General features: G+C 46.0%; 46 protein-coding genes and 1 tRNA gene (2 of these 47 running past the window's edge). 23 read left to right on the top strand and 24 right to left on the bottom strand.

Annotated elements, in window-relative coordinates:
* The 3 genes in view from KIH41_RS09930 to KIH41_RS09920 are tightly spaced (at most 10 nt apart) and all read left to right on the top strand, a layout consistent with a single transcriptional unit that may run on beyond the window.
* Positions 1-2,543: the 3' portion of a SusC/RagA family TonB-linked outer membrane protein gene (locus KIH41_RS09930; RefSeq protein ID WP_214162301.1), read on the top strand. The gene continues 514 nt to the left of window position 1, outside the view; only the last 2,543 of its 3,057 coding nucleotides appear in the window; its start codon lies beyond the left edge, outside the window; its stop codon occupies positions 2,541-2,543.
* 10 nt (positions 2,544-2,553) lie between these two features.
* A complete protein-coding gene (locus KIH41_RS09925; RefSeq protein WP_214162300.1) occupies positions 2,554-4,041 on the top strand; it encodes a SusD/RagB family nutrient-binding outer membrane lipoprotein in 1,488 nt (495 codons plus the stop codon).
* A gap of 5 nt (positions 4,042-4,046) precedes the next feature.
* On the top strand, positions 4,047-5,276 hold the full coding sequence (locus tag KIH41_RS09920; protein ID WP_214162299.1) for a PepSY-associated TM helix domain-containing protein: 1,230 nt from the start codon (positions 4,047-4,049) through the stop codon (positions 5,274-5,276).
* Between the two features lie 140 nt (positions 5,277-5,416).
* Here KIH41_RS09920 and KIH41_RS09915 read toward each other — a convergent pair whose 3' ends face one another.
* The gene (locus KIH41_RS09915; RefSeq protein ID WP_214162298.1) at positions 5,417-6,283 is read right to left on the bottom strand and encodes an SH3 domain-containing protein; all 867 of its coding nucleotides are present in this window, start codon (positions 6,281-6,283) and stop codon (positions 5,417-5,419) included.
* A 169-nt stretch (positions 6,284-6,452) separates the two neighbouring features.
* On the opposite strand from KIH41_RS09915, the gene KIH41_RS09910 reads away from it, so the two are divergent.
* Positions 6,453-7,505: an MBL fold metallo-hydrolase gene (locus tag KIH41_RS09910; RefSeq protein ID WP_214162297.1), complete on the top strand. Its 1,053-nt coding sequence runs from the start codon at positions 6,453-6,455 to the stop codon at positions 7,503-7,505.
* A 30-nt stretch (positions 7,506-7,535) separates the two neighbouring features.
* On the opposite strand, the gene KIH41_RS09905 is transcribed toward KIH41_RS09910, so the two are convergent.
* The 3 genes from KIH41_RS09905 to KIH41_RS09895 are packed head-to-tail and all read right to left on the bottom strand — an operon-like array spanning position 7,536 to position 10,890.
* A complete protein-coding gene (locus KIH41_RS09905) occupies positions 7,536-8,309 on the bottom strand; it encodes an Ig-like domain-containing protein (RefSeq protein ID WP_214162296.1) in 774 nt (257 codons plus the stop codon).
* Positions 8,310-8,352: 43 nt separating this feature from the next.
* Entirely contained in the window at positions 8,353-10,161 is a 1,809-nt protein-coding gene (locus KIH41_RS09900) for a DUF885 domain-containing protein (protein WP_214162295.1), read from the bottom strand.
* Between the two features lie 57 nt (positions 10,162-10,218).
* Positions 10,219-10,890: a DUF2306 domain-containing protein gene (locus KIH41_RS09895; RefSeq protein ID WP_214162294.1), complete on the bottom strand. Its 672-nt coding sequence runs from the start codon at positions 10,888-10,890 to the stop codon at positions 10,219-10,221.
* Positions 10,891-11,065: 175 nt separating this feature from the next.
* On the opposite strand from KIH41_RS09895, the gene KIH41_RS09890 reads away from it, so the two are divergent.
* On the top strand, positions 11,066-11,257 hold the full coding sequence (locus KIH41_RS09890; RefSeq protein ID WP_213944704.1) for a cold-shock protein: 192 nt from the start codon (positions 11,066-11,068) through the stop codon (positions 11,255-11,257).
* Positions 11,258-11,485: 228 nt separating this feature from the next.
* On the opposite strand, the gene KIH41_RS09885 is transcribed toward KIH41_RS09890, so the two are convergent.
* Positions 11,486-12,298, bottom strand: a complete 813-nt coding sequence (locus tag KIH41_RS09885; RefSeq protein ID WP_214162293.1) for a cyclase family protein — start codon at positions 12,296-12,298, stop codon at positions 11,486-11,488.
* An 82-nt stretch (positions 12,299-12,380) separates the two neighbouring features.
* Here KIH41_RS09885 and KIH41_RS09880 point away from each other — a divergent pair, with 82 nt between their 5' ends.
* The gene (locus KIH41_RS09880; protein ID WP_246539057.1) at positions 12,381-13,688 is read left to right on the top strand and encodes a M20/M25/M40 family metallo-hydrolase; all 1,308 of its coding nucleotides are present in this window, start codon (positions 12,381-12,383) and stop codon (positions 13,686-13,688) included.
* 95 nt (positions 13,689-13,783) lie between these two features.
* On the opposite strand, the gene KIH41_RS09875 is transcribed toward KIH41_RS09880, so the two are convergent.
* The 3 genes from KIH41_RS09875 to KIH41_RS09865 all read right to left on the bottom strand — a co-directional run bounded on the left by KIH41_RS09875 (position 13,784) and on the right by KIH41_RS09865 (position 17,199).
* Positions 13,784-15,712: a glycoside hydrolase family 13 protein gene (locus KIH41_RS09875; RefSeq protein ID WP_214162292.1), complete on the bottom strand. Its 1,929-nt coding sequence runs from the start codon at positions 15,710-15,712 to the stop codon at positions 13,784-13,786.
* A 55-nt stretch (positions 15,713-15,767) separates the two neighbouring features.
* The gene (locus KIH41_RS09870; RefSeq protein ID WP_214162291.1) at positions 15,768-16,550 is read right to left on the bottom strand and encodes a carboxypeptidase-like regulatory domain-containing protein; all 783 of its coding nucleotides are present in this window, start codon (positions 16,548-16,550) and stop codon (positions 15,768-15,770) included.
* A gap of 121 nt (positions 16,551-16,671) precedes the next feature.
* A complete protein-coding gene (locus tag KIH41_RS09865) occupies positions 16,672-17,199 on the bottom strand; it encodes a dihydrofolate reductase family protein (RefSeq protein WP_214162290.1) in 528 nt (175 codons plus the stop codon).
* Positions 17,200-17,328: 129 nt separating this feature from the next.
* On the opposite strand from KIH41_RS09865, the gene KIH41_RS09860 reads away from it, so the two are divergent.
* From KIH41_RS09860 to KIH41_RS09840, 5 genes are all read left to right on the top strand, one after another.
* Positions 17,329-18,930, top strand: a complete 1,602-nt coding sequence (locus KIH41_RS09860; RefSeq protein WP_214162289.1) for a sodium:solute symporter family transporter — start codon at positions 17,329-17,331, stop codon at positions 18,928-18,930.
* A 272-nt stretch (positions 18,931-19,202) separates the two neighbouring features.
* On the top strand, positions 19,203-21,116 hold the full coding sequence (locus KIH41_RS09855) for a beta-N-acetylhexosaminidase (RefSeq protein WP_214162288.1): 1,914 nt from the start codon (positions 19,203-19,205) through the stop codon (positions 21,114-21,116).
* A 178-nt stretch (positions 21,117-21,294) separates the two neighbouring features.
* The gene (locus KIH41_RS09850; protein WP_246539055.1) at positions 21,295-23,643 is read left to right on the top strand and encodes a glycoside hydrolase family 3 N-terminal domain-containing protein; all 2,349 of its coding nucleotides are present in this window, start codon (positions 21,295-21,297) and stop codon (positions 23,641-23,643) included.
* The gene (locus KIH41_RS09845; protein ID WP_214162287.1) at positions 23,640-25,931 is read left to right on the top strand and encodes a GH92 family glycosyl hydrolase; all 2,292 of its coding nucleotides are present in this window, start codon (positions 23,640-23,642) and stop codon (positions 25,929-25,931) included. The genes KIH41_RS09850 and KIH41_RS09845 overlap by 4 nt, the downstream gene beginning before the upstream one ends.
* A gap of 8 nt (positions 25,932-25,939) precedes the next feature.
* Entirely contained in the window at positions 25,940-27,394 is a 1,455-nt protein-coding gene (locus KIH41_RS09840; protein ID WP_214162286.1) for an alpha-L-fucosidase, read from the top strand.
* Between the two features lie 106 nt (positions 27,395-27,500).
* On the opposite strand, the gene KIH41_RS09835 is transcribed toward KIH41_RS09840, so the two are convergent.
* Both KIH41_RS09835 and KIH41_RS09830 read right to left on the bottom strand, forming a co-directional pair.
* Positions 27,501-28,733 carry an ammonium transporter gene (locus tag KIH41_RS09835; RefSeq protein ID WP_214162285.1) on the bottom strand — a complete coding sequence of 411 codons (1,233 nt, stop codon included), beginning with the start codon at positions 28,731-28,733 and terminating at the stop codon, positions 27,501-27,503.
* Between the two features lie 33 nt (positions 28,734-28,766).
* Positions 28,767-29,105 (bottom strand): P-II family nitrogen regulator, encoded by a 339-nt coding sequence (locus KIH41_RS09830; protein WP_143959799.1) that lies wholly within the window; start codon positions 29,103-29,105, stop codon positions 28,767-28,769.
* Between the two features lie 214 nt (positions 29,106-29,319).
* Between KIH41_RS09830 and KIH41_RS09825 the strand changes: the two genes are divergently transcribed.
* A complete protein-coding gene (locus KIH41_RS09825) occupies positions 29,320-30,468 on the top strand; it encodes a DUF4221 family protein (protein ID WP_214162284.1) in 1,149 nt (382 codons plus the stop codon).
* A 41-nt stretch (positions 30,469-30,509) separates the two neighbouring features.
* Here the strand turns inward: KIH41_RS09825 and KIH41_RS09820 are convergent, their stop codons facing one another.
* The 10 genes from KIH41_RS09820 to KIH41_RS09775 all read right to left on the bottom strand — a co-directional run bounded on the left by KIH41_RS09820 (position 30,510) and on the right by KIH41_RS09775 (position 38,605).
* Positions 30,510-31,292, bottom strand: coding sequence for a hypothetical protein (locus KIH41_RS09820; RefSeq protein ID WP_214162283.1), 783 nt, complete (start codon positions 31,290-31,292; stop codon positions 30,510-30,512).
* 79 nt (positions 31,293-31,371) lie between these two features.
* On the bottom strand, positions 31,372-32,034 hold the full coding sequence (locus KIH41_RS09815; RefSeq protein ID WP_213944716.1) for a DUF6266 family protein: 663 nt from the start codon (positions 32,032-32,034) through the stop codon (positions 31,372-31,374).
* Positions 32,035-32,914: 880 nt separating this feature from the next.
* The gene (locus tag KIH41_RS09810; RefSeq protein ID WP_214162282.1) at positions 32,915-33,160 is read right to left on the bottom strand and encodes an NmrA family NAD(P)-binding protein; all 246 of its coding nucleotides are present in this window, start codon (positions 33,158-33,160) and stop codon (positions 32,915-32,917) included.
* A 111-nt stretch (positions 33,161-33,271) separates the two neighbouring features.
* Positions 33,272-33,736, bottom strand: coding sequence for an acetolactate decarboxylase (locus tag KIH41_RS09805; protein ID WP_317194936.1), 465 nt, complete (start codon positions 33,734-33,736; stop codon positions 33,272-33,274).
* 188 nt (positions 33,737-33,924) lie between these two features.
* Positions 33,925-34,923 carry a nucleotidyl transferase AbiEii/AbiGii toxin family protein gene (locus tag KIH41_RS09800; RefSeq protein WP_455429749.1) on the bottom strand — a complete coding sequence of 333 codons (999 nt, stop codon included), beginning with the start codon at positions 34,921-34,923 and terminating at the stop codon, positions 33,925-33,927.
* Positions 34,924-34,979: 56 nt separating this feature from the next.
* Positions 34,980-35,723, bottom strand: coding sequence for a DUF6088 family protein (locus KIH41_RS09795; RefSeq protein WP_214162280.1), 744 nt, complete (start codon positions 35,721-35,723; stop codon positions 34,980-34,982).
* A gap of 437 nt (positions 35,724-36,160) precedes the next feature.
* Entirely contained in the window at positions 36,161-36,475 is a 315-nt protein-coding gene (locus KIH41_RS09790) for a DUF6922 domain-containing protein (protein WP_214162279.1), read from the bottom strand.
* Between the two features lie 571 nt (positions 36,476-37,046).
* Entirely contained in the window at positions 37,047-37,298 is a 252-nt protein-coding gene (locus tag KIH41_RS09785) for a GIY-YIG nuclease family protein (protein WP_214162278.1), read from the bottom strand.
* 72 nt (positions 37,299-37,370) lie between these two features.
* Positions 37,371-37,455: transfer RNA gene (locus tag KIH41_RS09780), tRNA-Ser, on the bottom strand.
* Between the two features lie 202 nt (positions 37,456-37,657).
* Positions 37,658-38,605, bottom strand: coding sequence for a YihY/virulence factor BrkB family protein (locus KIH41_RS09775; RefSeq protein WP_214162277.1), 948 nt, complete (start codon positions 38,603-38,605; stop codon positions 37,658-37,660).
* Positions 38,606-38,812: 207 nt separating this feature from the next.
* Between KIH41_RS09775 and KIH41_RS09770 the strand changes: the two genes are divergently transcribed.
* Positions 38,813-39,952 carry a DUF4221 family protein gene (locus KIH41_RS09770; RefSeq protein WP_213944723.1) on the top strand — a complete coding sequence of 380 codons (1,140 nt, stop codon included), beginning with the start codon at positions 38,813-38,815 and terminating at the stop codon, positions 39,950-39,952.
* Positions 39,953-40,119: 167 nt separating this feature from the next.
* Here the strand turns inward: KIH41_RS09770 and KIH41_RS09765 are convergent, their stop codons facing one another.
* Positions 40,120-40,524, bottom strand: a complete 405-nt coding sequence (locus tag KIH41_RS09765) for an acyl-CoA thioesterase (RefSeq protein ID WP_213944724.1) — start codon at positions 40,522-40,524, stop codon at positions 40,120-40,122.
* Positions 40,525-40,527: 3 nt separating this feature from the next.
* Positions 40,528-41,571, bottom strand: a complete 1,044-nt coding sequence (mltG, locus tag KIH41_RS09760; protein WP_213944725.1) for an endolytic transglycosylase MltG — start codon at positions 41,569-41,571, stop codon at positions 40,528-40,530.
* Between the two features lie 158 nt (positions 41,572-41,729).
* Between mltG and KIH41_RS09755 the strand changes: the two genes are divergently transcribed.
* From KIH41_RS09755 to ctlX, 10 genes are all read left to right on the top strand, one after another.
* Positions 41,730-42,359 (top strand): L-threonylcarbamoyladenylate synthase, encoded by a 630-nt coding sequence (locus tag KIH41_RS09755; protein ID WP_213944726.1) that lies wholly within the window; start codon positions 41,730-41,732, stop codon positions 42,357-42,359.
* A gap of 215 nt (positions 42,360-42,574) precedes the next feature.
* A complete protein-coding gene (locus KIH41_RS09750) occupies positions 42,575-42,970 on the top strand; it encodes a type II toxin-antitoxin system HicB family antitoxin (protein WP_214162276.1) in 396 nt (131 codons plus the stop codon).
* A 211-nt stretch (positions 42,971-43,181) separates the two neighbouring features.
* Positions 43,182-43,832 carry a WbqC family protein gene (locus tag KIH41_RS09745; RefSeq protein ID WP_214162275.1) on the top strand — a complete coding sequence of 217 codons (651 nt, stop codon included), beginning with the start codon at positions 43,182-43,184 and terminating at the stop codon, positions 43,830-43,832.
* 66 nt (positions 43,833-43,898) lie between these two features.
* Complete coding sequence (locus KIH41_RS09740) at positions 43,899-46,421, top strand: ATP-dependent Clp protease ATP-binding subunit (RefSeq protein WP_214162274.1); 2,523 nt, start codon at positions 43,899-43,901, stop codon at positions 46,419-46,421.
* A gap of 1,077 nt (positions 46,422-47,498) precedes the next feature.
* On the top strand, positions 47,499-50,288 hold the full coding sequence (locus tag KIH41_RS09735; protein WP_214162273.1) for a TonB-dependent receptor: 2,790 nt from the start codon (positions 47,499-47,501) through the stop codon (positions 50,286-50,288).
* A 21-nt stretch (positions 50,289-50,309) separates the two neighbouring features.
* Positions 50,310-51,659 carry a hypothetical protein gene (locus KIH41_RS09730; RefSeq protein ID WP_214162272.1) on the top strand — a complete coding sequence of 450 codons (1,350 nt, stop codon included), beginning with the start codon at positions 50,310-50,312 and terminating at the stop codon, positions 51,657-51,659.
* Between the two features lie 209 nt (positions 51,660-51,868).
* A complete protein-coding gene (locus tag KIH41_RS09725) occupies positions 51,869-52,807 on the top strand; it encodes a hypothetical protein (protein WP_246539053.1) in 939 nt (312 codons plus the stop codon).
* An 84-nt stretch (positions 52,808-52,891) separates the two neighbouring features.
* Entirely contained in the window at positions 52,892-53,449 is a 558-nt protein-coding gene (locus tag KIH41_RS09720; protein WP_214162271.1) for a hypothetical protein, read from the top strand.
* 96 nt (positions 53,450-53,545) lie between these two features.
* Entirely contained in the window at positions 53,546-54,475 is a 930-nt protein-coding gene (locus KIH41_RS09715; RefSeq protein WP_214162270.1) for a hypothetical protein, read from the top strand.
* Positions 54,476-54,531: 56 nt separating this feature from the next.
* Positions 54,532-55,461, top strand: coding sequence for a citrulline utilization hydrolase CtlX (gene ctlX, locus KIH41_RS09710; RefSeq protein WP_246539051.1), 930 nt, complete (start codon positions 54,532-54,534; stop codon positions 55,459-55,461).
* Between the two features lie 5 nt (positions 55,462-55,466).
* Here the strand turns inward: ctlX and KIH41_RS09705 are convergent, their stop codons facing one another.
* A complete protein-coding gene (locus KIH41_RS09705) occupies positions 55,467-57,032 on the bottom strand; it encodes a SulP family inorganic anion transporter (RefSeq protein ID WP_214162269.1) in 1,566 nt (521 codons plus the stop codon).
* A 383-nt stretch (positions 57,033-57,415) separates the two neighbouring features.
* Positions 57,416-57,671, bottom strand: partial view of an adenylosuccinate lyase gene (gene purB / locus KIH41_RS09700; protein ID WP_213944735.1) — the 3' end only. The gene runs 1,088 nt beyond the window's last position; the window shows 256 of its 1,344 coding nt (coding positions 1,089-1,344); its start codon lies off the right edge, out of view; it ends in the stop codon at positions 57,416-57,418.

Below are 57,671 nucleotides of genomic sequence, written 5' to 3'. Positions count from 1 at the left end.
TTCAGAGAACCAGCGGGATCGATGGTAGGAATCCAAATGCTCCCATTTACGTGGTGGACGGCGTTCCCATTCCGAATATTTCCAGGCTTAACCCCAATGATATCGAAAGCATCACAGTTCTAAAAGGCGCCAATGCCGCAGCTCTGTATGGTTCGGAAGGTGTCAATGGTGCCCTGATGATCACAACCAAAACTGGCAAAAAGGGGGCTGGAACGGTGAGGGTCAGTAACACCACTATGTTTTCGCAAGTATATATGCTTCCTGAGGCTCAAACCCAATATGGGCAGGGAATGAACGGCATTTACAGTCCCACCACTTTTGAGTCTTGGGGGCCGGCTTTTGATGGCAGCATGAGGGACTTTGGAGCCCCACTCCCTGATGGTACACAGCCCCAGTTGAGATTTGCGGCACCTGAAAGAGATAACCGTCTGGGGCTTTTTCAAACTGGGGTGAATACTCAAAATGATATCAGCTTTTCAGGTGGAGATGACAATAGTACCTACTTCATGTCTGCCCAGCACGTGCACCAGCAGGGGATTATTCCCGAAGATGTGAATAACCGATTAGGCTTGAGGTTTAACGGCACAAGACGTTTTGGGAAATTACATACTTCCTACAATGTCAATTACATCAATAATAAAAACGATGTAACTCCAGATGGACCATGGATAGGGGCCTACAGATATCCGGCAAATTTTGATTTCGACATGGTTAAGGAATGGCAAAACCCCAATGCTCCTGGAAACCCCAACAACTATTTTATCCCAAATGGAAGCTGGCTTCGAAATCCTTATTTTCTGATCGATAACATCCGGAACGTTTCTGAGGAGCAGATCCTAAATTTCAAGGTTGATTTCAATTATCAATTGAGTGAAAAGGTAAATGTCATATACCGACTTGGCCACTATACCTCTAATACCAATGGACGAAATACGGTAAATAAGTTCCAAGCAGAAGGGACCAGGAATACCAATGGTTCGGTAAATGATTTTACCAATCACTATAGCCGCTGGAATGGGGATTTGATCCTACAGTACCGGGAAAATTTCGGGGATTTCAGTCTTCAGGCTTTAGCAGGACAAAATTTCAGGACGGATTACAGGAAGGACCATAACCTGGCGGCTAACAACTTGCTTTATTCTGATATTTTCAACCAAAGCAGTAGAGTGGGAGAGCTCGCCGGAGGATCCTCTATTATGGAGCAGAGGGCACTGGCTGTGTATGGGGAGGCAGTTTTTGGATATAAAGATTATCTGTATCTAAACCTTACGGGAAGAAATGACTGGGTTTCAGTCTTGAGTCCCCAAAACCGGTCATATTTCTATCCCGGGGTGAGCACCTCTTTCATTGCGAGTGATGCATGGAGCCTTCTGAAACATTCGTCTCAAATTTCCTATACGAAGTTTTATGCTTCCTGGAATCAAACCGGAAACGTGACTTTAAACCCTTATCAGTTAAACAATCCCTATTCTCAAAACAATGGGTTTCCTTTTGGAAACAGCATAGGATTCTTACCTGGCTTGGCAAATCCCAATCCTAACATTATGCCTGAGTTTGTGACCTCCTATGAGGCAGGGTTAAATGTGGGCCTTTTCAAGCACAGAGTTTACCTGGATGCAACTTATGTGTTCTCCGATGCTGACGGTCAGATATCCAATGCAAATGTTTCCCGGGCAACGGGTTATAATTCCATGTTAGTCAATGCTGGAAGGATGACCAGTGAAGTGTTGGGATTTAGCATTCAAGGAGATGTGATCAGGACGTTGAATAGCAGATGGAACCTGGGGGCCAACTACACCCATACCAAAAATATCGTCAGGGAGCTATATGGTGATGCGCAGTTTAGACAAAATTTCAGGCAATCTTATGCCATAGTTGGAGAAGCGTTTCCGAGTTTGTGGCTTAGTGATTATGAACGTGACCCGCAGGGAAGAGTGGTGGTGGATGCCGATTCTGGGGATCCTATCGTGGCAACGGACAATGCTCTTTTGGGGACCCTTGTGCCACCCCATATGATCGGGATCAATTCCTTGGTGGAATATAAAGGTTTCAGTTTCGGGCTTCAATTTGACTGGAGAATGGGTGGTTGGTTTTATTCCGAAACCGTGCCTCCGATGTATGAGCACGGGACGCATCCTGAAACTGCTAGATACGGCCGTGAACCTTTTATTTGGCCGAATTCCGTAGTGGCTACAGAAGGTGGCGGGTTTGTGGAAAATGATTATTTATTGACTTCCGGTGGCGGAAAAGAATTCTGGTCTCGGCAGGGTGCTGTGCAAAGCAACACAGCTGCAAGAGGAGATTTCTTTAAATTAAGGGAGCTGAACATTGCTTATGCATTGCCCTCAAGTCTTCTTGGTAGACAAAAAGCCATCAAGGAAGCCTCTATAGCTTTTGTTGCCAACAACCTATTCATCATCACCCATTCTTCCAATAAAATAGGCGATCCCGAATACCTCTATAATAATACCGACGGATATTACAGTTTCCGCCAGGTGCCTCCTATGCGAAACTTTGGATTCAATGTCAACCTGCAATTCTAAGCCAACTATTATGAAAAGATATATCAGCTTTATCTATTTGTTATTCACCCTGGCATCCTGCGAAGGATTTCTGGATGTCAATGAAAATCCCAATGCACCCATTGCTTCTAACTTGCCGCTAAGCGCCAAGCTTTCTGGGGCACTGGTGTCCACCTCAAATCAGGAAACTTTACAGATCAACCAAATCGGGGGATTCTGGGGAGGATATTGGGGGACCAATAATGATGGTACAAATCTCTTTTTTGACCTGAAAACATACAACGGCCCCTCCCTTCGAAGCCAGCGGGAAGGCATTCCGGTGTGGGAAAACGGGTTTAACAACATACTGTTTTTCAGGCTCATACAGGAGGAGGCCGAGCTTTCTTCCAATCACTTTTACGTGGGCACTTCCAAAGTGATGCAGGGATGGCTTTTCCTGCGGTTAGTTGATTTTTACGGGAATATCCCTTTTGATGAGGCAGGGCAGGGAAATGAAAAACTTCAGCCCAGGTATGAAGATGGGCAGGTGGTATATCAAAAAGCTATCAACCTGATTACTTCTGGCATTGCAGACCTCAAACAGGCTGGTCCGGTACCTGCCACAAATGGTGATGTGATGTTCAATGGCAATGTGGACAGCTGGATTAAGTTTGCCAATACTGTAAAGCTGAGGGCGCTTCTCCGTCAAAGCGAGTTAGGAAATGAAGCTTATATTCAGGAGCAGTTGGCCTTGATATCACAGGAAGGAAGCGGGTTTATACAACACCACGCACAAGTCAACCCAGGATACTTGAACACGGCTGGAAAGATGAACCCCTTTTGGGAAACTTACTACAGAGATGTGCAGGGCAACGCTACCGCTAATTATCAAAACCTCAGACCTACAGAGTTTCTGATTTCGCAGATGCAGGACCGTAATGACCCTAGGCTTTCCAGACTTTACCAAGCAATTGATGGTGAATATAAAGGAGTGGTCTTTGGAAATTCAGATGCGGGGAATCCCAAGTATGATAGGGTCAATACTTCTGCATTTTTGGGGGCAGTAGAAAACGGCGGTCCGACAGGTCTTTTTCGCTCTTTTAATCAGCCAAGCATTGTAATGTCATCCTTTGAAAGCTTTTTCCTACAGGCAGAGGCTGCCCAGCGGGGATGGATTGGAGGTTCCGCCTCGGATTTGTACAACCAAGCCATTCAAGAATCCTTTCAGCTATTGACCGTTCCTGCCATGGAGGCAACCGCATATCTGAGCCAACAGGAGGTAGCATTAGAAAGGGCTGAAGATCCCATAAGGAGAATTATAGAGCAAAAGTGGCTTGCCCTAAACAGTATTTCAAGTATTGAGGCTTGGAATGATTACCGGAGGCTGGGTTGGCCGGAATTTCCCGCCACGGCTGCCTCAGGTGTAGTGGGAAGACCAAACCGCCTCATGTACCCCGAAACGGAAAGAGGGACAAATCTGGAGCAAGTTCTGGCTCAAGGAAACGATATGATTAATGAAAAAATCTGGTGGAGCAGGTAAAGGTTATGACTAAAAAAGCAAAAAATACAACTTGGAAGTCCGTAAGGATGGTATTTAATGAAATCCACCTGTGGCTAGGCCTGATTGGTGGGTTGGTTATCATTCCTGTCTGCCTTACAGGAACTATTTATACCTACAATTCAGAGATTAGAGAGGCTTTCAAGTCCCATCTATACAAAGTGGAGAACCTATCAGGCATGCCGGCGATTTCTCCGGATGAATTACTTCAGGCGGTTGGTCAGGAATCCGCGGGGAACATAAATGCCATCCAGCTTTTTGATGACCCTTCCCGAAGTGTGCAGGTGACGGTGCGGGAGGAAGGTGACAAAAGCCGTTTTGGAACCACTTTTTTTCTGAACCCCTACACCGGTCAAATACTGGGTACTTCAAAAGAAAAGCACTGGATAGACGAGTTTATGGGTAACATGTTCAGTCTTCACCGGTGGATGCTGTTGGATAAAATCGAAGCTCCTATTTTTGATGAGCTCCCCAACAGGACTTTGGGAAGTTACATCACAGGTGCGGCTACAATACTTTTTACTTTGGGTCTGTTGACTGGAATGGTAATTTGGTTTCCCCAAAAATTAAAAGGCTGGAAGCAGGGTCTGAAAGTGAAATGGAAGGCCAATTGGAAAAGGCTTAATTTCGACCTGCATAATACCTTGGCCTTTTATTCACTCATATTTTTATTATGCATGGGGCTCACTGGGCCTTTTTGGTCATTTCCTTGGTACAAGGACGGCTGGCAGAAATTCTGGGGAACCTATCAGGAAAATACAAGTCAAAGGGGTGGTGGGGGACCTGGCAGGGAGGCCGGAGCCCCTAGTGAAGCTGCTGAACTACTTCCTTTGCGATTGTATATAGCAAGGGCTGATGAGGTCTTGGATTATCGGGGGGATTATAGAATCAGCCTGCCATCTTCACTTGGCCAGGCAGTGAGCATTCAGAAAAACAGGGTGGGCTTTTTTGCTCCTTCGGCAGGAGATAGGATCGAACTTGATCAGTCTACTGGTATGGTCCATTCGGTGGAGCTCTTCAGGGAAAAGCCTTGGAATGAAAGGATGTCCCGATCCATTAAAGCCCTTCACATTGGGGATGTCTATGGGCAGTTTACCAAACTTCTCTACTTTCTATCCTGCTTGGTAGCGACATCTCTACCAATTACGGGCACGATTATTTGGATCAACAAGCTGAAAAAGAAAAAACCGAAAAAAGTACAGAGGTTTAATAGATGAAATATTAAAAAAAAACCACGGAGGATCAGGAACCAGAGAATATAATAATTCTCCGTGCCTCTGGTCCTCTGTGGTTTTTAATAACTCTGTAAAACTTCGCGCTACTTTAAAATCTTTGCGGTTAGTTCAAACCGTCATTTTTATTTGAAAACGTATCTCAACGACACACTTCCATCCCAGAATGTTCCCCAATAATGAGGCAGGTAAAAATGGGGCATGAGGTCCACGCTGAAGGTCAATGGGACGCTGGGGAACTGGTATTCTAGACCACCGATCCCAACTACCCCAAGCATCCTCACGCCTGGATCACGGTTGTAATAATAGGTGTAGCAATTATGGTTGTTGGGGTTGTTGCACGGCTTTTTGTAATAATGCCGGTAATAGTAGCGGCCATCATAAAAACCAGCCCTCAATCCCAAACCATATTCCCAAGATAGTCCCGGCACGCCCAGGGCGTTTGGAGAATGCCATTGATACATGCCGGTCAGGGAGACCCCATGCCATCTGGAGCCTACCACAAACTCCAGCGCGCCATTGTTGTTCACAAAGTGCTTGAGGGATACCCCAGAAGTAAAGCCACCTCTTAATCCCAAAGCTGTGGTGTACCCATATCGCCTGCTGGCATAGTTCCGCTGGGTATTTTGTCTCTGCTGTGCACTGGAATTGCGTTGATAATTGTTGTTGTTTCTAGATTGGGTGCTGTTGTTCTGCCTTTGTGCGGTATTGTTTTGCTGGGCTTTGTTCTCTTCTTCTGAAAGGTTTGAACTATGGACATAGCCCCGTTGGCCGTGATAATCCACCCTTACCCAGCTGCCGTCAGCATCGGACAGGTACTTGACCTCCCCGTTGTAGGGCACTGTGGATACTACCGGATAATTGGTGCCTGGACCCGTTCTCAGGTTGATGCCATTCCCGGATTTTACATAGTAGTTCTGCGCTATTGCAGAGGTACTCAACATTAAAAAGACCGCCAGAAGCAGTCTGTGAAAGGTAATCTGTATTTTCATGTTTTTCTAACGGCAAAATTTCCTTCTACCATAAAGGCGTAGTCATCTTTTTTGGATAGCAAATAGGTTGTGATTTGGTTTTCAGGGAGATAAAATTGCAAATCAACCTTATGGAGTTAGAGCCGGCTAAAGTATTCAAACCTTCTTGCTGACATGGGGTTCTTTAACTATGAAAAAAGCAGCAGTCTATTTGGCCGGGGCCCTTTTGATGGGTGGAGCCGGTATTTATGCATATGCATATAAATTTTTATCAGGGCCAGCCTACAAGGGACCGAAATCGAATCATTTTGATGGAAAAGAATTCCATAACTTGGAGCCAACGGAGATGAAAAGTTTTCCGGAAGTGCTGAGTTGGCAGGTGAACAGGGATAAAGGACCTTGGCCGAATGAAATACAGCCAGTGAGTGCCACAGTGCCCAAGTCGGCTGTCCAGACCGGCGTGGAGGTGACATTTGTCAACCATGCCTCCCTACTTATTCAGGGAGGGGGAGTAAATGTAATCACTGATCCCATTTGGTCTGAAAGAGCAAGTCCGGTTTCATTTGCCGGGCCTGAAAGGCTCCGTGAGCCTGGGGTTAAGTATCAGGATCTGCCTGCTATCCATGCTGTCCTGATCAGCCACAATCATTACGACCATTTGGATTTGGAAACATTAACCAAGTTAAAAGACGATTTTGACCCGCTTTTCATAGTGCCCTTGGGGGTGGATCTGCTTTTACAAGAAAACGGGATCACCAATGTGGCTGCTATGGATTGGTTCGATACCATCGATCTGCCCCAAGGGGGTGTGGTCCATTGCGCTCCGGCCAGGCATTTCTCCGGCAGGGGACTTGGGGATACCAACCAGACCTTGTGGGCTGGATACGTGGTGGAGGTTGCAGGAAAGAAAATCTATTTTGCAGGAGACACCGGTTATGGGGCATTTTATAAATTGATTAAGGAAAGAATCGGGGCGCCGGATTTGGCCCTTTTACCCATTGGGGCCTACAAGCCGGAGTGGTTTATGCAACCGATCCATATGTCGCCCGAGGAAGCGGTAATGGCCCATTTGGACCTCGAGGCTACCCAAAGCATCGGCATGCATTTCGGCACCTTTCCCATGGCTGATGACGGCCAGGCCGAGCCGGTCGAAGATCTAGGGCTGGCTCGTAAAAAATTGGGTATTGAGGAAAATGAGTTTTTCGCCCTCCAAGAAGGGCAAACACATACATTAAAAGAGTAAAAAAAGACCTGCCAAACGGCAGGTCTTTTTTTACTTAAGCTTAATTTCCAACTCACCCCCACTATGCCCTGATTTCATGATTTCATCATATTTATCACTGATATGGAGATCTAATTTTCCGTTAATATTGGTGCCCTGAATTTCTAGATAGAGAATGAAAATCTGAGAATCCTCCGTCACTTCAATTATGACATAATAATCATCTGTAGCGAACAAAATCGCATTGGCAGTGGCTTCCAGTGGTTCATAGCGCTGTACTAAAAATTCAACCGCCTCATCCAAGTTCTGCTGGGTAGGGGTGATGGAAATGATGGACTCTTGGTAACCAATGTTGCCAAAATAGTAAGCCACAAACTCCACTTTTTCATTTTCTCCTTCAAAAACCAAGAACTCGTCAAGTTCCATGGAAAACTCCCGAGTTTCATTGTCTCTTACAAATTGTCTCGTTTGCCTGAAGTCCAAAAGAGGTTCCATCAGCATCATATTCGTGGGAACCACTGTCACCATCGCGCTGGAGGTGAAAAGCTGGTCATTGGTGCTCACGCTGATCTGGGTGACTCCGGCGCGGTTGCCGGTCACCATCCCATCCTCAACGCTCGCAATTCCCTCATCATCGGAATCCCAGACAAAACCGTCCGGACTGTAACCTTCCCTGCGGAATTCGGCATTCAGCTGGTAGGTGTCGTCATAATCGATTGTGATTTCTTGATCACTGAGACGGATATTGGTGTCTTGAGGCTCCTCTCTTGGCCCGCAGGCAAAAAAAAGGAGCCCGAAGGAAAGAAGGTAAAGTGATTTTTTCATGATTGTGCGCTAAAAGTGTGTTTCAATATAATGAAAAATGTCTTTACTTTTTCTCTTTCACCCATCTTTTGACCTCTCTTTCAAGGAGGTCGAGGGGCATGGCGCCTCCGCCTAGGACGGTGTCGTGGAAGCCCTTGATGTCAAAATCGTCTCCAAGCTCTTCTTCGGCCATTTTGCGGAGCTCCTGGATTTTCAGCATACCGATTTTATAGCCCGTTGCCTGACCGGGGATGACCATGTAGCGGCGAACTTCCGCTCGAATCGCCCCGTCAGAAATGGAGCTGTTTTCTTTAAAGTACTCTACGGCCTGCTCTTCCGTCCAACCTTTACTATGCAAACCGGTGTCTACCACCAACCTAATGGCCCGCCAGATTTCATTGACCAAACGGCCAAAATCGTAATAAGGGTTTTCATATCCGCCCATCTCTTTGGCAAGGATTTCTGAATATAACGCCCAGCCTTCCACGTAGGCATTGAAACCCATTTGGGTTCTGAATTTCGGAATGTCCTCCAATTCCTGGGCAATGGAAATCTGCATATGGTGGCCTGGGTTCCCTTCGTGATAGGCCACTCCCTCCATGGTGGATTTAGGCATAGCCTTCATATCAGAAAGGTGGGCATAGTAAGTACCTGGACGCTTGCCATCGGGCGTGCCACGGCTGTAATGCTGCGGGGCACCATCCTGCTCACGAAACGGCTCCACTCTTTTGACCTCAAGCTCGGCCTTTGGCAGAATGCCGAAATAGTTGGGAAGTCTCTCCGTAAGTGCGTCCAAAAATGCCTTCGAATCATCGATATAGCCCTGCCTGCCTTCATCCGTATTCGGATAGAAAAACTGCTCATCGGTGTTGATAAACTCAAAAAACTCGTGGAGGTCACCCTCAAACTCCACGTCGGCCATGATCTGCTTCATCTCCTCTTGGATTCTTGCCACCTCATCAAGACCGATCTGGTGAATTTCATCCGCACTCATATCAGTGGTGGTAGAAGCTCGCAACCGATGCTGGTAATAGGCATCCCCATTTGGATGGCGGCTGACGCCCGTTGGTTTTTCCTCCAAATTTGGCAACTCACTTTCTAGCCAGGCTATCATCTCCTCATACACAGGCTTGAAGTCTTCTCTCAGAGCTGCCTCTGTTTGTTGCCGAAGTTCCGAAGCTTTATCGCTGTCGATTTCACCCTTTTCTTCCAAAGCTTCGATTTTGCCAATTGCATCTTTATATAGCGGTGACTCTTCGCCATCCTCTTCGAAAGGCTGGCCGGCAATCAAGCCCTTGGCTTCTTTGATCACAATTTCATAAGCAAATTTTGGCGGGCGTATGCCCATGTCGGCCTGCAGGATAGCTCTTTCCAAAAGCTGGTTCATCGCCCTGCCTGAGGCCCTGATTCTGGAAATCAGCGCTTCCATATCGGAAACATCCTCAACCCGGTGATAATTGATCAGCATGTTGGGCAAAAAGGTGTGGCTGCCGCGCATCTGCTCAAAAACGTAGGGATAGCGCCGGAACTCCACATCCTCTTTGGCCATCTCGTATTGATATTTCCAAAGCTCATAAGACACTTGTGCTTCGGGGCTTAATTCGTCTTTGCTGAAATTGGCCTCCATCTCCTGAACGCTCTTTTCAAGCCAGGCAAGACGCTCTTCCTCGGCCTGTTCGCTCATGTCGTCTATTTCATCGTATCGCTCCTTTCGACCCTGCGATGTCAATTGGAGGGGGCTCATCATGACCAATTCCTCATATTGCTCGTCAAGCCATTTGTTGAGCGCGGCATCTTTCTCCTGAAAGGCATGGGTTTCCTGCAGTCCAAGAAAAACCATGGTTGCCAAAAATAGAAAAGTAAATTTTTGCATAGGATTTTATGGTTTTGTTTTATCAAATAGAAATTTACAGAATATTGTTTAAACATGCTAAGTGTGAAGGCACGTTTTTATCCCAGTGGAGTTCTCAAGACCCTCCCCTGATATTTGATCCAGACTTCCACGGCCAAAAAGTGAAGCAGAAATGCCATAACAAAAGATACTCCCAGCACCTCCTGCAGGCTTTTGCCGGTCATGATTATGCCCATCGAGGCGATAATCCGTATGCTGGCCACCGAAAGGGAAATAAAGTAAACCCTGATTACCCACCTTTGATGCTGGACGAAATTCCGCTTTCTCGCATGGAGATAGGCCCAGTAGGTGCCGCCAAGCAGATAGGTGCCAAAAACTGCTGAGGTTCAGGCTTTCCAGATAATTTCCATAGGGATAAAATATGCCCATTGTTATAGCTGTACTGGAAACAATTAGGCTGGAAACCAAAAATATTCTCCCTACCGTTTTGTGTGTCTGGTGATACCTTTTTCTGAAAACAGGAATGAATTGATACCCACCAGTCACTAAGAATATCAAACCTACCGGGATATGGAGAAAGGCTAAAACATGAAAAAGTGGGTATTGATACTGAAAGGATTTGGAGGCTTTCAGCTCCTCATCGGACTGGACGGCAACCAAGAGCTTTAATTCAGAAATGGAGGCATGCATTAACAGGGCCACCAAAAGAATGGTCAATAGAACCAGACTATATTTTGAAACCTTTTCCATTCCGATGGCAGGTATAAACTCATACTAAATTTACGAATTTTAGAAATCACAAAAATATTTAATTTATAAATAAAGTACGTTTAAACGTTTATAAGCCGTGTTTTAAAATAAATATCAAAATGGTTGAACTAATGTGGGTTAGAGTATGTAGCTTTGGGTATAAATAACAAATATTATGAACAAAGGAACAGTAAAATTTTTTAATGATGCGAAGGGATTCGGATTCATTATTGAAGAAGATTCAAACAAAGAGTACTTCGTGCACGTATCAGGTTTGAACGACGAGATTAGAGAAGATGATGAGGTTACTTACGATCTTCAAGAAGGCAGAAAAGGATTAAACGCGGTAAATGTAAGCCGTGTATAATTTATAAATTATCAAGAATTGAAAAGGCCATTTCCATTAGGAGATGGCCTTTTTCTTTGTGCCGGAAATGCTTTGTACGAAGTACCAGGTACCAAGTACTTTCAGCACCCACCGCTCTTTGCTACCATTTTAATTGTTTTCGATTGTTTAACCTTTTTTTGGGATGGTCGAGTCTCAGTGCGACGATTTTGTGGCCTTTTTTCCTTCATGCCCTTGTGCCCCTTTTCTTCAGTCCACCGGTACTCGTGCGATAATGCGCAGTGGAGCCCCTGAGCCACCTTTGATCTTCATGGGTAAAGCCACTACGTAGATTCCTTTTGTCGGGAGCTGGTCGAGCTTGGCCACGTTTTCGAATGCCGGGATGTTTTCCTCCATTAGCTTCCGATGGGCAAGAAAGTCCTTCGATTGGCCATAATCTATACTGGGGGTATCAATGCCGACAGCCTTGATTTTCCTTTCCTTCACCAGCCAGGCCGCAGCCTCCCCGTCCAGACCCGGGAAATGTAGGTTGGCCACCCCCTCTTCTCCCTTCTTTTCGGTGCCCATGTATTTTTCCGCATCCGGATAAAATTGCCCAAACCCGGTTTTTATCAGGAGAATTATATTTTCCGGCATGATGCCATGCACTTTTTCCCAGTCCTGAATGTCAGCTTGTGTTACCAGATAATCCCTGTCCGCCAATGCTTTTTCGGAAACATCAACCACTACAGCTGGTCCTGTCAGATCCTCGAGGTCCAACTCATCCACACTTTTGCGGCCTTCGGCAAAGTGGATCGGGGCATCCAGGTGCGTCCCACCATGCTCAGGGGCACAAAAGGAAAAAGCCGAGTAATAGTATCCCCCATCGGTCATCCCCTCGGCCACTGTGTCAATCCGAAACCCTTCCGGTTCTGCAGGCCAGTAGAGGGTTTCGGAGGAAAAATCATGGCTCAGGTCCACCCATTTACCTTCTTCCGGGAAAGTAAGGGAAGTCAAGGACTCCTGCTGGTTTTGCATGCAGGAAAAAAGAAACAGTATGAAAAGGTAGGACCATTGTCTCATAGAATTGTGGGTTATATTTCTACTTTATCGAAACTTTGACTAGATTAAGTACTTCAATTTACAAATTAAAGCGCATAACCCGATGATAAAACTTCCGCTGGATTTCCTAAAAATGATGCTTTTGCCTGTCTTCTGTCTCTCGCCTATTTGGAGCCAAGGGCAACAGATTAGTACTGCTGAAAGAAAGATTCTTGATCGGGTGGAGGCAAACCATGAGGCCTCCATTGACTTTCTGGAAAAGACAGTCAACATCAATAGTGGCACCTATAATACCGCAGGAGTTCAAGAGGTGGGAGCCATTTACAGGGAAATGCTGGATGAGCTTGGGTTTGAAACCCGCTGGGTGGATATGCCGGAGGGGATTGAGCGTGGAGGGCATTTGATAGGTGAGATCAAGGGGGGAGAAGGGAAAACCCTGCTTCTCATCGGCCATATCGACACAGTATTTGAACCTGATAGCCCCTTTCAGAAATGGTCGAGGGAAGGAAACACGGCTACTGGCCCCGGAGTAAACGATATGAAAGGTGGAAACATGGTTATATTATATGCCCTAAAAGCCATGAAGGAGGCCGATGAACTGAAAAACCGCAACATCATCGTGATTTTTCACGGAGATGAAGAAGCACCTGGGCGGCCATTGGATATAACTAGAAAGGATATTGTAGAGCTGGCCCAAAGGAGTGATATAGGCTTGGGTTTTGAGACCGGCACTGGGTTCAATTATGCTACCGTTGCCAGAAGGGGCAGCAGTAGCTGGGAGCTTCAGGTGAAAGGGCAACAAGCCCATTCCTCGGGGATTTTTAGGGAAGGCAGTGGGGCAGGAGCCGTTTATGAAGCTTCAAGGATATTGAACCGTTTTTATGAGGAACTGCAGGAGGAAAACCTGACCTACAATCCAGGGCTTATTCTGGGCGGCACCCAAGTGGAGCTAAAAGATGGGGGGACAGCCGGGGTGGCTTCTGGGAAAACCAATTTGGTGGCCAACACCACCATAGTGAAAGGTGATCTCAGGTTTCTATCAGAAGAACAAAAAGAGCGGGCTAGGGAGAAAATGAAAGCAATCGTAGCAGAAAACCTGCCTCAGACCCAGGCGGAGATCACATTTGAGGATGGTTACCCAGCCATGCCTCCTACAGAGGGGAATAAGGCCTTGCTGGCCACACTGAGCCAAATAAGCCAAGAATTGGAACAGGGGGAAGTGAAGGCCTACGATCCCGGAAGGCGTGGAGCTGCGGATATTTCCTTCATTGCAGAATATGTGGACGGACTGGATGGCCTGGGGGTCATGGGCACCAAAGCCCACGCTCCAGGAGAGACAGTCGATTTGAGTACGGTTGAAGATATCGTGAAGCGCACGGCAATTTTGCTCTATAGATTGACAGAGAATTAGAGGGGAAAAGAGCATAAAAAATAAAAACAGATTACACAGATGGCCACAGAAGTATATCCCAATCTGTGTTTAACTGTGTAATCTGTATTAAAAAATCACTCTCCAACTAGCACCGCGGCGGTCCTGCCGGGCAATTCCAAAACAAGATTTTCTCCTTCCCTTCTAACTTCTATACCTCCAAGAACATCTTCATAGGAACCTTCATTTTTCGTAGGGAGATTAATGATTTGCGTTTCATTGCCGGCATTGAATACAGCAATGACTTCCTCTGAGTCATGCTTTCGGCTGTAGGCTAAAAGTTTGTGGTCATCATCAGTCAGAATGAAATCAATTGAGCCATGAACCAACGCAGGGTTGTCCGCCCGGATGCCGATCAGTTTTTGATAATATGAAAACAGTTCCTCATCAAACTTTACTTCGTCAGTTGGCCTGTCTTTACCAAGTGGATGGGTGGATTCCGGTTCAAAATCGTAGTCTTTCCAAATCAGTGGTTTCCTGTTTCCAGGATCATCCGGGCCCCACATGCCCATTTCATCCCCGGCGTAAATGTGTGGTGCACCAATATAGGTAAACTGTTGTGCCAACAGCATTCTCAAAGTTGCATAGGTGGCTTCATCCGGCTTGTGGATTTTATAATCAGGATTGTCTTCAGGTTTTGCCTGGTACTTGTTTTTGGTTTTATTGAAAAGCGAAGTCAGGGTTCTGGGCACATCATGGCTGGCTGTCAGGTTCATCAGGGCATAATTGCTTTCCTCCCGTAAATTATGGCGAAAGAACTCCAAACTGTCCACAAATACAGATGCAGGTAGTTCATCCGGCGCTGCGTTGAAGAAATGCCTGGCCGCACGGTACCAGCGGTAATTCATGTTGGAGTCGAAGATGTCCCCTCTCAGGAAAGGCTCCGGGTCTATCATGGTTTCTGGCCACTGTTCCCACCAGACCTCACCGAGCAGCAAGGCATCCGGATTGACCTCGCGCACTACTTTTCTATATTCCCTCCAAAAGCCCAAAGGAACTTCGGCTGCCACATCCAACCGGAAACCATCCACCCCATCAGACGGGTCGCCGTCACCGTTGGGGTCCATCCAACGGCGGGTGATGGCAAAAATGTGCTCCTTCACTTCCTTGCTGTAAAGATTGCCCTCATAGGCGCGGATACCATCAGCATGGTCCATGTACTGTGTTTTCTTGATTTCCGGCAGGTCAGGAACACCCGCCCAGCCGCTGAACTCAAATTCATCTTCAGGTGTATTTGGGTCATCAAATTGCTTGACCTCATACCACTCGGCGAAAGGCGATTTCTCCTGGTTTTTCAACACATCCTTCCAGGCCCAAAAAGTGTGGCCGGTATGGTTCCAGGAATAATCCAGAATGACCTTGATGCCCCTTTTGTGAAATTCCTCAATCACTTTGAGAAACATTTTATCGGCCTCCGTAAATTCCCAGGTTTCGGGGTCAGTAGGGTCTTCATTGGCCATTGTTTCCCTGTCCTTTGCTGGATCGGGGCCAAAGTTGCGGTCTATGTGTCTCCAATGCCTTGCATCATACTTATGCAATGAAGGGGCGTCATTTAGCGGGTTGAAATATATGGCCGTCACCCCAAGCTCCTGCAGGTAATCCATCTGGTCGAGCACTCCCTGAAGGTCACCGCCATATCTACGCACCTGAAGTTTCTGGTCAAACCCGGTGATGGGGTGGCCCCCTATGCCCTGCTTGCCATCCATGTTGGCAAAATAATCGTCGGGCCTAAACCAGTCCTGCGTCCAGGGTGTAATCTTCCACCCTTCGGGCACAAACCCCGGATATGCCCCCTCCATATCCTCCGGAGTGGGATCATTATCCGGATCCCCATTGCGAAATCGCTCCACAAAAATCTGGTACCAGACTACTTCCTTGGCCCATGCGGGAGGCGCGTCAAAGGGGGTGGAGGGAGATTCTACAATTTCCTTTTTGCTGCTGTCAATAGCACATGCCGCAAGCAAGGGGATTAGGAATAAGGGGAATAATCGGGAAATCTTTATCATGTCAATAGGTTTGGTTTGAAAAGTGAAGATAAAGATTTCTATAATAAAACTCGATCTAGCCTTCAATTTCGACCATTATACTGGGAGCTCCACTAATTAGTGCCCATTCCCCTAGACTATTTTGACGAGTGATTGTCTTGCCAAATGGAAAGGCTACTGGCATAGTGAGGATGCCAGCTTTTTGATCATTATTAAAACCTACAAATTCAATGGTTACCCATATTGTCTCTGAAAACTGAAGGTCATTGGGTTTCACGGTAATTTCACCTTTCTCCTGGTTGATTACATCAAATAATTTCTCAAATACTTTTTCACCAGGAAGTCCCATTTCTTCTAAACTTTCCCTATAGATATTCAGTCTAAAAACCACATGATCTAATTGATTATTGGCTAGATTAAACTTGACTTGACGTATTGTAAAGGGAAGGTTTTTGCTATCCACTTTGATTCCTGCCTCTCTTCCCAAATTCTCAGATGCATTTGTTTTCATAGGGTTAAAAGCGAACCCAAATCTGGATTTTGATTTGAGCCTACCTATTTGTCTAAGCTTGGTTCCAGGTTTGGCAGTAACTACAAATTCATTCATTTCCAAAGCTTGCTGGTCCATGAAGATAGCTGTAACTCCGCTTTCTTCATTGGTCAAAAATGCCTGAATTGAAACCTTTTTTGCTTTAAAACCAAGTTTGCTGACCTCAATGGAATCATATGCTGAAGCATTTTGAATGTTTAAAGTAAATTGGCCAGAAGAGTCTGAGACAGTTCCAAGAAGGAAGTTGTGTAGCGCAATGTTCACAAAAGGAATAGGTTCTTCCGAATGTCGGTCAAAAATTATCCCCACAATTTCCGTAGTTTGTGAGTACGCAGAAAAAGTGAAAAAACTCAAAAAGCCAATTGTAATCCAAGATCTCATGCCTGAACATACAAATAATAAAAGCCAGGTTAAATTAGTCTGGGTTTAATTATTCTTTTTTAACATCATACCACACCTGCACCAACCCAGAGGGATAGGTTATACTTCTTTTAAATATCAGCTTCTGCTCCAAATTGCCTTCTTTGAATAATCGGATGCCATCACCGAGCAGGTGGGGGATGATGCTGATGATGAGGCGGTCGATGAGTTGGTGGCGAAGTAGCTCGGTCACGAGCTGTGCGCCCCCGTCGCAATAGATATCCTTGCCGGGCTGGCTTTGGAGATAATGGACCAGGCCGACCGCGTCGGGATGGTATTCTGCATGCTCCCGCTTTCCCGTTTCGGACTTGGAAACCACAAAGATCTTTTTGTCCACATGCGGCACCTTACCCTCCATTTTCAGAATTTTGTCAAAGGTCCTTCTGCCCCATATGATCGTGTCTATATTGTTGAGGTGGTCGGCATAGCCGTAGTCCTCATTCGGCCTTTCTACCATCTGCAGAAAATCCAAATTGTCGTCGCTCTTGGCAATATATCCGTCGACGCTCATAGCGATAAATAAGATGACCTTGCGCATAAGAAATGTTGTGATTACCCTAAGTTAAAAATTAAATAAGGTTTTACAAGGTTGTCCGTCCATGGTCGACTGTTCAAAACAATCATCAACCTACTTAGTACATAGTACATAGTACAACCGAAACAGCCTATGATCCTCCTAACCTCTGCCCCAAGCTTTGAATTAGCAACCATAGACTACATAGTAGTTGCAGTATATATAGTTTTCATCCTTGGGCTGGGGTTTTATGTGGGAAGAAAGGAGAAGTCATCCGGGTCATTTTTCCTGGGGGGAAGGGCATCAACGTGGCCATTGGTGGGGTTTGGACTGATGGCGGCTAATCTTTCTGGGGCATCTTACCTTGGACTGGCCGGAGCCGGGTATTACGATGGCATATCAGTCTGGAATTATGAATGGATGGGCTCCCTGCTTTTGATACTGTTCACCTTCTTCATACTGCCCTTTTACCTCAAGTCCGGTGTGGAGACCATCCCCGAATACCTGGAGCGGAGATATGATCCCAAAACTAGGTACCTGTTTTCCGGGTTTACCATTTTTACGGCTCTTTTCATTGACAGTGCAGGTGCCCTTTTTGCCGGCACCGTCACTTTGGGGTTGCTTTTTCCGGCCGCCCCCACATGGGTTTTGATCGCTGGGCTGACGTTTTTAGGGGGGATTTATGTGATTTTGGGTGGATTGAGGGCTGTGATGATCACCGATACCATACAGGGAGTGCTGCTCCTGATTGCCGGGGGGATTATTTTCTATTTCTGTTTCCAGGAACTAGGTTCCTGGCAGGCGGTGGTCGAGGCAGCCCCGCAAGATGGCTTTAAGCTTTTCAAGCCTGCCGATGATGAGTTTTTGCCCTGGCCGGGAGTATTTACCGGAGTCTTCTGGATTGGGATTTATTATTGGGCTACCAACCATGTGGTGGTCCAAAAAGTGCTCTCCGCCAAAAACCTGAACCACGGCAGGGGAGGGGTGCTGTTTGCCGCTTTTATGAAACTTCCCTTTCTTTTCCTGCTGATACTTCCTGGGCTTATGGGAAGGGCAATCTATCCCGATTTGGATGATGCCGACCAAATATGGCCTATTTTGGCCTTTGACTTTATGCCTACGGGCATCAGGGGCCTGGTATTCGCAGCCCTTGCCGCAGCCCTCATGTCTTCCCTGGATTCTGTATTGAATGGAGCTTCATCCCTGGTGGTAAATGATTTTCTCAAAAGGAAAAGGATCGTTGAAGATGAGGGCAAGCTGCTGATCTATGGCAAAGTCACTGTCGGGGTTTTTATGGTGGTGGCGGCCTTGTGGGCACCGGTTATATTCATGTTTGACGGCATAGTGGAATACTTCCAATCCTTCATTGGGCACATCACCATGCCAGTAGTGGTGGTATATCTGGGCGGGTTGTTTTGGAAGAGGGCCACCAAGGAGGCTGCCTTCTACACCCTAATTATAGGCGCCCCCATTGGATTGGCTGTTTTCTTTATAGGGGAAATATTTGAGGTTATTGACATTCAGTTTCTCTATTCCACTGGCCTCATGTTGCTCCTCAGTCTCAGCCTGTTTATCACGATTAGCTTCCTGACTCCCAAAACGGAGAGAGAAAAGCTGCAATCCAACACCATTCACCCCAGCGCCTGGAAAGACCAACTCCGCAACATGGAAGGCCTTCCCTGGTACAAGGACTTCAGGTTCTGGGCCGCTACCATCCTGACCCTAACCCTAGCCATGGTAATCTGGTTGGGATAGGTAATTGGAGTTTTGCGTGAACCATTGTGTCGCCTTGCGCCTAAACTCCTAAACCTCCCGCTGCGCAATAGCGCCGGGAAATAAACTTCTAAACCAATATGCTAAGAAATAGAACGGTAAATATCACTCTAAACATTAGATGCTTGAGAAATACTTAGTACATAGTACCTAGTACTTAGTACCCTTTTAACATTCCCCTTGCTAAATTCCCTAATTTACCTGATATTTAAATTGTTAAAAGCTTTTAGCAACCCTGTAACCTTCACCCTTTGATGAACAAATTCTTTTTGCTCCTAGGCATAATCCAATTGATGGCCTTTCAGGCGTTCTGCCAACAAATGCCCATTATTCCTCACCCATATCATTATGAGTATAAAAATGGCTCCTTCAAAATTGACAGCAGCTGGAGCATAGCCGCAGGTGATGGGGTGGATAGTGGCACAGTTGAGGTGTTCAATGATTTCATGCAAAATCTGTATGGGTTTAAATTCGAGGGCTCCGGTTCAGGTGCCGCAAAAAAAGTGGGTTTAATAAGAGATGAGACGCTTGGGGAAGGGCAATATCGGCTTTCTGCAAAAGCGGGGGAAGTCAGCATCACAGGTTCTGAAAGCGGTTTGCTGTATGGCCTTTTTTCATTGGTTCAGCTTGTAGAGGAAGGAAAGGAGGGTGCCCTCCTCGTCCCGGCAATTGAAATTGAAGATAAGCCTGAGTTTGGCTACAGAGGGTTGATGATCGATGTGGTCAGGCATTTTAGGCCTTTGGACCAAATGAAAAAGATGGTGGACCTGATGGCGTATTTCAAGCTCAACCGCCTGCACTGGCACCTTACGGACGATCAGGGCTGGAGGCTGGAAATAAAGAAGTACCCCAAGCTCACTGAAATCGCCGCATGGAGGGACAGCACCATCGTGGGGCCATACAGCAAGCCATTTGTGTATGATGGAAAACGCCATGGTGGGTTTTATACCCAGGAGGAGGCTAGGGAGCTTGTTGCCTATGCCGCTAAGCGCCATATTACCGTAATCCCCGAGATAGAGCTTCCCGGACACAGCTCGGCAGTTTTGGCCGCATACCCTGAGTTTGGAAGTTTCCCCATGGAAAACGGCAAACCGCTCAAGGGCAGCATTCCGGCGGTGGACAAAGACGGAAAGCCCTTGAACAATGAGATATCCGATGCGGTGCCAGGGTACTGGGGCGTGCATTACAACATCTATGGGCCAAAAGAAGAGACCTTTCAATTTTTGGAAGATGTGCTTACCGAAGTTATGGGTATTTTTCCCAGCGAATATATCCACATCGGTGGGGATGAGGTGCCCAAAGACCATTGGAAAACCTCCCCTATTGCCCAAGAGGTGATTGAGCGGGAAGGTTTGGCCGATGAACATGAATTGCAGAGCTATTTTATCACCCGAATAGAGAGATTTTTAAATGAAAATGGCAGAAACCTTATCGGTTGGGATGAGATTTTGGAGGGTGGATTGGCCCCCAATGCCACAGTGATGAGCTGGCGAGGAGAGGAAGGGGGAATTGCGGCTGCCAAAATGGGTCACGATGTGATCATGACCCCCAACAGCCACCTTTATCTCGATCATGCCCAGGGCAGGAAATCTACCGAGCCTTTGCACTTCTGTTGTTATTTGCCTCTGGAGAAGGTTTATCATTACTCCCCTCGTCCGGAAGCCCTTTCGTCCGAGCAGCAACAACATATTATGGGTGTACAGGCCAATCTTTGGGCCGAATACATCCCTTCCGACAATAAGTTGGAATACATGATTTTTCCACGCTTGCTTGCCTTATCCGAGATCGCCTGGTTGGGGGAAGAACAGAAGGATTTTGAAAGATTTTCCCGGCAGAGTTTGCCAGTAAGGCTACAGGAACTGGAAAGAATGGGGGTTCATTTTAGGATTCCAGAAGCCATAGTCACCATGGATCGTGATGGGGAAGGGCGCCATAAAGTCAGGATGGAATCCCGGGTGAAAGGCTCTAAAATATTTTACACCATTGATGGCCAGCGGGCTGATCATACTGCCCTGCCTTATGAAGAGCCGTTTGCCTTGCCCCATTACCCCAAAGGCCCTCAAAGTACTCGCTTAAATTACATTGTGGTAACACCTGATGATAGGTCCAGCGCCATGTATAGCCTAGAGTTGACGGCCGAGGGACCAAAAGAAATAGAGGAAGAATAAAAAGAGCTTTTGCCACAAAGGAGCGATGGGGTAAGGTTTAATTAGAATTTATGTGTAACAGCAACAGTCTCCTCTTCCGTCTTCGGTCTTCTGTCCATCTAACTAAATGGAAAAAAGTGACTTGCCTTTGCTTGCAGGCAACCATTATGGCGGATAATCAAATTAGATATATACAGTTTTGAAAAAGAGTTTAGTATTACTTCTTTCCATGTGTTTTGCCCTCACGGGAAAAGCCCAGAATATCTACCAGGATCCTGAGCAACCTATTGAAAAGAGGGTGGAGGACTTACTGGGCAAGATGAGTCTGGAGGAAAAAGTTGGTCAACTTTCCACGCTGCTTGGTTGGGAAATGTATGACAATAGTGGTGAATCCATCGAGCCAAGTGCGGCTTTTAGAGAGGCAGTCCGAAACAGGCATATCGGTTCCCTGTGGGCTACCCTGAGGGCAGACCCCTGGACGCAGAAGACCCTCCAGAACGGGCTGAATCCCAAAACAGCTGCAGAAGCCACCAATGCCCTTCAGGAATTTGTCATTCGGGAAAGCCGCTGGGGCATTCCCTTGCTGTTGGCCGAAGAGGCTCCCCACGGGCATATGGCCATTGGCGCGACAGTTTTTCCTACTTCCATTGGACAGGCTAGCACTTGGAATCCGGATTTGATACAGAGGATGGCGTCCAGCATTGCAGAAGAGGTCAGGCTTCAAGGCGGCCACATCGGTTATGGGCCCGTGCTTGACCTGGCCCGCGAGCCACGGTGGTCACGGGTGGAGGAAACTTACGGGGAGGACCCTTATCTCAACAGTCAAATGGGCGTGGCCATGGTGAGGGGATTTCAGGGTGAAAACCTGAATAGTGGGGTTAATGTGGCTTCCACGTTGAAGCATTTCGCTGCATATGGCGTGCCTGAGGGCGGGCATAACGGGTCAGGATTGAGCGTGGGACTGAGAGAGTTACATTCCAGTTATTTTCCTCCCTTCAAGGCGGCCATTCAGGCAGGGGCCAAGTCCATCATGACTTCTTATAACTCCATTGACGGAATTCCCAGTACGGCCAACCCCTACCTTTTTCGTGAAATCTTGCGCGATGAATGGGGTTTTGAGGGCTTTGTGGTTTCCGATCTGGGAAGTATCAGCGGCTTAAGGGGAAGTCATAAGGTGGCCGCTATTGGTGAGGAGGCCGCCAAGTTGGCCTTGTTGGCAGGGGTGGATGCAGATTTGGGTGGAAACGGCTTCGACCGAAACCTTGTCAATGCTGTTAATGAAGGTATGGTGGACGAAAAGCTGCTAAATGAGGCTGTCAGTAATGTGCTTCGGTTAAAGTTTGAAATGGGCTTGTTTGAAAATCCGTATGTAGACCCTGAGAAAGCCCGGGAAGGGGTTAGGAATGATAAGCATGTCCAGCTTGCCAGAGAGGTCGCCAAAGAGTCCATTGTTTTATTGAAAAATGAAAACAACCTGTTGCCCCTAAGCAAGGACTTGAAAAAGATAGCCTTGATTGGGCCGAATGCCGACAATATTTACAACCAGCTGGGAGATTACACCGCCCCTCAGGAAGAATCAAATATTGTCACCGTGCTTCAAGGGATTCAAAATAAAGTCGGGGCTGAAAACGTCACCTATGTTAAAGGAACAGCCATTAGGGAAACCTCTCAGGATGAAATAGAGGAGGCTGTCGAATTGGCCATGAATTCTGATGTGGCGGTGGTGGTGGTGGGCGGCAGCAGTGCACGGGATTTTAGCATTGAACATGAGGATACCGGAGCGGCAAGAGTGAGTCAATCCGGAGGCCTAATCAGTGATATGGAAAGTGGGGAGGGCTTTGACAGGATGTCACTTGATCTGATGGGAAATCAACTGGACCTGCTAAAAGCCGTACAGGCTACTGGAACGCCCACCGTATTGATTTTGATCAAAGGTAGGCCACTTTTGCTAAACTGGCCTGAAGAAAACGTGCCGGCTATTTTGGATGCCTGGTATCCGGGGCAGGAGGGTGGAAATACCATCGCGGATGTGCTTTTTGGAGATTATAACCCAGCAGGCAGACTGCCCGTTTCTGTTCCCCGCTCTGTGGGGCAGCTCCCCGTCTATTACAATTACAAAGCTCCTGTGAAGCATGATTATGTGGAGGGGAGTGCCGAGCCGCTTTATGCTTTTGGTCATGGGCTCAGCTACTCTACTTTTAAATACCAAAATCTTTCCATCAATGTGATGGGTGGGATAGATGGTCCAAGGATTTCTATTGAATTTGAAGTGACCAATGAGGGCGAAATGGATGGAGAAGAAATCGTGCAGCTATATATTAATGATTTGGTCAGTTCCACCGTCACCCCGATTCAGCAATTGGTCCGTTTTAAGCGAAAGGCGATTCCAGCAGGGGAAACTCAGGCGTTTAAATTTGAACTGGGCAAGAATGATCTTCAGCTTCTTGACATGGAGATGAACTGGGTGGTGGAGCCCGGAGAATTTGAAATCATGATCGGCGCATCATCCAGAGATATTCGATTAAAGGAAAAATTTACAGTGAAATGAAAATTATCAAGCCTAATTTATTTTGCACGCTTTTTCTCTCCGTTTTCCTGACAGGTCTGGTAGCCTGTCAGCAGGAGGAAATGGCAAGTGACGATTCCCTTTCTTCCATCCGCCTTACGGATTACGTTGATCCGTTTATTGGTTCCGGTTTTCATGGGCATGTATTTGTAGGTGCCAATGTCCCGTTTGGTGCCGTGCAGCTGGGGCCGGTGAATATTACGGAGGGCTGGGACTGGTGTTCCGGTTACCATTATTCCGATTCGACCATCATTGGTTTTTCCCACACGCATTTGAGCGGGACCGGCATTGGGGATCTTGGGGATATCCTGGTGATGCCGGCCATCGGGGATGTTAAAATCCGGAAAGGGGAAGCCGAAAAGCCGGAGACGGGTTATTTCTCGTATTTTTCCCATGATGGGGAAAAAGCAAAAGCAGGATTTTACCAAGTGCATCTCGATCGGTATGCCATCGATGCAGAAATGACCACCACCGAACGGGTAGGCTTCCACCGCTATACTTTTCCGCAGGCAGAAGATGCCAAATTGATCATTGATCTGGAAGAAGGCATAGGCTGGGATAGGGCTACCGATACCTATGTGGAAATGCTCGATGAGCAAACATTGGTAGGACACCGTCATTCCAGCGGTTGGGCCAAGGACCAAAAGGTGTTTTTTGCGGCCAAGGTTTCCAAACCCATCAAAAGCTGGGAAACCCATGAGAACGGAGAGGCGAGTACAAATGAGTCTAGGCAGGGCAAAAAAGTGAAGGCCGTAGCCCACTTTGACACCCAGGAGGGGGAGCAGATTTTATTGAAGGTGGCAATCTCGCCTGTCAGTGCCGAAAACGCTCTTATGAATATGGAGGAAGAGCTTGCCCATTGGGATTTTGACCAGACAGTAGCGTTGGCTGATGAAAAGTGGGAAAAGGAGCTGAGGTTGATTCAGGCGGACTTCAATGAGCCTCACCAAATGAGGACTTTTTACACCGCGCTCTATCATACCATGATTGCCCCCTCTATTTTTAACGATGTAAACGGTGCTTACCGTGGGGCAGATGGTAAAGTCTACGAGGATAACAGTTATACCAATTATACCACTTTTTCACTTTGGGATACCTACAGGGCCGCCCATCCGCTTTACACCATTATCCAGCATGAAAGGGCTGCCGACATAATGCAGACCATGTTGAATATTTATGAGCAACAAGGCAAACTGCCCGTGTGGCACCTGATGGGAAATGAAACCAATACCATGGTAGGATACAGTGCCGTGCCTGTGCTGGTAGACGCCTTTAGGAAAGGTATCAAGATGGATGAGGACAAAGCGTATGAGGCCATAAAAGCCACTGCCATGCGGGATGAGGAAGGATTGGGCAGCTTAAAATCTCTCGGGTATATACCCGCGGATGAAGCTGTGGAAACGGTGGCCAGCGGTCTGGAGTATGCACTGGCCGATTGGAGTATTGCTCAGATGGCCAAGGACATGGGGAAAGAGGAGGATTACCGCTATTTCATGGCAAGAGCATCCAATTACAAAAACTATTTTGACGAAACCTCAGGCTTTATGCGCGGAAGGGTAGGTGAAAACGAATGGCGTTCACCTTTCAGCCCATTTGAATCCCGACACATGAAAGATGATTTCTGTGAGGGAAATGCCTGGCAATACACCTGGCTTGTTCCCCATGATGTGGAAGGTTTAATGGAATTGCTGGGCGGTGAAGAGGCTTTTGCCAACAAATTGGACAGCTTGTTTATAGTCGAAGGCGACATGGGGGAGGAGGCCTCCAGCGATATTACGGGATTGATCGGGCAGTATGCACATGGAAATGAGCCCAGTCACCATGTGACTTATCTCTATGGATATGTGGGACAGCCTTACAAGACAGCCGAAAAGACCCGTCATATCATGGACAGCCTTTATTCAGACCAGATCGACGGCCTCAGCGGCAACGAGGACGTGGGGCAGATGTCTGCCTGGTATGTGCTTTCCTCTCTGGGCTTTTATCCGGTCAACCCGGCAAACGGCACCTACGTTTTTGGCAGCCCATTGGTCAACCATGCAAAGATTCGGGTAGGGGATGATCAGGTTTTTGAGATCAAGGTTAAGGACAATAGTCCTGAAAACATATATGTCCAATCCATGAAATGGGATGGACAAGAATACACCAGAAATTATTTCCATCACAAAGACCTCATAAAAGGTGGTGTTTTGGAAATCCAAATGGGCCCATCCCCTTCCCCTGACTGGGGTACACACACTACTGACCGTGCCCGGTCCAACATAAATTGAACAGAATTATGAAATACATTGCCCCAGTTCAGATTATCAGTTTGCTCCTGCTCTTTGGGCTGGCCTCCTGTCAGGAGCCATCCAGGGTGGCTGAAACCAGTTTGCCCTTGCCTTCCCATCGTCAACTGGACTGGCAGGAAATGGAGTTTTACGGCTTTGTCCATTTCAGCATCAACACCTTTACTGATATGGAGTGGGGGCTGGGGGATGAAAGTCCAGAGAAATTCAACCCTACCGAACTCGATACCCGGCAATGGGTAAAGGAGATGAAAGATGCGGGTATGAAAGGAGTGATCCTTACCTCTAAGCATCACGACGGTTTTTGCCTTTGGCCAAGCCAATACACCGAACATTCGGTAAAAAACTCCCCTTGGAATGACGGGCAGGGGGATGTGATCGCCGAGCTGGCAGAGGCCTGTGAAGAATTCGGTTTAAAGCTCGGGTTGTACTATTCCCCCTGGGACCGTAACCATCCCGATTATGGCAAGCCGGAATACATCACTTATATGCGCAACCAACTCCAGGAGTTGCTTACCAATTACGGGGACATTTTCGAAGTCTGGTTTGACGGTGCAAATGGCGGAACTGGGTACTATGGCGGTGCAAACGAGGAAAGGAGGGTGGATAAGAGGTCGTATTATGATTGGGAAAATACTTATGCCCTGGTCAGGGAGCTGCAGCCCAATGCGGTAATATTTGGGGATGCCGGGCCGGATGTGCGCTGGGTGGGAAATGAAAAGGGCTATGCCTATCCCACTACCTGGTCGTATCTGATGCGGGATTCGGTGTATGCAGGTATGCCCGAGTATGCAGAGCTTTACGCTTCCGGTCAGGAAGATGGAACCCACTGGGTTCCGGCCGAGGCCGATGTGTCCATCAGGCCGGGCTGGTATTATCATCCTGAAGAGGACGACAAAGTCAAAACCTCGGAGGAGCTGATGGATATATACTACAACAGTGTAGGCAGGAATAGCGCCCTGCTTTTAAATTTTCCCGTTGATACCCGCGGTTTGATCCACGAAAACGATGTTCAGGCGCTACAGGAAATGGCCGCCCGTATAATGCGGGACTTTTCGGTTGATTTGCTCCAAGATGGGCAGGTAAAAATTCTCTCCCCCTCCAAAGGCCAGCACGGTCCCGAAAATGTATTGAACAACGACATGGCCACTTATTGGATTGTAAATGAGGAGGTCCTAGAGGTGGATTTTGGCCAAGAGATCACTTTCAACCGCTTCTGGGTACAGGAGCATATCCCTCTGGGCCAAAGAGTAAAATCCTTTACCCTTGAAGCCAAGCAAAACGGCCAATGGCAGCCCATTGCCTCAGAAACCACCATAGGTTACAAAAGAATTCTCCGATTCGACGATACCCAGGCTACTGCCATTAGATTCCGCGTTGATGATTACCTAGAGACGCCACTGATTTCGCAGATGAAGGTGTTTTTGGCGGACAATAGTCGATAGACCATAGTATGTAAAACCTTTTTACATCTTACTTCTAACTTCGTACTTTAAAACGAGTCGTCCACTGTTGACAGTCGACTGTCAACAGTGGACTGTTCTCCGCGAATCACTCCTTCGAGGCAAAGTCCGGGTAGGCCTGCATGCTGTGCTCGTTCACGTCTAGGCCTTCGATTTCCTCCCTGGCATGGACGCGGATGCCGCGGGCTTTTTTCATCCCGAAAAAGAGAATGAAGCTGAACGCTGAGCAAAACAAGCCCGTCACCGCTATCCCGGTCAGTTGGCTGACAATCTGGGGCCATCCGGCAAGGGAGCCGAAGATCCCTACGGCCAGGGTACCCCAAATGCCGCAGATAAGGTGCACCGAAATGGCACCCACCGGGTCATCGATCTTCAGACGGTCAAAAAAGATCACCCCGCCAACTGCCAGCGCCCCGGCAATACTGCCAATGATCACCGCATCCAAAGGGCCCATCACGTCGGCACCTGCGGTGATGCCCACCAGTCCTGCCAAAATCCCGTTGAGTACCATGGTGATGTCAAAGGTGCGCGTAAAGGAATAGGCTGCGCAGAGTGCGCCGATGGATCCCGCCGCCCCGGCCATGGCGGTGGTGACAAATACTTTCGAAACCTCTCCCGGATTGGCCGAAAGGACACTGCCTCCATTAAAACCAAACCAGCCGAACCATAGCAGGAATACGCCTATCACGGCCATGGGGATGTTGTGTCCGGGAATGGGGCGGATGCCATGTGGGGTGTATTTCCCAATACGCGGCCCGAGGAGAATGGCCCCAACCAATGCTCCCCATCCACCGACTGAATGCACTATGGTGGATCCCGCAAAATCGTAAAAAGGTGTTTCCAAGGTGTCAAGAAACCCTCCGCCCCATTTCCACATACCCACGATAGGGTAGCAGATACCCACATACATAAGGGAAAAAAACATGAAACTGCTGAGTTTTATCCTTTCGGCCACGGCGCCTGATACGATGGTAGCCGCTGTGGCTGCAAACATGGCCTGAAATACAAAATCCGTGTAAAAAGTATATCCGGCATTATATGCTGCATTGTCCCAGTTTGCAGGAAGGTTGATTCCAAAGCCTGACAGTCCGATGAATGCCCCCTGAAAGATTTCTCCCGGGTACATAAGGTTAAACCCGATCAGGCCATAAGTGAGAATGCCAAGGCCGGGGATGATGGTGTTTTTGAAAAGAATGTTGATGGTGTTTTTACTTCGGGTAAGTCCGGCCTCCAGGGCGGCAAACCCCAGGTGCATGATGAATACCAATATGGTAGCCACCATCATCCATAGGTTATTGATGGTGAAAAGCTCTTGTTGCATGGTGTTTAATAGGTTTGTAGTATTTGGTTAGTTCTAAAGTGCGGCGTGGTCCCGGTCCTTGTTTCGAATGCGGTAGGCGCTTTCGATAGGGCTGACAAATATTTTCCCGTCCCCCACCTGCTTGGTGCAGGCATGATGAAGGATACAGTCCACAATTTTGTCCACCTGCTCATCGGTGACCACCATCTCCAGTTTGGTCCTGGGAATGTAGCCGGGATTGAAATCTGAACCCCTGTAGGATTGGGTTTTGGCATTTTCCATCCCAATTCCTTTCACTTCAAAAAAGGTGAGGAATTTGACATCCAGCTCGGTCAAGCAAGCGTGGACTTCCTCAAATTTTGAAGTTCTAATCAAAGCTTCTATCTTTTTCATTAGGTTTAAAAATAAAGGTGTTTTATTGAATATTTTGTTAATTTATGGCAAATAGATTTAAAAAACAACATCGTATTGCGAATAAAGTTGTAAAATTATTAATATGTGGTTTAAAAATGGGGTTTTTCCTTTAGGTAATGTCGGTTTCGTGGGCTTTGAGATTTTGCCTTTCCAAAAGTATCTCTTAAATTGTTAGTGAATTAAAGTCGTTTTTATGAATAAACCACTTCTGACAGCAATAGCGCTGTTTTCTACTCTAATGTTATTATTGGGCTGTGGAGGTACATCCACGGAAGAGCCAACACCCGTTTCCTTACAATTTATGGGTAAAAAGATCAGTTTGGAACTGGATGAGACTACCCCGAATTTCAGCATGGGGCTGGGTTACCATGAAGTGGACGGCAAGGAGTGGGTGTATAATATCAACTGGGAAAAGAATTCTTTGCAGGCTTATGATGCCGCAAGCGGCAAAATGACACGTAACCTGGTGTTTGAAAAAGAGGGACCTGAAGGTGCAGGGGAGCTTTTTGGTTTTTATGTGCATAATCCCGACAGTATTTTTCTGTTTTCCCAGCGCAATCCTGTGATCGTACTTACCGACACTTCTGGCAAAATAAAGGAAAAGATCCAATACGATGTGCCGGACCGTTATTCCCCGGCATTTGTGCATGGAGCCTACTTTCTTTCACCGCCGGTATTGATCGGAGAGGAAATGGTGGCCAGAACACGCGTATCCGGCAATATCCGTGAGATGAATAGCGAGGATCTTGCAGGCAGCCATGTGTCATTTGCCGTAAATCTGAATGAGGGCGGTTCCCGATTCATTTCACATCACTACCCGGCTGATTATATGGACAAGGGGGCCAAGCAGATTGAACCCAGTATGGCTTTCGATGGGGAAAAGTTTGTATATAGCTTTTTTGGTGACCACCATCTTTATTACAGTGAGGGTTTGGGGCAAAAACTGCAAAGCGTTTCCCTGCCAAGCGCTTACCTGGACAGGGACCTGCCCGTATTTCCCGCCCCGGAAAAAAGCCAGCAGTACATTTTCGGCTCATCCCGCTATGAACACCTGGTCTATGATCCATACCGGGAAGTGTATTATAGGTTTGCTTTCCCTGCCACCGAGGAAAGTGACCCTGAAAAAATCGCCCGCCTGAGGGACAACCCGGGTGACTTTGTAGTCATGATCATAGATAAGGACCTGAACCTTCTTGGCGAAACCCACTTCCCCAAAGGTAAGTACCATCCCAACAACCTATTTGTAGGCAAAGACGGTCTATACCTCTCCATCCAGCATCCGGATAATCCCGACAATGAAGAGGATAGAATGGTGTTTGAGTGCTTGGAGTTGGGGGGATAAGGACATGCTGTAAAATCTATGATTATAACCTCTCGGGAGCGTCATTGCGTGGTGGATACCTTGCTTTCTTCTTTGTTCTGCTTGATCCATCCGATGATCCTGCAGGGGTTGGATTTTCCTTTGGCCAGGGCGAATGCCTTGCCTAGATTGACCTGAAAGAACTCCACGCCTAGCGTGCACAAGGAATACCGGAAGGCCGGCGCGCCCATAGGAACTTCCAATACCAAGTCAATGGGGGAGGTTTCAACTGGTATTAGCGGTGTTTCCTGCATGATGAAATCATTATCATTCTCCTCGTCCAAATTGATGTCTAAACGGTGGAGGTGGAGCCTGAAATGCGTGGCATTATCTGGAAACCTCAGCATGTGCGAAGGGTGGAATTGCGGCATGCTTACTTTCAACTTTCCGGTATCAGTAGAAATTTCATAAGGCCACCTCAAAATGCTGCTTAGCCGCGTGTGCGGATTGAGGTCAAAATCTAAAAAGCGGTCCCAATTCCCGGATTCTACCACCCTTTGGCCTCGGGCGTGGATGGGGTCATCTTTTTTCATCTGCATCATGATCTTCTGCAGGCGCGTGGAAAGGTTGGTCAGCTTTGTTCTATGCTCCACCTTTTTCAAGATTTGCTTGATGTATTTGCCATTGGTAGAGGCAGCGCCAAACTCGGCCATGTTTTCCCGTGTCCGGGCAAACTTTGGGTCAGAGCTAACCCGCTCTGCCGTCACGCCGCCTTTATCCCTTACCTGATAGCCATCCTTATCCTTGTAAAAGTTCAGTTTGCCAATATTGCCCGTAAAAAATATGGGTCCTTCCTGTTTTGCCATTTTTGTTGATGTTTTTTTGAGACTGTATGACTGTTGAACTGTCAGTTCGTCGATTCGACAGTTCAACAGTTCAACCAATTTAAATCACCCCTAAGTATTCACTGTCGGAAATGTCGAATTTCCTACCTCTTTTGATGTGCCGTGAGAATGCGGCATAAATGTGCAACTCCCCTTGGAATTGGAGAGGGGCCAGGATCTCCTGTTGCTGTTGGGACCTGAAGTTGCCTTGCAGCACCGCAAAAGAGAGTTTTGAGCGAAGGTGGTAAAGGAGGATCATCACTTGGTCTTTGGCCTTGGCGTCAGCGATGCCGGTGTTGTTGTCCCATTGCAGCCGCACTTTTCCCTCCTCGGTCCAGACAGCGGATGGGTTGGAAAATCCCGTCAGTTTCCCTTGGCTAATCATTACTTGGGAGGGGTCTACCAACAGTTCCTCTTCTTCATTGAAGTACAGGGCCTTGTTCATCAGGTTGCTTGTGGCTTGGTGGATGCCCCTTTTCATGCCGGATTTGAAGTTGTGATAGCCAAACTCGATGACCTCCAAAATGGGGAAAAGAAAATCGCTGGCCAGGGAAAGCTTCTGTTGGTGAAACAGCTGAAGCTCAGTAGGGGGCCTATTTTCCTTTTCCTTTGAGGTAAGTTTTCGGGGTGTCTTGCGGGCAAATTTTTCCCCATTAACTTCATAAATAATGGTGTTGCCGATTGTGCCCTGCAAATCCGCATGGGTATTGGTGACTCTTGCCATAAAATGGTTGTTTAAAAGTGGATAAATATAAATGATGTACTGAAAAACGCGATCACTTTACCAAAAGCAGCTTTTCCTTCTTAAAAATACCGGCAAACCAATTCTATGTGCTTAAGGCATAGTAAATTACACCAAAATAAGATAAATCCAAATAAAGGTGAAAATTATTTGCTATTTACTGCAAATTCAAAAACAAATAATCTTCGGTTCATCATCGTTAATAATGGCTATTTATACGTTCTTGATACGCTGTTGATATGTGTAAGAACAGTAGAATCTTCTAATCTTGGTCATGACTTAGCTGATTTACGAAATTAATGTGATTTCTTAACATAGCCCATCACCCTTGAAGATTCCAAGCTGTTGGGACATATTTATGGCAAGTTGGCTAGGTTAGAAAATATCCGGGTTGGAGTGGGGGCTAGCAGTATTTGAATTAACTATAGGGTTGGCTATGGCGGAACGTGGTAGTTTCCTTTCTTTAAGTTGAAAGACTTGTGGATTTTAACTTTATTTGGATCTTTGCATTAACAGAACCCGAGATGCATACCGTAAGATCTGCGCTTGGGTCATTTTTTTTAGCTATGTCTTCAAAACCTTCCCGCACAATAGACGAGCAAATCTCCTTACTTCAAGAGAGAGGCATGAAGTTTCGAGTAGGTAGTGGGTAAAGATTTCCGTATATTTCTTTTATTCCTTGGAGTCAAAAAAGTTAAATATGAAAGCCAAGAGTAATAGGATTTTAATGGGCTTTTGCTAGGATTCTACAATTTTTCAAGGTTAATTACTTGCAATTTCTTGTTTATATCAAAAGTGGCTTGAAACTTTTACAATCAAGTGCATGAAAATACTTCAAACCGTTTTACTTATTTTTTTAAGTCTAAATACTTTTGCCCAAAAGGTGACATACAACCACCTTATGGATTTTGGTATCAGGCTTGTCTATATCTGCTTGGATCACCTCAGCCCCCATGGCGGCCAGCTCCTTGGCTTTTTCGGAAGACGGATCCCTGGTTACCGCGCGAACTGAAAATTCGCTATTGGGGTCATTCAAGATGGCCCTTGCCAATCCGCCACCCTGTGCTCCGGTGGCTCCAAAAACAGTGATGATTTTCTTTTGTGCCATGATGTGGTTAAGGTTGGTTGAATAGTGGTGGTCAAAAATTATTCAAGGATCTAATATACAGATAAATAGCTAGAAAAGTACATGCTGATTGGAATAAAAAATATAATCATTTTACTCCGGCAAATACAACCTCATTTTCCCCTTCCCAAACTCCACCTCATCCAGATGCCCCATCTTTTCTCTGTCTTCGGTGATCAGGTGCATGTGGAGGTAGGTGTCGTGGTGGGTGAAGATGGCCTTCTGCTCGGTGGAGAAAAAGCCAAGGATGGTGGCGGCTTCGTCCTGAAGCTTGTAATCCTGCTGGCCCCTGTGGGCTTCTTCGGGAGAACTTACTTTTGAGCCTTCGGGCAGGTTCACGATGTGGATGAGTGCATGGTCGACCTCTCCGGTGAGCCTGAACATGAACGGCCGGGTGGAATTTTGGGTAACCTTGTCGAGGTATTGCTCCAGTTCTTTGATAGATGAAATGCTATCGGGTAGTTCCTGCTCAGTCCATGAAGGGATGTTTGCGTAACCGAAAAAGGGGGCCTTCATCTGGTAGGTCTCTTCCACCTTCATCTCAGTGTCCGAAACCACGCTTGTGTACGGCGGTTCACAAGATTGTAAATTGCGGTTTCAGGTAGTAGGAAAGCATCGATGCGTACCCCTTTCTTCTCAGGGGTGACAAAGTAATAGTAGTAATCAGAATCGGACTTTGAGCCACTGGCCCTGTTTTGGAAAAGAGGAAAATTGTTTAACTTCTTATTTTACACAATTTTTATAGTTCACTCAACGGAGGCCAACCTTTTTTCAATGCTCTGAAAGGTTTGTAAAATGCTTTCTGCCGGTGGCAACTCCCCATACACTAAACTTTTAAAGTCCCCGTCATAAATTGGTCTCAATTCATTCCAGACATTTTTTAAGTCCTTAAAAATGAGTGCCTCATTCGGGTGGTGTATTAACCACCTATTGTTGCTCCTATAACTTGCCACATCATCGCTTGCTACTTTCAGTAACATTTTATCAAAATCACTTGAATGGAAAAATTCTAAAAACTCTTCCTGGTNGTTGCTCCTATAACTTGCCACATCATCGCTTGCTACTTTCAGTAACATTTTATCAAAATCACTTGAATGGAAAAATTCTAAAAACTCTTCCTGGTTTAATAGCTGATGCAAATCGTAAGTGTGCCTTATCTTTCTCTTTAAATCATCTATTGGGCTGGTGCCATAAGAAAAGCGAACCAGGCTCATTATTTTTTCGCAAATAGTTCTTACGGGTTCTAATACCACTAAATTAAAAGGTAGTAATCCGTTATCTTGTGCTATTTCCGGCTGCTTATTATTTAGCATCATCTGACCGACAAAAGATACAACGCTTTTGGTGGTGTATGGCTCATGGTAACCTAACCAAGTTGCTTCTACTACAATGGCATCTCTTACCTGACCGAAATTGCCCTTAAATTGTTTATTATAGGAATCTGCCGTTTTGCGGTTCATTCCCATTTTCTGGGTAAGGCCCTCTATGGTTACTTCTGGTAAATAAGATGTTACAATTTCACTAATAGTCCTGATTTTATTGGTTAATCTATTATTCGATTCACCTTCACGCCTTAGTACCACCAAGTCAATGTCCTCGGAAAAGCGTTCAATCATTTGGTAGCACTTGGAAAGTGCAGTACCTCCCTTAAATACAGTGTCTTTGCCTATATCATTTGAGAAAATCACGAATAAGGCATATGTAACCCAATAATCCTTTTCTACATATATGGCAGGAATCCTCATTTGGTCAGCAGTAAACTGCACCGCTTGCCTGAACAAGGTTTTGTTTTCATGCAACTTCATACAATATTCCATTTTTCTGCGGTGGTCAGGGTGCTGCCCGCACCGGGTATTTTATATTTGGTTATTGGGTTCAATGATTCAAGAAGTGGCTTTGCTAGTTTTCCTTGTCCCATTTGCTCCAACAAAGCACCCAATAGTGCCCTTGTAGCAGGCGGGTATTTTAAAGCGAGGCGAACCAAAGTATTGATTTCCTTTTCAGAAAACCCTTTAATAATTGCCAGGAACCGTCTACAGGACCCTTCAATGGTGGCGTCAGGAATTTTTTTGACATAACGTATAGCATCAAGCAACTGCAATAGGGGAATGTTGTCCTTTGTAATGGTGTTTTTTTGCCTCACGAACGAAATGGTATAGCGCTCCCTTTTTAAATTGGGACGAATTTGATTTTTCCCAATTTGAATGGTACTGCTTACCTGTGTAGTTAAGCCTAATTGATTGTAAATGCTGTAGCCAGTGAGATAACCGGTGATTTTCCCATCTTCCTCTAGAAGGTCTTTTACTACCTGCCCCTGGCTTGGCTGAAGTCTTCCAAAGGGAGTACTCTCTGGTTTGTAGTATTTACCCTTTGAAAGCTTGGCAATCTTTCCTGAAGCTACCATCCGGTTTAAAGCTTTGATCACAGCTTCCTTCTTTTCCACCTCAGTAATGAAATCTGAATAGGTGAATATATAGCCCTTTGGGAGTCTATCTATAGTTGATGATATGTATTCGGCTATTTTCATCCTTTTTCTGAATTCCAAATATAAGGTATTTGTCCAGTTTTTTTTATAAAAAACTGGACATTTTTAATGTGCTATTCAAATTTAGTAAGGAAGGCAATATGAATTGAAATCAAGGAAAATACAGCCGTCGGTGTGTAGCGAGTAAGCAATTGGGGAAAAAACTTTTTTCCCCAATTGCTTAGGATAGGCTCCAACCTTTTATCGGCAAGCAGAAGGCCTTATGAAACCCCTCACTTACTTACTTACTTATTTATTTATTTATTGATTAATAACCCCATGAGTCCATTTACTTATGGGGTTATTGGCTTATTGAACAATAACTCAATAAGCTGTTAAATACTTGGAATTTAAAAGGTTATTTTTTTTAAGTAGCCATATTCCCCCTTTTGGGAGGTCTAGTATTGGGGTTTCACTGGGATGTAGGTTGCGTTTTAAGGTAATAGTCCAAAGTCTAGCTACATCATTTCAGGGGGGATATAATTCATAAACTCTTGGGGCCTTAACCCGTATCTTTTGGCAAGGAATTCAATTTTTTCATTCCCCCGGATTTCACCACTGTTCAGCGCATAGTAACAAATAAGATCTCTTGGGTAGATACTTTCAAGGTTTTCCAAGAATACCTCGTGAAACATAAACCGGTTCAATATTCTTGGTATAATGAAATATGCATCCCTCTTCACATCGAGAAGATCAATGTCAACGTCCCAAAATATCCCTTTCCGGAATAATTGGGATAGCTTGAGATCCGGTATATTTATTTTTTCTTTCATGGAATGCCATATGACCGAGTAAAGTAATTTACTGATAATTCTGCAACCTGACAACTAAATGAAGCCTACAGTACGGCCTAATGCTTGTTATCTTGCAATCCTTGCACTCCCTTTGCACTATTTTCTTTGAGAAAATGGTCTTTCTAAGCTGTATATAAGGGTAGTGCAGAAACTGCAAAGACTGCACCATATGGGGTGTATTATCTTTTCCCCAAAAGCAGGGATGGATAGCCACTTCTTCTTAGCTCTGATGCTAGTAATATTGATATTCTTGTTGGCTAATTGGGTGACGTATTTGATGGATGCTGGTTAGGGATACCCACCCATTTGAAGGTTTTCCAGCGTGGGCAGGGAATCATGAAATATCTTCGACAGGCTAGGGAGGGGTGTCAAAATGGCAACCAATTCGATACTGATTTCGATACTGATTAAAAAATAAAAACACTAACTCGCATGTTTTCAGCTAGTTAGGGTTTTGTAAAGCAGAGGAGGAGGAGGGATTCCCCCAAAGGGGTCCCTACGGGAGAACCCCCGGTACCTTGCGGTACAACGGTTTTCATTGGAGGGATATTTAGATAATCCTGTTTTCTCTTAAATAGTTGTACCCTTCAATAGATTTAAAATACATTTCTCTTTTGTAGGCTTCTGATTTAGAGGTGAAGGTTTCGGAATATAAAATTACAAATGGTCTCCGGCCTTTGGTAGACCGCACTTTACCTGCGTTGTGTTCCTTAAGTCTTTTGGTTAGGTCCTTCGAGTGGCCGTAGTAATATTTTCCGTCCTTAGTGCTTTTGAGAATGTAAGTGTAGTACTGAACATCCATGGCAAAAAAAGGTTTAGAGATAAAAAATGACATGAAAAAAAGAGGCCCAAATCTTTCGATTTGAGCCTTCTGCAGAGGAGGAGGGATTCGAACCCCCGGTACCTTGCGGTACAACGGTTTTCAAGACCGCCGCATTCGACCACTCTGCCACTCCTCTATTTGTCTTAATACCCCGGTCGGGTATCTTTTATGTTTTCGCAGTGTTGACCTTTTTGGATTAAGGCAGACAGGTCTGCCACTCCTCTGGGTCTAATTGCGTTTCCGTTTTATGTGTTAACGGATTGCAAAGGTAGTGCTAAGTTTTGTTTTTGCAAATGGTTTCGGGTGAAAAAATGTGTTGGTTTAGCTAACTGGCTGATTTAGCGTTTGATAAATTTTGTCACGCTGCGCTTCTCGGCGGCTTTGTCCAGGGCCACGTTGATTTCGAAACAGATCAGGATGATGAAGCTGGTGATCAATAGCCACAACATGACAGCGATCATGGTGCCGATGGATCCGTAGAGCCTGTTGTAGGTGGCGAAGTTGTTTAGGTAGAAGGAAAACACGTAAAATCCCAAGGTGATCAGTAGGCCCGCCGTGACGGAGCCTGTGCTGAAGAAGCGCCACTTGTCGTGCACGGCCGGGGCAAAGCGGAAAATGAAGGCGGTGGCGATCATAAACAGGAACAATAGAGCGAAAAACCTCAGGGAAGCTACCAGGTAATAATTGAATCCACTCGACACGAGCCCCTGTTCGGACAGCATGCCCAGCAGCTGGTTGCCAAAAATCATTACCAGGGCGGCCGCACACAGATCCAACACCAAAATGAGCACTATCCCCACTGCTAGGAGGCGGGTGGTGAAATAACCCCTGTTTTCCTTGGTTCTATAGCAGGCGTTGAAAGCGTTCATGAGCGAGACCACCCCATTGGTGGCCAAGAAAAGGGCCAGGAAGAAACCAAAAGATAGCAGGCCTTGCCTAGGCCGGCTTACAATGTCCATAATGGTGCTTTCGGCTTCAAGGTAAATGCTGGGCGGCACGATCTCCTGTACAAACATCAGGATATTGCCGGTAGTCACATCCGGGAAAAAATACTGGATATAGGGGATCATGTTCAGCAAAAAGAGCAATAGTGGGAACATGGCCACAGTGAAATTAAAGGCTACCGCATAGGCTCTTTCGGTGATTTCATCCTTTTGGACCTGCTGAATGAAAAGCTTGCCTACATCGTAGAGGTTTTGGTCAGGATTGCCGAAATGCACATGCCGCAGTGCTTGGGCCCTCTTGTCCGCTATATTTACGTAGTCTTTAAACTTTTGCTTCACCATGGAAAAATAATAAAAATGAGGCTAAAATTACGAATTATTTTCAAGATGGGGGGATGGATTCAAAATAACCGCAAAGACTCAGAGGTCCGCAAAGTAATGAATATACCATGAAGTATGAATTGTATTTTAATCCAAAAATATTAGTTCATAAAATTATTATTCATAAATTGGTGGTGAGAGTTTTTTGAATCTTTAATCCCAATACTTATGAAGAATGTTTTAGTGCTAATGTTTTTGTTTTTTATAGTGGCGGCCTGCAGCAAGTCTGAGGAAGGTTATAGGCCTGAAGGTGGTTTGGCGGTCAGCCAGGATACTGTAATGGTGGATGCAGGAGAGGAGATTTTGTATTTGAAAACCGGCTTGTATCAATCCGTGCTTTCCGACGATCGTAGATATTTATATAATTTTGACGCCGACAGGAGTCAAGTGGAGAAGATTGACCTGGAGGAGCTGAAGTTAGTAGGGGCCACGCCCTATGAAAAAGAAGGTCCCAACGGTGTGGGCCAATACGTATATAGGATTTTTAGCGCCCCTTCTGATGAATTTTTCATTCTTTCCTTTGACCGTGGCGGCATCTTTGACCAGCAGGGCAATAAAAAGAAATCAGTATCACTCAAGCCCCAGGATTTATCAGGTGACGAGTTGAAGGTAAATGAAAATATGTTCAGTGGAGTGATCCCAAATTCCGACCCCAATAAGCTATATGGTACTTTCTCGAATTTCCATGAGGAGGAATTTTATTTTGGGGTGATAGATCTGGAGGAGAAATCCCTGAAAAAGGTCACTTTTCCCGAGCAGGAATACCAAAAGGATTATTTTTTCAGCTGGGTAAATGAAAAGGGCATGCCAATGGTCATGATGGGTCCCAACTATTTTGTTAACCAGGCCAAGGATAAGGTATTTATTACCAACAATGTGGATAACAGCATTCATATTTACAACCCAGAGGACGGGCTGGTGGAGAAAAAGGAAATGGATAACCAGCTTTTTGCTCATAGGAAAACCGGCAAATATAAGAAGACCATAGACTCGCAGGAGGAATTTAACAAAGCTATGGCGGACTTTAAAAAGGAAATCGCATTTAGCCAGCCGGTGTGGGATGAGAAAAACGAGAGGTTTTTGAGGTTCAGCTACCTGACCGAATCCAAACAGGACGCCGAGGGCAATAACAAGTCATCTAGTAAGGTTTGGCTGAGTGCTTTTGATACGGATTTGAACTTGCTGGGGGAGACGTTCCTGGAAGGGCTGACCAAAATACCCGCCCACCATTTCGTCAAAGACGGACAGATCTGGATGTTTGAAAACATGGATGACGAATTGGGATTTGTGAGATTCACGGTGGAGTAGAAAAAAAGTTTTCTCGCGGCGGGCGCGGCGTATTTCGCTGCGACGCTGCGAGAAATTAAGCTGGATAGTTTCACGCAAAGAGCGCAACGAAGGCGCAGAGAACGCCAAGTTCTTAATGCTAAACCCTAAATCATCCCCATAAGCCTTAAACTTTAAACCATAAACCCTTAATAATAAGGTCTCATCAAGTCCAATAGGTCTTTCGGTGGTCGGCAGGGGCGGTGGTTGTCGGTACGGATGAAGGTCAACAGGGTATAGCCCTCGTTGATGACCTCCCCGGCCTCGTTGATGATGGTGCAGTCGAAGCGGATCCTCACCCCGGGCATCTCCCTCACCTCCACTTTGATGGTCAGCAGTTCATCGTATCTGCCCGGTTTGTAGTAGCGGCTGTAATTTTCCAAAGCAGGCATCATGATGCCCTGTTCTTCCAGCTTTTTGTAGGAAAAGCCGATGTTACGCATGGCTTCCACCCTGCCCACCTCATAGTAGGCGGCATAATTTCCATAGTAGACATACCCCATCTGGTCTGTCTCAGCATATCTTACCCTTACCTGGGTTTCGGTAGTGAACATGGATTAATAGATTTTGGCCCTGTTTAAAGCCTGCTGGTAACGGCGGGCGTTTTGCAGGTGCTCGTTGTAGTTGGTGGCAAAGGCATGGTATCCGGAGAAGTCATCCTTGGCGCAAAAATAGATGTACTTATGGTCCTCGGCTGCTAGTACGGCATCAATGGAGCTGATATCCGGCAGGTTGATCGGTCCTGGAGGCAGGCCGGTGTATTTATAGGTGTTGTACGGACTGTCGATTTCTTTGTGCACATTGAGGACCCTCTTGATGCTGAAATCCTGCAGGGCAAAAACCAAAGTAGGGTCGGCCTGAAGGGGCATGTTCATCCTCAATCGGTTGAGGTAAACACCCGCCACCCGTGGCCTTTCATCCGACATTTGGGTTTCGGCCTGAACAATGGAAGCCAACGTGCTCACTTCCTTCCTGTCCAGATTCAATTGGGTGAGTTTGGCTGTCCTCTCCTCATTCCAGAATTTTTCATACTCCTTGTGCATCCTGTCAAAAAGCCCTTCGGGGGTCACGTTCCAATAAACCTCGTAGGTGTTTGGGATAAAAATGCTCATCACCGTTTCCTCTTTCAAATCGAATTTGGAGTAATAGGTGCTGTCTGTAAGGAGGCTTTTAAATTCCGCCTGATCCATTTCCAGGTTTCGGGTTACCTTTTCGGCCAGGTCTTCTTTGGTTCTGATGTTGTTGAAAGTAAGCCTCACTGGTGTCTGCCGGCCGGAGGAAAGCAGGGCCACCAGGTCCTTGTTACTCATCTTGGGTCTGATTTCGTAGAGACCGGGTTTAACATCATCCTGGTATCCTCTCACTTTTGCCACAAAGGAGAAGGTGACAATATCGTGGATGATTTCGTTCTTGGTCAGGCTGTCGGAGACGGTTTTGAAAGTGGCGCCTCTGGGAATTTTCAGTAGGGCGGGTTCCTCTTTGTCGGTCAGGGCATTGGGGGAGAAGAAAGCCTGGTAGAAATAAAATGTCATGGAGGTCATCAAAACGGTGACGGCAATGACAGCAATCAGGTATCGTTTGGTCTTTTTATCTGGGATCATATCCTATATTAACGCAGGAAGGGATGATTTTTTTCAAAAGTAGTCAAAAAAGAACAAAGGCGCAGGGAAAATGGACTGGCTCTTGGCCCTGCTAAACATTTTTTCAATTATATCACTTATCTTTAATAAATCTTTTTCAGCCATTAACCTATCAGCATATGCCTGCAGAATTTATCAAACTCTACCCGGAAAACCCCGATCCCCGAAGAATACAGCACATCGTCGACGTATTGCGAAACGGCGGGGTAATCATCTACCCTACGGATACCGTCTATGGTATTGGCTGTGATATTTTCAACCAAAAGGCCATAGAAAAGGTCTGCCAGATAAAAGGGGTGAAGCCGCAGAAGCAGAACTTTTCTTTCATTTGCTATGACTTGAGCGATATTGCTGACTACACTCGTACGGTGAGCACGCCGGTTTTTAAGGTGATGAAAAAAGCCCTACCGGGTCCATTCACCTTTATCCTCAATGCCAACAACAACGTGCCCAAACTGCTCAACAGCAAAAAGAAAACGGTGGGTATCCGTGTGCCGGACCATTCCATTCCAAGGACTCTTGTTAAGGAGCTTGGTCAGCCCATCGTGACCACCTCCATCCGCGATGAGGATGAGGTGATCGAGTATAGCACCGATCCCGAGTTGATTTATGAGAAGTACAAAGATCTAGTGGACGTGGTAATAGATGGCGGTTACGGAAACAATGTGGCCTCTACCATCTTGGACTGCACCAGCGACGAAATCCTGATCGTGAGGGAAGGATTGGGGAATGTGGATGAAGTGGTTTAAAGCAGGTTCCTTCTTCGCGGAGAAGGGTTTAAAAGCGTGGTAAATTGATCACAATGGGCACAAAGTTAAAATAAGTTGCATAATGGAGCGGGAGTTCTTTGATTAGCTGAGCGGAGTCAAAGCTGGTCATTTTCTGGTTGCATAACCGGTCCCCGAGCGTAGCCGAGGGGGAGGAAGTAAGAGGTGAAAGGTGGAAAGCATTTGAGTTAAAAACAATGAGATCTATTAAAATTGTCATTGAAAGAGCGGAGGATCATTATGCAGCCTATGCGCCGGATGTTTGGGGGGTGACTGGGGTGGGAGATACTCCCAATGCAGCCAAAGCCGCAGTTTTGGATGCAATTGACGTAGTGAAGGAGAATAAGCCTAATGATATTCCTGATGCCTTGAAAGGGGATTTTGAATTGGAATTTCAATACGATGTTGAAAGCCTTTTGAATTATTATAAAGGTATATTTACCAATGCGGCTATAGAAAAGGTGACGGGAATAAATCAGAAGCTAATTCAGCACTATGCAAGTGGTCTGAAAAAGCCGAGAACTGCCCAAAGGAAAAAAATTGAAGAAGGGCTTCACAAATTAGGCAAGGAGTTATTGGCTATTGAACTGTGACAAGACCCCATTTAAACCCTCTAGGTCTCGTGAAAATTTGATAGGCCTGGAAGGTTTTTCTTGTGGTGGTGATGGTTTAGGAGGTTATTTCCCGGCGCTGGAGCGCGGCGGGATGGTTTAGGAGTTTAGAGTGGGGGTCAGTTTACGTGGTACTTGGTACGTGGTACCTGGTACCAAGAGTGATAACATATCGAATGATGAATGATGAATAATGAAGATTGATAAAGGCAGTACAGTAATCACAGACCTATTATACCTGCCTCCGATAGAGTATTTTGCGGCGATAGAGGGAAAGGAGACCTTGATGATCGAGGGGCATGACAATTACCAGAAGCAGACCTATAGAAACCGGGCCTCCATCAGACTGGCCAACAAGGTGGAGCACCTTTCGGTACCTGTAAAAGGTGGAAAAGGCAGGCCTTTTAGGGAAATAGAAATAGATTATGAACAAAAGTGGGTCAACATTCACCTTCGTGGCATAAAAAGTGCTTATGGTAAAGCAGCGTTTTTTGAATATTTTTTTCCGTATTACGAAAGCGTATTTGAACGCAGGCCAACTCGGCTTTTTGACTTAAATCTTGAATTGCTGACACTTTGTCTTAAATTTTTACAACATCCTGTCAGAATAGTCGTAAGTACTGAATATCAGCCAAATGTGGGATTTCAGGATTTGCGAGGGGTAATTCAGCCCAAAGAGTCCTACGAAGTTAGGGGTATTTACCGCCCCGTTCCTTACATGCAGCTCTTTGGCTTAGACTTTGTTCCCAACCTTAGTGTAATCGATTTGCTGTTTTGCGAAGGCCCTCAAGCCGGAAGGATAATATCACAGTCGAAAAAAACTATTGAACAAAGCCCCGAATGATTGTGTTTTTAAGTCAAATTAGATTACATTGAAGCAAGAGAAACAACATTATAAGAAAGGATATTAATGGAAGCAAAATTTTCAAATAGAGTCAAAGAGGTGATCTCTCTGAGCCGTGAGGAAGCTTTGCGGTTAGGGCATGATTACATAGGTACGGAACACCTCTTGTTAGGTATGATTCGTGAAGGAGAAGGTGTTGCTGTTTCCATCTTAAAGAAGCTCGGCGTGCCACTGGACGAGCTTCGCACCGCAATCGAGAGGGCGGTGAAGGGTACGGCCAATCACAACGTGAAGAACCTGGCCAACATCCCCCTTACCAGGCAGTCTGAAAAAGTATTGAAAATCACTTATTTGGAAGCAAAAATATTCAAAAGCCAATTGATTGGTACCGAGCATTTGCTGCTTTCTATCCTCAGGGATGAGGATAATATAGCCACACAGATATTGCAGAAATTTGATACTAACTATGACGCCGTAAAAGAAATGCTGGAATACCAATCCGACCAAAACCCGCGATCCAGAGCCGAAGCTGACGACCCAGATGAGGAAGGCAGCAAGTTGTTTGGATCAAGCAGCTCCGCAGGATCATCCAAAGGCAGCGCTGAAAAATCCAGAACCCCGGTTTTGGACAACTTCGGGCGCGACCTTACCAAGATGGCCGAAGAGGACAAGCTAGACCCTATCATCGGTAGGGAAAAAGAAATTGAAAGGGTAGCGCAGATTCTTTCCAGAAGGAAGAAAAACAACCCTATCCTGATCGGTGAACCTGGTGTGGGTAAAACCGCCATCGCGGAAGGCCTAGCCTTGAGGATTATCCAGAAAAAAGTATCCCGTGTGCTTTTCAACAAGCGCGTGGTGACTTTGGACCTGGCCTCTCTGGTAGCCGGTACCAAATACCGTGGTCAGTTTGAGGAAAGAATGAAAGCCGTGATGAACGAGCTTGAAAAATCCCCAAATGTGATCCTGTTCATTGATGAGCTTCACACGATTGTTGGGGCCGGTGGGGCAAGCGGTTCGCTAGATGCGAGCAACATGTTCAAACCAGCTTTGGCTAGGGGTGAAATCCAATGTATAGGAGCTACTACCCTGGACGAATACAGACAGTATATCGAAAAGGATGGTGCTTTGGCCAGAAGGTTCCAGATGGTGATGGTTGATGCCACTTCCCCTGAGGAAACGGTTCAGATCCTTAACAACATCAAAGACAAATATGAAGATCACCACAATGTAAACTATACCCCTGAGGCGATAGAGGCATGTGTGAATCTTTCAGATAGATACATTTCCGATAGATTCCTGCCGGATAAGGCCATCGATATCCTCGATGAGGCCGGTGCAAGGGTTCATATCAACAATATCCACGTGCCTGATGAAATCATCAAGTTGGAAAATGAAGTGGAAGATATCAAGGTAGAGAAAAACAGGGTGGTTAAAAGTCAGAAGTACGAAGAGGCTGCCCAGTTGAGAGACCGTGAGAAGAAGCTTCTTGAGCAACTAGACAGAGCAAAAGCCAAGTGGGAAGAGGAAAGCAAGACGAAGCGCTATACCGTGGAAGAGGAAAACGTGGCCGAGGTAATCGCGATGATGACCGGAATCCCTGCTAAGCGAATTGCCCAAAACGAAGGTGCCAAGTTGCTGAACATGGGCCAGGAGTTGAGAGGCAAGGTAGTGGGCCAGGATGATGCGATCAAGAAATTGACCAAAGCTATCCAGAGAACCCGAGTGGGATTGAAAGATCCTAAGAAACCAATTGGTAGCTTTATCTTCTTAGGTCCAACAGGTGTTGGTAAAACGGAGTTGGCCAAAATGTTGGCAACTTACCTCTTTGACAAGGAGGATTCCCTGATCAGAATTGATATGTCGGAATACATGGAGAAATTCAGTGTGTCCAGACTAGTGGGAGCGCCTCCAGGTTATGTAGGATATGAAGAAGGTGGTCAGTTGACTGAGAAAGTCAGAAGAAAGCCTTATTCTGTAGTACTCTTGGATGAGATTGAAAAAGCTCACCCTGATGTATTCAACTTGTTGCTGCAGGTACTGGATGACGGTATCTTGACAGATGGTTTGGGCAGAAGGGTGGATTTCAGAAACACCATTATCATCATGACTTCCAATATTGGGGTGAGAGATTTGAAGGACTTTGGTTCGGGAATCGGTTTTGCCTCCAAGGCTAAATTGGACAACCAGGATGACGTGATGAAGTCAACCATCCAAAGTGCGTTGAAGAAAGCATTCAGTCCGGAGTTCTTGAACAGGTTGGATGATGTGGTGGTGTTCAACTCGCTGACCAAGGAGCATATCCATGAGATCATTGATATCAGTTTGGCCAAACTGTTCAAGCGTATCACAGATCTGGGTTACAAGATTGAACTGACCGACAATGCTAAGGATTTCTTGTCCGATAAAGGATATGATCAGCAATATGGTGCAAGACCATTGAACCGTGCGATTCAGAAATACCTGGAAGATGCCATCGCCGAGGAAATCCTCAAAGGTGAGCTATCAGAGGGTGATGTGATCGTAGCTGATTATCCAGGTGAGGGCGATGAGCTCAGCATCAAGGTTACCAAGCAGGAAAAAGCTGACTAATAAGTTCATAGATTGATTGATTGTTTGGATCCTCTCTGGCGTAGGCTGGGGAGGATTTTTTTTTGCCACAAAGACTCGAAGACGCTAAGTTTTTTCTCTTTGCGGCTTCACGCCACAGTGGCTATACTCTGTGAAATCCGAGAAATCAGTGGTTTTTTTGAGGGCTTTTTTGGGCCACAAAGGCTCGAAGGCGCTAAGTTTTTTCTCTTTGCGGCTTCACGCCACAGTGGCTATACTCTGTGAAATCCGAGAAATAATAGGTTTTTTTGAGGGCTTTTTTGGGCCACAACGGCTCGAAGGCGCTAAGTTTTTTCTCTTTGCGGCTTCACGCCATAGTGGTTATACTCTGTGAAATCCGAGAAATCTATATTTCTTTAGAGGGCTTTTTTGGGCCACAAAGGCTCGAAGACGCTAATTTTTTCTCTTCGCGCCTTCACGCCATAGTGGTTATACTCTGTGAAATCCGAGAAATCTTTTTTTTTTTTGTGGTTTTTTTTGGGCCACAACGGCTCGAAGGCGCTAAGATTTTTCTCTTTGCGGCTTCACGCCATAGGGGTTATACTCTGTGAACTCCGAGAAATCTATATGTCTTTAGAGGGCTTTTTGGGGCCACAAAGGCTCGAAGACCCTAATTTTTTCTCTTCGCGCCATCACGCCATAGTGGTTATGCTCTGTGAAATCCGAGAAATCTTTGTTTTTTTAGTGGGCTATTTTGGGCCACAAAGGCTCGAAGGCGCTAAGTTTTTTCTCTTCGCGGCTTCACGCCTTAGTGGCTACCTGAAGACCGAAAGTAAAGCGATACCGCATTTTTTTGCGCAGCAAAAAAGAGGCTCGTACACCTTCGCCGCGGCTACTTGGTACGTTGTACTTGGTACCTGGTACTCAAGCGTCAGTTAGAAATACGTAATACGAAGTACGAAGAAGTTGGCATGTTACCGTCCAGTTCTCTGATTCCTAGATGGATACAGGATGGGTGGTCTTTATGTTAACTTTTGAATAATACAGGTAGGGGGAATGGTAATTTTTAGTTTATAATAGGGAAAATATAGAGTAACATGCTATGTTCACCTTTGGGGTATGAAAGCAAGGTTCATACTCAGTACAATTTTAATGGCGCTCTCAATTGCTGTGCAGGCCGCCAATATTTCCGGGTTAGTAACGGATAAAGAAACGCAGGAGCCGCTAATCGGGGCGACGGTTCAGTTAGTGGGTACCAGTTATTATGCAATAGTTGGTTTAGATGGTTCTTATTCGGTGAGAAATCTGCCGGAAGGAACTTATGATGTGGAAGTGTCCTTTGTGGGCTATCAAAAAATCAGAGAAACTTTTTCAGTCAATGGTCAAAACATGAAGAAAGACTTCATGATGACCTTGGATAATAATGACTTAGCAGAGGTGGTAGTGAGTGGCAGTGCAATAAAAGGCTCAGAGATGCAAGCCAGAACGCTAGAGCGAAATGCTGCCAACACCATCAATGTGATCTCCAAAAAAGCAATTGAGCTTTCACCTGACATTACTGTTGCAAATATTGTTCAGCGTGTGTCAGGCCTTTCGGTAGAGAGGAATGCCAGCGGTGATCCACAGCACGCCATCGTGAGAGGTATGGACAAGCGGTATAACTATACCTTGGTAAATGGGGTGAAAATACCTTCCCCGGATAATCAAAACCGGTTTATCCCTCTGGATATCTTTCCCGCCCAGCTTTTGGAAAGGCTGGAGGTATCCAAATCCCTAACACCCATGATGGAAGGTGATGCCATTGGAGGTGCTGTAAACATGGTGATGAAGGATGCTCCGGAGGAATTTATGCTGGAAGGGGATATACAGTTGGGCTATAACCAAATTAATTTGGATAGAGGCTTCTACCATTATGATAGGTCAGACCTAAATATGAACTCCCCTTATCAGCAGTTCGGAGCTGATTACGCTGCCAGCATGGGGGACTTTACCACCTCCAATATGATGCTTAGAAACAAGACACCTATGCCGGATATCTTGGGAAGCCTTACTTATGGAGACAGATTTTTTAGCGATAGGCTTGGCGTAATGCTGGGTGGAAGTTTCCAAAACAGCTACAGAGGATCGGACAGCAACTGGTACAGAGCTGATGTGGACAATTTTGGATCAGGAAGGCCTACTTTGACTAGGCTCCAGGAGAGAGTCTCCTCTACTCAGCAGCAAAGAGCCGCGTTTCACAGTAAGGTGGACTATGTTTTTAACCCCCAGCACAAACTGTATGTATATGCTGGCAATTATTTCTTGAATGACTTCAGGGTCAGGGAGATGTTGGATACGGATGTTGATGGCAGAAACTACAATTACTTAGCGGGTAGCGGTATCCTAACCCACATCACCAGATTTACTTCCAGATATCAAAATATCCAGACTTCCACATTGGGTGGAGAGCATTCATTTGGAGAGAGATACAGGTTTACCATGGATTGGTCAGGGGTATACAGCCTTGCCACAAGTGAAAGCCCTGATGATGGTATTTTCAAGAGAAACGGTGAGATGAGGGATTTTGCATTCCAGCCTCAAAACATCGAGAGAAGGAATTTCAGGCAATGGCTTAACAACACAGACCGAGACCTCACTGCTTTCTTGAATTTCAGCTATGCGCCAGGGCTTGTCAATGAAGAAACCAGAATCCAGTTTGGTGGGATGTACAGGGATAAGGATAGAAACAGCTTTTTCAACCGATACATTTTTGACCCAACTAGTCCGGCATTTCAGGTTGAAGGCGTCCATTGGGACAGCTTTGAAGATGTAAGCTGGGCCTTGCTTAACCCTAGAGGGAATACCTCAGATCCACTGAACTTTGATTCTTATGAAAAGATCGCCGCTGGATACCTCAACACCAAATGGGATGTTTTTAACACAGAAATCAACGCTGGTGTACGTGTGGAGCATACTGATCAAGGATACACTCTTGCTGTAGCCTCTCAAACGGTAAATCCAGATAGCAGTCAAACTTATATAGATGTATTGCCTTCAGTTTCTTTCAAGCACAGGCTTAATAGCAAAATGAACTTGAGAGGGTCTTATTACAAAGCGCTTTCAAGACCTGGTTTTCATGAAATTGTTCCTTATAGAATGGCTGAAGAAGACGGTTTTGATGAGCGCGGAAATCCAAACCTGCAACGGGTAAGAGCCCACAATTACGACGTTAGGTATGAGTTTTTCCCAACCCTTTCGGAGCAAGTTTTGGTAGGCGCCTTTGTAAAGGACTTAAGAGACCCTATCGAGTACACCTTGGCTAGAACCAATATTTTCACCGGACCACTTTCCCTTCAGCCTACCAATTTTGGAAACGCGGTCAATTGGGGTCTTGAGGCAGATTTTATCAAGTATTATAATAAAATAGGTATCAGGTTCAACTACACCTATACCAATTCCAGAATAACCACCAGCAAGATCGAGCGAAGAAGGGAAAATCCGGATGACCCTTCTTCCCAGCTCGTTCAGGTGAGCGTAGACCAGACCAGACCCCTCCAGGGTCAAGCAGACCATATCGGTAACTTGAGTTTGATGTATAAGGACCAGGTTTTGGGTCTGGATGCTCAAATATCAGCAGTCTACACGGGAGAAAGGATTGAGTTTGTATCCCCATTCCTTAATAATGACCACTGGTCGAGGCCAATTACCCAGCTGGACCTTTCGGTAGACAAGAATATCGGTAAGTCACTTACTGTATTTGTGAGGGTCAACAATATCCTGGACACCCCTTATGAGCTTTTTGTGAAAAGCCCATTGGCCCGGGAGGACGCCGTATTTCCCTATCAGAACAACGTGAATGAAACAGTAGTAAGGAGTGATCGCTTCGGCCAATCCTACAGACTGGGACTTCGCTTTAGATTGAATCAATAACCAATTTATAACTAATACCTAATGAAAAAGTCAATTTTGAAATTTTGGATGATGGGAGCTCTCCTTGCTGGCGCAATAGCCTGTAGTGATGAGCAAAACCCGGTAGTCGATCCTGTGGAAGATGATCAGGATCAAAGTGTAGAGCCTACACAGGACAACATGTTCGGTGAGGTAAGCGGTGTTTGGGCTGCTAATGAAACCTACATTGTAACTGGGGACATTGTCATCCCTGAAGGCGAAAGCTTAACCCTAGAGGAAGGGGTAACTGTGATCATGGATGGCGATGGCCGTCAAGGCAGCAGTCCTGAAATCGTGGTAAGAGGTAGCCTTTATTCTTACGGTACCGAAAGCAACCGCGTCAGAATCACCGTGGCTGAAGATAAAAGGGTGCCTGCCAATCATTTTGCAGGTCTTTGGGGTGGTATTTCCACGACCGAAACAGTACAGGACTTGGTGTTTGAATACACAGATATTGAATTTTCAGGAGCTCCTGGCGAGGCCCACAATCCGATTGTACAAGAAGGAGAAATTGATGAGGGAGAGCCTCGTTACGCTATTTATATGCAGGATGACGGGTTGACATCAAACCTTATCCTATGGCACACCAGAATTGCATACTCCAAGGATGATGCAATCAGATTGAACGGTGCTAAGACTTTGATCGCGCACAGTGTCTTCGAATTGAACGGTGAGACTGGTGGAGAAGCCATGAATGCTAAGTCTGGAACAGTAGGTGACTTCTGCTTCAACTTGATGTACGGCGTAGCAACCAATGGATTGAAGGTAGCAAACTCTAAAGGTAGAGAGCCTCAGGCTGACAACTATTACTATAACAATACCATCGTTAATTCTGGCTGGAGAAGAGCCCAGTCTGGTAGAGGGGGATCTTTGAACTTCGAAAACGGAGCAAGAGGTTTGTCTTTCAACAACTTGGTAGTGAATTCTAGATACGGTTTGAGAATGGTTCCACCGGATAATCAGCCAGATCTTGCCAATATCACTTATGGTCACCAGTTTTATTACGGTGATGAGGAAATCATTGTAGAAGAGTTTTATCCTTCAAATGGTACTATCGGTAGAGAAGGTGGACAAGCCATCCCTGCCTCTGATGTAGCTGGTGGTGTAGCTGAAAACGATCCAATGTTCGTAAATTACCAACTTGGACAAGGTTTCAACATTGAGGCTGCCAGAGAAGGAAGCTCCACTGCTCCACTGGGTAACGCTGACTTCAGACTCCAGGCTGGTTCTCCAGCATTGACAGGTGCTTACACAGGTTTTGAGCCAAGATATGCTTCTTATGAAGTGAATGGCAAAACTTACGAAACTCCTCGTCCGGCTGAATTCTTCGGTGCCTTTGGGCAGGGAAATTAATATTTCGAAATCATATTTTGATTATTCCCAATGATGCCAAAATCCTATTTTTCTTTGGCTGGCAGGACGGAAGGCCGAAGATAACTGCATCCTAGAGTCAGACCAAGATTCTGGCAGTTTAAAGGTTAACTGATGCTTGCGGATATACATATTAAATCAATTTTAAATGAAAAGGGGTTCTATGTGCATAGGGCCTCTTTTTTTATATCATGAAAAAGTTTTCATTAGTATTCTTAGTCTTTTTGCAATTTTGCATACAGTCTCCCGAGCCGCAGCTGGATGAATGGGAGCAGTGGGAGCCCTTCCAGTCGGAATATGCATTGAATGAGTTGGAGCGGGTTTCCTTTTTTGTGGATGAAGGCATTGCCAAAGGGATGTCTACCTTGACAGAAGCTTCAGGATTGGCTTACAGTAGGAAAAATCCCGGTTACATTTGGACCCATCAGGACAGCGGGAATGATAATTTGATTTTCTTGCTTGATGCCAATACCGCAGAGACCGTCGCTGCCTATAGAATCCCGGGGATCTTCAACCGAGACTGGGAGGATATGGAAATAGGTCCTGGGCCTCAGGATGGCGTTGATTACATCTATTTGGGCGAAATCGGAGATAACCGACAGGCTTTTTCTACTTACAAGATCTACCGATTTGAGGAGCCTCTATTTGAGGAAGCGCACAGAGGAGAGGTAGTTGCCTTGGAGTGGGATTTTGATACCATTGAGTACAGGTATCCCGACAAGAGCCATGATGCAGAAGCCTTGATGGTGGATCCGGTCACCAAGGATATCTACATCGCCACCAAACGCGATTTCAGGGCTATGGTTTTTGTGGCCCCGTACCCCCAGCCGGTGGATGAGCTCATGACCCTCACCCACGTGGGCAATTTGGGGTTTACACGGGCTTTGGCTGGTACGGTGTCGGTAGATGGAAATGAAGTGCTCATCAAGGACGACGCAAGGATATTTTATTGGCAACGGAATGAAGGAGAGAGCTTTGCCAAAATGCTCGCCCGAACGCCCAAACTTGCCCCCTATAATCCCGTGGAACCACAAGGGGAGGCTGTTTGCTTTGATTTGGATGGCGGATATTTCACGCTAAGCGAATTCAGCAACGGTATTGTGCCCGTACTTTACCATTATCCTAGGTAGATTGCTCTTTCGATAGAAACGAAATTAGATTTTAGAAGCAGGAAAGTTTTCTCTAATATTACATTCGGATTTGAAAAATTTGAAATGAATATTCCCAAAGGAGCAAGCTTGGCTGGTTTTATCTTCTTTTTTATAGCGCATATCAGTTTTGGCCAGGAGAAATCCGGGCCTTCATTTATGATAGGGACCAAGGCCTCCTATATCAATAATACTTGGAGAGGTACTTACAATGAATCCTTTGGGATGTATGGGGAGGGAAATTTTCCTTTGCTTCGCAAAAGTGACCTCAATGCCAGGCTTCAGTTTGGGGTGGACAAGACCATGGGGTGTGATGCCAATTGCCGCTCGATGTGGTTTCTGGCGCCAGTATGGGGTGGGGTGGGTTTTCAGAAAGACCTTTTGGTTTTGGAAAGGCACCTTTTCTATGCGGGCATTGGGGCAAAGCATTACTTTGGCGCCAACAATCTGGAAACGAATGAGCTGGAGGATCCCAGCCGCCTGATTTCAGGGCGTATTTTGATGCTCAACCTGACTGTGGGCTATTACCTGCCGGGAAATCTGCCTTTCGTGGTGAAGTACAGTTTTGATGGGGAGCAATTTTATCGCATAAATAGTCTATCCCTTGCCTGGAGGTTTGAATAATATTTGAGGATAATTCCGTGACGCTTAACGTTTTTTAATCTCTGAGGTGGAAACTAGACTTATAAAGGTGGCGTTGATTTTGCATAATGGGAAAATATGAAACTGTTTATCACGGACCTTATTCTTAAGCTTTTCTTTTTGTTTTCGCTGGTCCCTTTTGTCTTATCAGAAAAGGTGCAGCAGCGCTTTGACGTGCGGCTCAATCCTTTGGTAGAGGATTCAATCTTCACTACCGGGGAAAAGGTGGGGGAAGTGGACTCCAAAATGCTCGCAGAGGCCAGCGGGTTGGCAGTGTCCCGGATCCATCCTGGCTTGCTCTATTCCCATAATGACCGTGGAGGTAAACCTGATGTGCATATGATCGATTCCCTTGGGCGCCACCTAGGCATGATTCGCCTAGAGGGGGTGAAAAACCGGGATTGGGAAGATATTGCCATAGGTCCAGGGCCTGAAGAAGGGGTGAATTATATCTATGTAGGTGAAATAGGGGATAACGTTTCTGAATTTAAGAGTATCCAGGTGCACAGGTTTCCAGAACCTGCAGAAATCCAGGAAAGGCTGACCGTGAAGCCGGAAACCTTTACCTTTTCTTACCCCGACGGCCCCAAGGATTCCGAAACGATGATGGTGGATCCCTGGAATGGTGACCTGTATTTGCTTTCCAAACGAGACTCAAGTAATACCCTTTACAAAGCCCCCTACGAAAAACTCGGCCCAGATCCAATAGTGTTGGAAAAGGTAATGGAATTGCCGATCACGCTGTCCACAGGTGGAGATATATCAGCAGACGGCAAGGAAATTCTCATCAAGAACTATTGGGTGGTGTACTACTGGGTAAGGCAGGAAGGTGAAACCCTAGAAGAGGCCCTTGCCCGCAAAGCAACTCAGTTGCCCTATAAGCCAGAACCGCAAGGAGAGGCGATAGCCTTTACCCCTGATGCCGGCGCATATTACACCCTGAGTGAAAAAAGTTTCCGAATAGACCCTATTCTCTATAAATATTCCCGCAAGTCCTCAGGCAAATAGTTGGCTGTCTAGATCCTATTGCCTTAATTCGAAGTCTCAAATTCGACAAGCTCCCTATGCCCCAAATCACATCCGCTGTATTGATGGTTCGTCCTGCTGCTTTTGGTTTCAATCCAGAAACGGAGGATTCCAACATTTATCAAAAGCGGGATGACCGGCCGGCAAGGAATATACAATGCAAAGCCCTGCTGGAATTTGACTGCAGCGTTGCGAAACTTCAGCAGAAAGGAATCCAGGTAATGGTGGTGGAGGATAAACTGGAGCCTTTGACTACCGATGCGGTGTTTCCCAACAATTGGTTTTCCACCCATGCCGATGGCAAAGTACTCCTATACCCAATGGCCTCGCTCATGCGGAGATTGGAAAGGCGGGTTGATATTATTGAAATGCTGAGTGCCAGGGGGTATAAAGTGGAGGAAATCATTGACCTCAGCTTCTTTGAAAATGATGGACAGTTTCTGGAAGGAACAGGCAGCATGGTGTTGGATCGGGAAAATAAGGTGATCTACGCCTGTTTGTCAGACCGCACGCATCCCTTGCCGTTGAGTTATTTGGGTGATATGTTGGGGTTTGAAGTAGTGAGTTTTTCCGCCTCCCAACGGCATGGAGACAGGAAAGTCCCGATTTACCATACCAATGTCATGATGCATGTGGGCAGTAAAGTGGCCGTAGTATGTCTGGATTGTATTGACCAGCCCAGTGTGGCCATGAGGATCAAAGAGAAGCTCCAGCAATCGGGCAAGCTGGTCCTTCCGATCAGTGTGCACCAAAAGTTTGCCTTTGCCGGCAATATGCTCGAGTTAAGCAATGCGGATGGGCAGCACTTCACAATATTATCCCAATCGGCTTTTGACAGCCTCAAGAAGGGGCAAAAACAGTTGTTGGAGAAATATACGGAGCTTATCATTTTTGACATCCCCACCCTTGAAAATCTCGGTGGGGGAAGTGCCAGGTGCATGATTGCCGAGATTTTCTTAAATAGATAAAATCATTAATGCAGGCTGCCGATCAGCACCCTCGGCACCTTGATGGTTGTGACTGTGATGTTTCGTTTTTCAGCATTGATGCGGAAGTTTTCAATCACCTCAAGCACATCGTAGTCGATTGATTTGGAATTGCTCCCGTCAATGATTACCTGCTTGCCATCCTCAATTCCATCCAAGGCTTTGATTAAAGCGCCTTTATTCAGAAAACTTACCTCCTCAGCCAGCATAATGTGGACAATGGCGGGGTTTTCACCCGGCTGGGATTTAAAGAAATAGCTGTTTTTGAAATTCCGCATGATGATATAGACAATCGCCACAGCCATGCCCAAACCGATACCTTTGAGCAGGTCCGTAAACACAATCCCGACTATGGTCACAATAAAGGGCAGAAACTGGTCTAGGCCAAGCTTGTATTGAATCTTAAAAAGGGAAATCTTGGTCAGTTTGTAACCGATCAAAAGCAGGATAGCCGCCAAACTGGCCAATGGGATCAAGTTTAGTAGCATGGGGATCATCATAGCGCTGACGAGTAAGAGTATGCCATGGAAGATGGCCGAAGCTTTCGTTTTGTTGCCGGCAGTTATGTTGGCCGAACTCCTTACGATAACCGCGGTGAGTGGAAGGCCTCCAATCAGGCCATTGATCATGTTTCCGGTGCCCTGGGCGATTAGCTCGCGGTTTGGGGGGGAGATCCTTTTGTAAGGGTCGATTTTATCGGCAGCCTCCAAGCTGAGCAGGGATTCCAAGCTGGCAATAATGGCTATGGTAAAGGCAATGACCCACACTTGGGGCATAAAAAAGCCAGATAAGTCGAAAGTTGTCAGTTCGGCAAAGAAACCCTCGATACCGGATATGGCCGGAAGTTTGACTTTTTGGGTATCAATATAAAGCTGAGGTACAAAGAACTTGAAGAATTTATTGATTCCCACTCCAGTCAACACCACCAGCAGGGGGCCGGGGATGTAGGTCAGCACTTTGTTTTTTTTGACAAAGGGTCTTTCCCACAACAACATGATGGCCATGGAAACGATGGTGATGATCAGCGCACCATAGGAAAGTTCATGGGTCAAATTCCCCAGATCCTCTACGGCTTTGAAATCATTCACAAAAGGAATAAAGGCCGCTAGGTCAGAGGTGGTATTGACTCCAAAAGCATAGGGGATCTGTTTGATGATAAGGATAATGCCAATCCCAGCCAGCATTCCTTTGATTACAGAAGTAGGGAAATAATACCCGATGATACCAGCTTTCAAGTACCCCAAGGCAATCTGCATGGCTCCGGCCAGGAAGACAGCCGTGAGGAAAAGTTCAAAAACCTGCAGCTCGGTGATGGCATTGAGTACGATCACGGTGAGTCCTGCGGCCGGTCCAGAAACGGAAGTGTTTGAGCCAGAAAGAAAGCCGACCACAATGCCGCCCACAATGCCGGCAATAATACCGGAAAACAGGGGCGCGCCTGAGGAGAGTGCAATGCCCAGGCAGAGGGGCAGCGCTACCAAGAAGACTACCAGCCCAGCCGGTAGGTCAGATGCCAGGTTTGAAAACAAGCTGAATTTCGTTGCTTTATTCATGATCAGAAGGTTGAAATGGGTAAAGATGGGCGCAGGTAAGTTGTCAGACCTGCAAAAAGTCCAGAAGGGTGGTGGTTAAAACAGCAGTGTTTTAATTGGGTAGTCCATTTGATTGATTCTTTGTGGATCTCCTGTAAAAATAGAATAATTATTGAAAGTTTGGTGGGGTTTAGGGGGAATTTATTTGGAGACGGAGGACGGAAGACAGGATACGGAAAACTTAAAAATTGGTCACCAAGGACACTAAGTTTCTAAGTAAGTATGAAGTACGAAATTTGAAGTGCGAAGAACATACAGCCACTTCGACGAAAAAGACGGGAGATGGGAGAAGACGGTTTTGTGAGAAAAAAAGGCCTTCCGGTTTGTCGGGAGGCCTTTAAAGGTTATTTGCCGGTGTAGTTGAACGGCGTGATTTGTTGAAGTTCTTCTTTGATTTCATCGCTTACATTGAGGGTGGTGATGAATTCCTTTATAGAGCTTTCAGTGATTTTGGAATTGGTACGAGTAAGTTCTTTGAGGGCTTCATATGGCTTTGGATAGGCTTCTCTCCTCAAGATGGTCTGAATGGCTTCCGCCACCACTGCCCAATTGTCTTCCAAGTCCGCATCTATTGCTGCTTGATTCAACTCCAGTTTTCCC

Source organism: Litoribacter ruber (genome assembly GCF_018500185.1).
GTDB lineage: Bacteria > Bacteroidota > Bacteroidia > Cytophagales > Cyclobacteriaceae > Litoribacter > Litoribacter ruber.
This window is presented reverse-complemented; position numbering and strand designations above follow the sequence as displayed.

Bases quoted from the DNA above. Each gene is read 5' to 3' on its own strand.
- KIH41_RS09880 (WP_246539057.1), top strand. From the start codon at position 12,381: ATGATAAAACTTCCGCTGGATTTCCTAAAAATGATGCTTTTGCCTGTC.
- KIH41_RS09920 (WP_214162299.1), top strand. From the start codon at position 4,047: ATGACTAAAAAAGCAAAAAATACAACTTGGAAGTCCGTAAGGATGGTA.
- KIH41_RS09895 (WP_214162294.1), bottom strand. From the start codon at position 10,890: ATGGAAAAGGTTTCAAAATATAGTCTGGTTCTATTGACCATTCTTTTG.
- KIH41_RS09915 (WP_214162298.1), bottom strand. From the start codon at position 6,283: ATGAAAATACAGATTACCTTTCACAGACTGCTTCTGGCGGTCTTTTTA.
- KIH41_RS09785 (WP_214162278.1), bottom strand. From the start codon at position 37,298: ATGGATGTTCAGTACTACACTTACATTCTCAAAAGCACTAAGGACGGA.
- KIH41_RS09840 (WP_214162286.1), top strand. From the start codon at position 25,940: ATGAAATACATTGCCCCAGTTCAGATTATCAGTTTGCTCCTGCTCTTT.
- KIH41_RS09745 (WP_214162275.1), top strand. From the start codon at position 43,182: ATGAAGATTGATAAAGGCAGTACAGTAATCACAGACCTATTATACCTG.
- KIH41_RS09740 (WP_214162274.1), top strand. From the start codon at position 43,899: ATGGAAGCAAAATTTTCAAATAGAGTCAAAGAGGTGATCTCTCTGAGC.
- KIH41_RS09820 (WP_214162283.1), bottom strand. From the start codon at position 31,292: ATGGCAAAACAGGAAGGACCCATATTTTTTACGGGCAATATTGGCAAA.
- KIH41_RS09705 (WP_214162269.1), bottom strand. From the start codon at position 57,032: ATGAATAAAGCAACGAAATTCAGCTTGTTTTCAAACCTGGCATCTGAC.
- KIH41_RS09855 (WP_214162288.1), top strand. From the start codon at position 19,203: ATGAACAAATTCTTTTTGCTCCTAGGCATAATCCAATTGATGGCCTTT.
- KIH41_RS09825 (WP_214162284.1), top strand. From the start codon at position 29,320: ATGAATAAACCACTTCTGACAGCAATAGCGCTGTTTTCTACTCTAATG.
- KIH41_RS09790 (WP_214162279.1), bottom strand. From the start codon at position 36,475: ATGAAAGAAAAAATAAATATACCGGATCTCAAGCTATCCCAATTATTC.
- KIH41_RS09725 (WP_246539053.1), top strand. From the start codon at position 51,869: ATGAAAAAGTTTTCATTAGTATTCTTAGTCTTTTTGCAATTTTGCATA.
- KIH41_RS09815 (WP_213944716.1), bottom strand. From the start codon at position 32,034: ATGGCAAGAGTCACCAATACCCATGCGGATTTGCAGGGCACAATCGGC.
- KIH41_RS09730 (WP_214162272.1), top strand. From the start codon at position 50,310: ATGAAAAAGTCAATTTTGAAATTTTGGATGATGGGAGCTCTCCTTGCT.
- ctlX (WP_246539051.1), top strand. From the start codon at position 54,532: ATGCCCCAAATCACATCCGCTGTATTGATGGTTCGTCCTGCTGCTTTT.
- KIH41_RS09735 (WP_214162273.1), top strand. From the start codon at position 47,499: ATGAAAGCAAGGTTCATACTCAGTACAATTTTAATGGCGCTCTCAATT.
- KIH41_RS09885 (WP_214162293.1), bottom strand. From the start codon at position 12,298: ATGAGACAATGGTCCTACCTTTTCATACTGTTTCTTTTTTCCTGCATG.
- KIH41_RS09770 (WP_213944723.1), top strand. From the start codon at position 38,813: ATGAAGAATGTTTTAGTGCTAATGTTTTTGTTTTTTATAGTGGCGGCC.
- KIH41_RS09830 (WP_143959799.1), bottom strand. From the start codon at position 29,105: ATGAAAAAGATAGAAGCTTTGATTAGAACTTCAAAATTTGAGGAAGTC.
- KIH41_RS09890 (WP_213944704.1), top strand. From the start codon at position 11,066: ATGAACAAAGGAACAGTAAAATTTTTTAATGATGCGAAGGGATTCGGA.
- KIH41_RS09860 (WP_214162289.1), top strand. From the start codon at position 17,329: ATGATCCTCCTAACCTCTGCCCCAAGCTTTGAATTAGCAACCATAGAC.
- KIH41_RS09810 (WP_214162282.1), bottom strand. From the start codon at position 33,160: ATGGCACAAAAGAAAATCATCACTGTTTTTGGAGCCACCGGAGCACAG.
- KIH41_RS09835 (WP_214162285.1), bottom strand. From the start codon at position 28,733: ATGCAACAAGAGCTTTTCACCATCAATAACCTATGGATGATGGTGGCT.
- KIH41_RS09755 (WP_213944726.1), top strand. From the start codon at position 41,730: ATGCCTGCAGAATTTATCAAACTCTACCCGGAAAACCCCGATCCCCGA.
- mltG (WP_213944725.1), bottom strand. From the start codon at position 41,571: ATGATCCCAGATAAAAAGACCAAACGATACCTGATTGCTGTCATTGCC.
- KIH41_RS09910 (WP_214162297.1), top strand. From the start codon at position 6,453: ATGAAAAAAGCAGCAGTCTATTTGGCCGGGGCCCTTTTGATGGGTGGA.
- KIH41_RS09865 (WP_214162290.1), bottom strand. From the start codon at position 17,199: ATGCGCAAGGTCATCTTATTTATCGCTATGAGCGTCGACGGATATATT.
- KIH41_RS09905 (WP_214162296.1), bottom strand. From the start codon at position 8,309: ATGAAAAAATCACTTTACCTTCTTTCCTTCGGGCTCCTTTTTTTTGCC.
- KIH41_RS09875 (WP_214162292.1), bottom strand. From the start codon at position 15,712: ATGATAAAGATTTCCCGATTATTCCCCTTATTCCTAATCCCCTTGCTT.
- KIH41_RS09775 (WP_214162277.1), bottom strand. From the start codon at position 38,605: ATGGTGAAGCAAAAGTTTAAAGACTACGTAAATATAGCGGACAAGAGG.
- KIH41_RS09925 (WP_214162300.1), top strand. From the start codon at position 2,554: ATGAAAAGATATATCAGCTTTATCTATTTGTTATTCACCCTGGCATCC.
- KIH41_RS09765 (WP_213944724.1), bottom strand. From the start codon at position 40,524: ATGTTCACTACCGAAACCCAGGTAAGGGTAAGATATGCTGAGACAGAC.
- KIH41_RS09715 (WP_214162270.1), top strand. From the start codon at position 53,546: ATGAAACTGTTTATCACGGACCTTATTCTTAAGCTTTTCTTTTTGTTT.
- KIH41_RS09900 (WP_214162295.1), bottom strand. From the start codon at position 10,161: ATGCAAAAATTTACTTTTCTATTTTTGGCAACCATGGTTTTTCTTGGA.
- KIH41_RS09750 (WP_214162276.1), top strand. From the start codon at position 42,575: ATGAGATCTATTAAAATTGTCATTGAAAGAGCGGAGGATCATTATGCA.
- KIH41_RS09720 (WP_214162271.1), top strand. From the start codon at position 52,892: ATGAATATTCCCAAAGGAGCAAGCTTGGCTGGTTTTATCTTCTTTTTT.
- KIH41_RS09845 (WP_214162287.1), top strand. From the start codon at position 23,640: ATGAAAATTATCAAGCCTAATTTATTTTGCACGCTTTTTCTCTCCGTT.